This is a genomic window from Streptomyces sp. PsTaAH-137 (assembly GCF_003259365.1).
Classification (GTDB): Bacteria; Actinomycetota; Actinomycetes; order Streptomycetales; family Streptomycetaceae; genus Streptomyces.
In genome coordinates, this window is the sequence record NZ_QLLY01000001.1 from 1 (window position 1) to 57204 (window position 57204).

At 72.5% G+C, this 57204-nt stretch carries 50 protein-coding genes (1 of these 50 only partly in view); 18 read left to right on the forward strand and 32 right to left on the reverse strand.

What is annotated here, in order from left to right; translation table 11 throughout:
* From K377_RS00005 to K377_RS00120, 24 genes are all read right to left on the reverse strand, one after another.
* Positions 1-1559 (reverse strand): acyl-CoA carboxylase subunit beta (locus tag K377_RS00005; protein ID WP_111660952.1); only part of this gene is annotated, 1559 nt, incomplete at its 3' end.
* Entirely contained in the window at positions 1556-2326 is a 771-nt protein-coding gene (locus K377_RS00010; protein ID WP_146614673.1) for a 4'-phosphopantetheinyl transferase superfamily protein, read from the reverse strand. The genes K377_RS00010 and K377_RS00005, both read right to left, overlap by 4 nt.
* A gap of 53 nt (positions 2327-2379) precedes the next feature.
* The gene (locus tag K377_RS00015; protein ID WP_111660954.1) at positions 2380-3339 is read right to left on the reverse strand and encodes a Gfo/Idh/MocA family protein; all 960 of its coding nucleotides are present in this window, start codon (positions 3337-3339) and stop codon (positions 2380-2382) included.
* A complete protein-coding gene (locus K377_RS00020) occupies positions 3336-4736 on the reverse strand; it encodes an NDP-hexose 2,3-dehydratase family protein (RefSeq protein ID WP_111660955.1) in 1401 nt (466 codons plus the stop codon). Before K377_RS00020 ends, K377_RS00015 begins: the two co-directional genes overlap by 4 nt.
* A gap of 86 nt (positions 4737-4822) precedes the next feature.
* Complete coding sequence (locus K377_RS00025; RefSeq protein WP_111660956.1) at positions 4823-5569, reverse strand: NAD(P)-dependent oxidoreductase; 747 nt, start codon at positions 5567-5569, stop codon at positions 4823-4825.
* A 42-nt stretch (positions 5570-5611) separates the two neighbouring features.
* Positions 5612-6916 carry a lipopolysaccharide biosynthesis protein RfbH gene (gene rfbH / locus K377_RS00030; RefSeq protein WP_111660957.1) on the reverse strand — a complete coding sequence of 435 codons (1305 nt, stop codon included), beginning with the start codon at positions 6914-6916 and terminating at the stop codon, positions 5612-5614.
* Positions 6913-7971 (reverse strand): NAD(P)-dependent oxidoreductase, encoded by a 1059-nt coding sequence (locus K377_RS00035; protein ID WP_161195157.1) that lies wholly within the window; start codon positions 7969-7971, stop codon positions 6913-6915. The genes rfbH and K377_RS00035 overlap by 4 nt, the downstream gene beginning before the upstream one ends.
* Positions 7961-8944 carry a dTDP-glucose 4,6-dehydratase gene (gene rfbB / locus K377_RS00040; protein WP_111660959.1) on the reverse strand — a complete coding sequence of 328 codons (984 nt, stop codon included), beginning with the start codon at positions 8942-8944 and terminating at the stop codon, positions 7961-7963. Before rfbB ends, K377_RS00035 begins: the two co-directional genes overlap by 11 nt.
* Complete coding sequence (locus tag K377_RS00045) at positions 8941-10008, reverse strand: glucose-1-phosphate thymidylyltransferase (RefSeq protein WP_111660960.1); 1068 nt, start codon at positions 10006-10008, stop codon at positions 8941-8943. Before K377_RS00045 ends, rfbB begins: the two co-directional genes overlap by 4 nt.
* Before the next feature lie 25 nt (positions 10009-10033).
* Complete coding sequence (locus K377_RS00050; protein ID WP_111660961.1) at positions 10034-11161, reverse strand: nucleotide disphospho-sugar-binding domain-containing protein; 1128 nt, start codon at positions 11159-11161, stop codon at positions 10034-10036.
* Positions 11162-11163: 2 nt separating this feature from the next.
* Complete coding sequence (locus K377_RS00055; RefSeq protein WP_181512450.1) at positions 11164-11745, reverse strand: dTDP-4-dehydrorhamnose 3,5-epimerase family protein; 582 nt, start codon at positions 11743-11745, stop codon at positions 11164-11166.
* The gene (locus tag K377_RS00060) at positions 11727-12929 is read right to left on the reverse strand and encodes a nucleotide disphospho-sugar-binding domain-containing protein (protein WP_111660963.1); all 1203 of its coding nucleotides are present in this window, start codon (positions 12927-12929) and stop codon (positions 11727-11729) included. The genes K377_RS00055 and K377_RS00060 overlap by 19 nt, the downstream gene beginning before the upstream one ends.
* A gap of 36 nt (positions 12930-12965) precedes the next feature.
* Positions 12966-14258: an activator-dependent family glycosyltransferase gene (locus tag K377_RS00065; protein ID WP_111660964.1), complete on the reverse strand. Its 1293-nt coding sequence runs from the start codon at positions 14256-14258 to the stop codon at positions 12966-12968.
* Between the two features lie 79 nt (positions 14259-14337).
* Positions 14338-15549, reverse strand: coding sequence for an MFS transporter (locus K377_RS00070; protein WP_111660965.1), 1212 nt, complete (start codon positions 15547-15549; stop codon positions 14338-14340).
* A 20-nt stretch (positions 15550-15569) separates the two neighbouring features.
* On the reverse strand, positions 15570-17549 hold the full coding sequence (locus K377_RS00075; protein WP_111660966.1) for an SDR family oxidoreductase: 1980 nt from the start codon (positions 17547-17549) through the stop codon (positions 15570-15572).
* Between the two features lie 2 nt (positions 17550-17551).
* Positions 17552-18487: an aromatase/cyclase gene (locus K377_RS00080; RefSeq protein ID WP_111660967.1), complete on the reverse strand. Its 936-nt coding sequence runs from the start codon at positions 18485-18487 to the stop codon at positions 17552-17554.
* A 42-nt stretch (positions 18488-18529) separates the two neighbouring features.
* A complete protein-coding gene (gene fabG / locus K377_RS00085; RefSeq protein ID WP_111660968.1) occupies positions 18530-19315 on the reverse strand; it encodes a 3-oxoacyl-ACP reductase FabG in 786 nt (261 codons plus the stop codon).
* A 122-nt stretch (positions 19316-19437) separates the two neighbouring features.
* Positions 19438-19707, reverse strand: a complete 270-nt coding sequence (locus tag K377_RS00090) for an acyl carrier protein (RefSeq protein WP_111660969.1) — start codon at positions 19705-19707, stop codon at positions 19438-19440.
* Positions 19708-19863: 156 nt separating this feature from the next.
* On the reverse strand, positions 19864-21093 hold the full coding sequence (locus K377_RS00095) for a ketosynthase chain-length factor (protein WP_111660970.1): 1230 nt from the start codon (positions 21091-21093) through the stop codon (positions 19864-19866).
* Complete coding sequence (locus tag K377_RS00100; protein WP_111660971.1) at positions 21090-22370, reverse strand: beta-ketoacyl synthase; 1281 nt, start codon at positions 22368-22370, stop codon at positions 21090-21092. The genes K377_RS00095 and K377_RS00100 overlap by 4 nt, the downstream gene beginning before the upstream one ends.
* Positions 22367-22693, reverse strand: coding sequence for a TcmI family type II polyketide cyclase (locus tag K377_RS00105; RefSeq protein WP_111660972.1), 327 nt, complete (start codon positions 22691-22693; stop codon positions 22367-22369). The genes K377_RS00100 and K377_RS00105 overlap by 4 nt, the downstream gene beginning before the upstream one ends.
* A 13-nt stretch (positions 22694-22706) precedes the next feature.
* A complete protein-coding gene (locus K377_RS00110) occupies positions 22707-24194 on the reverse strand; it encodes an FAD-dependent monooxygenase (RefSeq protein ID WP_111660973.1) in 1488 nt (495 codons plus the stop codon).
* A 306-nt stretch (positions 24195-24500) separates the two neighbouring features.
* Positions 24501-25361: a hypothetical protein gene (locus tag K377_RS00115; protein ID WP_111660974.1), complete on the reverse strand. Its 861-nt coding sequence runs from the start codon at positions 25359-25361 to the stop codon at positions 24501-24503.
* 130 nt (positions 25362-25491) lie between these two features.
* Positions 25492-26229 (reverse strand): TetR/AcrR family transcriptional regulator, encoded by a 738-nt coding sequence (locus K377_RS00120; RefSeq protein WP_111660975.1) that lies wholly within the window; start codon positions 26227-26229, stop codon positions 25492-25494.
* Positions 26230-26345: 116 nt separating this feature from the next.
* Here K377_RS00120 and K377_RS00125 point away from each other — a divergent pair, with 116 nt between their 5' ends.
* The 3 genes from K377_RS00125 (at position 26346) to K377_RS00135 (ending at position 29785) form a co-directional block, all read left to right on the forward strand.
* Positions 26346-26945 (forward strand): NADPH-dependent FMN reductase, encoded by a 600-nt coding sequence (locus K377_RS00125; protein WP_111660976.1) that lies wholly within the window; start codon positions 26346-26348, stop codon positions 26943-26945.
* A 31-nt stretch (positions 26946-26976) separates the two neighbouring features.
* A complete protein-coding gene (locus K377_RS00130) occupies positions 26977-28563 on the forward strand; it encodes an MDR family MFS transporter (protein ID WP_237551850.1) in 1587 nt (528 codons plus the stop codon).
* Positions 28564-28666: 103 nt separating this feature from the next.
* Complete coding sequence (locus K377_RS00135) at positions 28667-29785, forward strand: NADH:flavin oxidoreductase (protein ID WP_111660977.1); 1119 nt, start codon at positions 28667-28669, stop codon at positions 29783-29785.
* Positions 29786-29809: 24 nt separating this feature from the next.
* Here K377_RS00135 and K377_RS00140 read toward each other — a convergent pair whose 3' ends face one another.
* A complete protein-coding gene (locus K377_RS00140; RefSeq protein WP_111660978.1) occupies positions 29810-30865 on the reverse strand; it encodes an Rv2578c family radical SAM protein in 1056 nt (351 codons plus the stop codon).
* A gap of 146 nt (positions 30866-31011) precedes the next feature.
* On the opposite strand from K377_RS00140, the gene K377_RS00145 reads away from it, so the two are divergent.
* From K377_RS00145 to K377_RS00195, 11 genes are all read left to right on the forward strand, one after another.
* On the forward strand, positions 31012-31455 hold the full coding sequence (locus tag K377_RS00145; protein ID WP_111660979.1) for an SRPBCC family protein: 444 nt from the start codon (positions 31012-31014) through the stop codon (positions 31453-31455).
* 215 nt (positions 31456-31670) lie between these two features.
* Positions 31671-34100, forward strand: coding sequence for an MFS transporter (locus K377_RS00150; protein ID WP_111660980.1), 2430 nt, complete (start codon positions 31671-31673; stop codon positions 34098-34100).
* Positions 34101-34281: 181 nt separating this feature from the next.
* On the forward strand, positions 34282-35631 hold the full coding sequence (gene fes / locus K377_RS00155; protein ID WP_237551851.1) for an enterochelin esterase: 1350 nt from the start codon (positions 34282-34284) through the stop codon (positions 35629-35631).
* 101 nt (positions 35632-35732) lie between these two features.
* Positions 35733-36566, forward strand: coding sequence for a M55 family metallopeptidase (locus tag K377_RS00160; protein ID WP_111660981.1), 834 nt, complete (start codon positions 35733-35735; stop codon positions 36564-36566).
* Positions 36559-37905 (forward strand): M20/M25/M40 family metallo-hydrolase, encoded by a 1347-nt coding sequence (locus tag K377_RS00165; RefSeq protein ID WP_111660982.1) that lies wholly within the window; start codon positions 36559-36561, stop codon positions 37903-37905. The genes K377_RS00160 and K377_RS00165 overlap by 8 nt, the downstream gene beginning before the upstream one ends.
* 100 nt (positions 37906-38005) lie before the next feature.
* On the forward strand, positions 38006-40036 hold the full coding sequence (locus tag K377_RS00170) for a prolyl oligopeptidase family serine peptidase (RefSeq protein ID WP_237551852.1): 2031 nt from the start codon (positions 38006-38008) through the stop codon (positions 40034-40036).
* Positions 40033-40962, forward strand: coding sequence for an LD-carboxypeptidase (locus K377_RS00175; RefSeq protein WP_161195158.1), 930 nt, complete (start codon positions 40033-40035; stop codon positions 40960-40962). The genes K377_RS00170 and K377_RS00175 overlap by 4 nt, the downstream gene beginning before the upstream one ends.
* A gap of 770 nt (positions 40963-41732) precedes the next feature.
* Positions 41733-43466 (forward strand): CocE/NonD family hydrolase, encoded by a 1734-nt coding sequence (locus tag K377_RS00180; RefSeq protein ID WP_111660984.1) that lies wholly within the window; start codon positions 41733-41735, stop codon positions 43464-43466.
* Positions 43467-43586: 120 nt separating this feature from the next.
* Positions 43587-43832, forward strand: a complete 246-nt coding sequence (locus K377_RS00185) for a LapA family protein (protein ID WP_111660985.1) — start codon at positions 43587-43589, stop codon at positions 43830-43832.
* Positions 43833-43840: 8 nt separating this feature from the next.
* Complete coding sequence (locus K377_RS00190; RefSeq protein WP_111660986.1) at positions 43841-44173, forward strand: hypothetical protein; 333 nt, start codon at positions 43841-43843, stop codon at positions 44171-44173.
* 20 nt (positions 44174-44193) lie between these two features.
* The gene (locus K377_RS00195) at positions 44194-44772 is read left to right on the forward strand and encodes a GNAT family N-acetyltransferase (RefSeq protein WP_111660987.1); all 579 of its coding nucleotides are present in this window, start codon (positions 44194-44196) and stop codon (positions 44770-44772) included.
* On the opposite strand, the gene K377_RS00200 is transcribed toward K377_RS00195, so the two are convergent.
* Complete coding sequence (locus K377_RS00200; RefSeq protein WP_111660988.1) at positions 44747-45091, reverse strand: DUF6204 family protein; 345 nt, start codon at positions 45089-45091, stop codon at positions 44747-44749. The two genes, K377_RS00195 and K377_RS00200, sit on opposite strands and share 26 nt — an antisense overlap.
* Before the next feature lie 214 nt (positions 45092-45305).
* On the opposite strand from K377_RS00200, the gene K377_RS00205 reads away from it, so the two are divergent.
* A complete protein-coding gene (locus K377_RS00205) occupies positions 45306-47285 on the forward strand; it encodes a DUF5107 domain-containing protein (RefSeq protein WP_111660989.1) in 1980 nt (659 codons plus the stop codon).
* Here the strand turns inward: K377_RS00205 and K377_RS00210 are convergent.
* The 3 genes from K377_RS00210 to K377_RS00220 all read right to left on the reverse strand — a co-directional run bounded on the left by K377_RS00210 (position 47282) and on the right by K377_RS00220 (position 48999).
* Positions 47282-47983, reverse strand: coding sequence for a GntR family transcriptional regulator (locus K377_RS00210; protein ID WP_258394938.1), 702 nt, complete (start codon positions 47981-47983; stop codon positions 47282-47284). The genes K377_RS00205 and K377_RS00210 overlap by 4 nt on opposite strands.
* Positions 47984-48055: 72 nt before the next feature.
* The gene (locus K377_RS00215) at positions 48056-48424 is read right to left on the reverse strand and encodes a VOC family protein (protein WP_111660991.1); all 369 of its coding nucleotides are present in this window, start codon (positions 48422-48424) and stop codon (positions 48056-48058) included.
* A gap of 128 nt (positions 48425-48552) precedes the next feature.
* Positions 48553-48999: a carboxymuconolactone decarboxylase family protein gene (locus K377_RS00220; protein WP_111660992.1), complete on the reverse strand. Its 447-nt coding sequence runs from the start codon at positions 48997-48999 to the stop codon at positions 48553-48555.
* Between the two features lie 109 nt (positions 49000-49108).
* Between K377_RS00220 and K377_RS00225 the strand changes: the two genes are divergently transcribed.
* Complete coding sequence (locus tag K377_RS00225) at positions 49109-50476, forward strand: NAD(P)/FAD-dependent oxidoreductase (protein ID WP_111660993.1); 1368 nt, start codon at positions 49109-49111, stop codon at positions 50474-50476.
* A 38-nt stretch (positions 50477-50514) separates the two neighbouring features.
* On the forward strand, positions 50515-52347 hold the full coding sequence (locus K377_RS00230; protein WP_111661579.1) for a transketolase: 1833 nt from the start codon (positions 50515-50517) through the stop codon (positions 52345-52347).
* Positions 52348-52364: 17 nt separating this feature from the next.
* Here K377_RS00230 and K377_RS00235 read toward each other — a convergent pair whose 3' ends face one another.
* Positions 52365-53186 carry a class I SAM-dependent methyltransferase gene (locus tag K377_RS00235; protein WP_111660994.1) on the reverse strand — a complete coding sequence of 274 codons (822 nt, stop codon included), beginning with the start codon at positions 53184-53186 and terminating at the stop codon, positions 52365-52367.
* Positions 53187-53295: 109 nt separating this feature from the next.
* Positions 53296-54807 (reverse strand): bifunctional phosphatase PAP2/diacylglycerol kinase family protein, encoded by a 1512-nt coding sequence (locus K377_RS00240; protein ID WP_111660995.1) that lies wholly within the window; start codon positions 54805-54807, stop codon positions 53296-53298.
* Positions 54808-54901: 94 nt separating this feature from the next.
* On the opposite strand from K377_RS00240, the gene K377_RS00245 reads away from it, so the two are divergent.
* Positions 54902-56524: an ABC-F family ATP-binding cassette domain-containing protein gene (locus tag K377_RS00245; RefSeq protein WP_111660996.1), complete on the forward strand. Its 1623-nt coding sequence runs from the start codon at positions 54902-54904 to the stop codon at positions 56522-56524.
* A 19-nt stretch (positions 56525-56543) separates the two neighbouring features.
* On the opposite strand, the gene K377_RS00250 is transcribed toward K377_RS00245, so the two are convergent.
* On the reverse strand, positions 56544-57204 hold the 3' portion of the coding sequence (locus K377_RS00250) for a hypothetical protein (RefSeq protein WP_111660997.1). 356 nt of this gene lie beyond the right edge of the window; 661 of the gene's 1017 nt are visible here — the last part of the coding sequence; its start codon lies off the right edge, out of view; its stop codon occupies positions 56544-56546.

Consider the following 57204-nt stretch of genomic DNA (forward strand, 5'->3'; position numbering starts at 1 on the left):
AGGTCGGCGTGTTTCGTGCGCAGCATGGCCAGGGACTTGATGAGCACCTCGCGGGTCTCGGCGGGGTCGATGACGTCGTCGACCAGGCCGCGCTCGGCCGCGTAGTACGGGTGCATCAGTTCGGCCTTGTACTCCTTGACCATCTTCTGGCGCATGGCCTCGGAGTCCTCGGCCTCGGCGATCTGGCGGCGGAAGATCACGTTGGCCGCGCCCTCGGCGCCCATGACCGCGATCTCGTTCGTCGGCCAGGCGTAGGTGAGGTCGGCGCCGATGGACTGGGAGTCCATGACGATGTAGGCACCTCCGTACGCCTTGCGGAGAATCAGCGAGATCCGCGGCACGGTGGCGTTGCAGTACGCGTACAGCAGCTTCGCGCCGTGCCGGATGATCCCGCCGTGCTCCTGATCGACACCGGGAAGGAAGCCCGGGACGTCCAGCAACGTCACGAGCGGAATATTGAAAGCGTCGCACATCTGCACGAATCGGGCAGCTTTTTCGGATGCCTCGATGTCCAGGACGCCCGCCAGCGACTGCGGCTGGTTGGCGACGATGCCCACGACCTGGCCGTCGAGCCGGGCCAGGGCGCAGATGATGTTGCGCGCCCAGCGCTCGTGGACCTCCAGGTAGTCGCCGTCGTCGACGAGCTCCTCGATGACCTTGGTCATGTCGTACGGGCGGTTGCCGTCCGCCGGGACCAGGTCGAGCAGGACGTCCGAGCGGCGGTCGGCCGGGTCGTCGGAGTCGACGGTCGGCGGGTTCTCCCGGTTGTTCTGCGGGAGCAGCGAGATCAGGTAGCGGACCTCGGCGATGCAGGTCTCTTCGTCGTCGTAGGCGAAGTGGCAGACACCGGAGGTCTCGGCGTGGACGTCGGCGCCGCCGAGCCCGTTCTGCGTGATGTTCTCGCCGGTGACGGCCTTGACGACGTCCGGGCCGGTGATGAACATCTGCGAGGTCTCGCGGACCATGAAGACGAAGTCGGTGAGGGCGGGGCTGTAGGCCGCGCCGCCCGCGCACGGGCCGAGCATCACGCTGATCTGCGGGATGACACCGGACGCCTTGGTGTTGCGCTGGAAGATGCCGCCGTACCCGGCGAGCGCCGAGACGCCCTCCTGGATGCGGGCGCCCGCGCCGTCGTTCAGCGAGACCAGCGGGGCACCCGCCGCGATCGCCATGTCCATGATCTTGTGGATCTTCGTGGCGTGGGCCTCGCCCAGGGCGCCGCCGAAGATCCGGAAGTCGTGCGCGTAGACGAAGACCGTGCGGCCCTCGACCGTGCCCCACCCGGTGATGACACCGTCGGTGTAGGGCTTCTTGGCCTCCAGGCCGAAGCCGACCGCGCGGTGCCGGCGCAGCTGCTCGACCTCGTTGAACGACCCCTCGTCGAGGAGCAGCTCGATGCGCTCGCGCGCGGTCAGCTTGCCCTTCGCGTGCTGGGCCTCGGTCGCCTTGTCGCTGGGACCGGCCAGGGCCTGTGCGCGGATCGCGTGCAGCTCGGCCGTGCGCCCGCGGGCGTCGGTGGGCCCGGTCGCGGCCATGGGCCGGTCGTCCAGGGTGGTCATGGAGGTTCCTCCTCACGTGTGTCGCGTGCATCGAACACAAGGGCGTGTGCGGGGCCGGGGAAGACCGGCGTGAACCGCCGTCGGCTCGGGCCCGGCATGTCGCCGCCGAGCACCGCCTCGGGCGGGAGCCGGCGCACCACGGTCCTGGGGGCCGGTCCCCTGAAAGCCGCGGACGCCGCGTGGCGGGGTTCATGCGGCACGTCGAGAACGCTCCAGCCGTCCGGCCGGGGCGGCGCGTCCGGTCCGCCTTCGCCGAGGTACACCTCGGACGTCCAGCCGCCCACGCCGACGCCGGTTCCCTTCAAGAAGGCCTCTTTGCGGGCCCAGAGCCGGGCGAAGAAGAGCGGCTGTTCCCGCGCGTCCAGGGCCGCCAACTCCCGCTGCTCGTAGGGGTGCAGCGCCGAGCGGCAGAGATCGACCCGCTCCGGGCCCGGCACCCGCTCGACATCGACGCCCACCGGGGCGGTGGCCACGCCGATGAGCACCGCGCCCCGGCTGTGCGACAGCGAGAAGTGCGGGGCGCCCGGCCCGGCGCCGGTCAGCACCGGGCGGCCGTGCGGGCCGCCGCACCGGGGGCAGTCCGCACGGGCGAACGCCAGCTCCCTCGGCGGTGTCCGCAGGTACGCGCCCAGCAGTCGGCGCAGCGCGACGTGCGCGGCGACGTACAGCGCGCGGTCGGCGTGCCGCCGGAAGGCGTCCGCGCGGCGCCGCTCGCTCTCGTCGAGTTCGTCGAACGCGAGCGCCCCCTGCCGCGGCGGGGTCAACAACCACAGCTCCAACCCACCTTCACCGTAGTGAAGTTCACGGCTGGAGGGAGTGCTCATGTGGCGCGGTGACGTACGTCGTCCAGCAGGGCGGCCTGTCGAAGCGTGTCCGCGCGCGGGGCGGACCCGGCGCGGACGGCGGTGACGAACGCGCCGACGGTGGCCGCTACCTGATCGGCGGGCTCCAGCCGGATCTCCTCCGTACCGCCGCCCCGGTGCAGACCGATCGCGGGGACGAGGTCCGCCGGCGGGGTGAAGGCCCGGTCCACGGTGATCCGGCCCTCGCTTCCCCACAGTTCGTAGCGGGAGGCGTACGCGTGCTCCATGCCGAACGTGACGTGCGCGGTGACCCCGCCGGGCGTGGCCAGCAGCGCGGCACCGGACGTCTCGACCTCCCGCCCGGCGCCTCGGGTGAGGCGGGCGCCGACCACGTCGAGATCGTGGCCGAGGAAGTGCAGGGCGGCCCGCAGTGGATAGAGGCCGACGTCCGATAGTGCGCCGCCGCCGAGTTCGGCGGAGTACCTGATGTCGTCGCCGGGGAACGGCGGAACGGCGAACTCAGCGCGCAGTAGGCGGAGTTCGCCGATCCGCCCGTCGGCGACGAGGCGCCGCACCGCCTCGTGCCGGGGATGGTGGACGAACATGACGTTCTCCATCAGGGCCACACCCCGCTTCGCCGCGAGGTCCAGAAGCCGCTCCGTGCTTTCCGGGTCCAGGGTCAGCGGTTTCTCGGCCAGGACGTGCTTGCCCGCGTTCAGCGCCGACTCCACCCACGGGGCGTGCAGCGCGGCCGGCAACGGCACGTACACGGCCTCGATGTCGTCGGCGCCGAGCAGTTCCGCGTACCCCTCGACGGGACGGCAGCCGAAGCGGTCGGCGACCTGTTCGGCCCGGGCCCGGTCGCGGCTGGCGACCGCGGCGAGCGCCAGATCCGGGGACGCGGCGAACGCGGGCAGCATCCGCCGCACCGCGATGTCCGCGCAGCCGAGCACCCCGATCCGCACCGGCCCGCTCATCGGAGGGCCGCCGTGGTGGCGTTGAGGCAGGCCAGCAGAGTGCGGGCCTGCACGTTGAGGTAGTGGCCGTGGCGCACCAGCCAGGTGAGCTGGTCCGGCGTCACCCAGGCGTACCCGGCAGGCGGGTCGTCCGGGACGTCGAGGCCGGAGGCGTCGACGAGCAGATACCGGCTCTCGGCGTTGAGGAACCGGCCGCCCTCCTCCGAGTGCACGGCCTCGTACCGGACGCTGTCCGCCGGCGCCGCGAGCACGGTGTCGAGGAACGGCGGGCGCCGGTCGGCGGGCAGGTGGGCGTAGTTCCCGGGCGTGTACTGGACCGTGGGGCCCAGCTCGACCGTGTCCAGGAAGCCGCCCTCGACCCGGGCGTGCACCAGGACATGGGGGACCCCGTCGAAGGTGCGGGTCAGGAACGCGGCGACGCCCAGGCCCACCGGCTCGAACAGCGGCTGGGTCCAGCCGGTGACCTCGCGGTTGCCTGCCTGCACGGCGACCGCGACCACCTTGAAGTACCGCCCCTCCTCGTGCTCGACGGTCATCTCGTCGCGCCGCCAGCCGGGAAGCCCGGCCAGCGGTACGCGCTCGGCGCGCACATCGTGCCGGGAGCGCTCGGCGGTGAACCAGGACAGCAGCTCGGCGTCGGACAGCAGGGCGCCGGGCGCCCGCTCCGGGACGGGCAGGCAGGACAGGACCGTACGCGCGTCCATGTTGACGACATTGTCGCGGTGCAGGAGTTCCGCTATCTGCCCGAGGGTGAGCCAGCAGAAGTCGTCGAGGAGCGGTACCTCGTCGTCCGTCAGCACGATCATGTTCCGGTTGGACTTGTGGAAGAACCACGAACCGTGCTCGGACTGCAGGACGTCCGCGACGACCCGGCCGCGGCCCGGCCCGACGAAGTGCTCCAGGTACTTCACGTCCGCGCCCTTGTGGACCTTGGTGTAGTTGCTGCGGGTGGCCTGCACGGTCGGGGACAGCTGGAGCAGGTTCGGGTTGCCCGGCTCCATCTTCGCCTGCATCAGGAAGTGCAGGACCCCGTCGAACTCCTTGCCGAGAATACCGAGGATGCCAACCTCGGGCTGCTTGATGACGGGCTGGTGCCATGCGGCGTACGGGCCGTCGCCGAACGGAGCGCCCCGCTCGGTGACGTGCAGGCCCTCGATCGTGAAGAAGCGGCCGCTGCGGTGTTCGAGGTTGCCGGTGGTCCCGTGGAACGACCAGCCGTTCAGTTCGGCGAAGGGGATCCGGTCCACGCGGAAGGTGTTGGCTCGGCCCCGCTCGGCGAGCCAGTCCGCGAAGCCGGCGGTCGTCAGATGGACGCCCCGGGTGGTGGCGGCCGACAGTGCGAGCCGGTCCGCCAGCAGCTTCACGTCTTCGCGCGGCTGAAGGGTGAGTGGCGGCATCGGAGAACTCCCTGTGTTCGACGGGGTGATGGATGAGACCTGCCTGATGTCGTGACCTGCGGCTGCCGGCCCCGGCGACGTCCCCGTCACACGTGGAGGGACGCGGTGAAGGCGCCGAGGACCCGCCGGTGGTAGTCGGGCCCGAAGCCCATCCGCGCGACCTGGGGAACCAGGGCGCGCAGCTTCTCGGTGGAGATGACGTGCTGGCGGACGCCCGTGTCGTGGAACTCCCTGCGCGCACCGAGCCCCAGGTCCCGCGCGAGATGGTCGACGATGTCCTCCACCGGCACCGCGAAGCCCGACGCCACGTTGACCGTCTCGGCGCGCAGGTCCGCGGCGAGGAGGCGGTCGACGACGGTGACGACGTCGCCCACGTCGATCAGGTCGCGGGCCGCGCCCCGGTGCACGCGGACCACGCCCTCGCGCAACTGCCGCACCAGCGTGGGCAGCAACTGGTGTTCGGGCTGGTCGGGGCCGACCAGATGCCCCAGCCGGAGGATGACATGGTCGGCCCCGGTGCCGCGCAGCAGTTCCTCCAGGGCGAGTTTGTGCGCGCCGTAGGGGGTGCAGGGCGTCACCGGGACGTCCTCCCTGCCGGGCCCCTCGGCGAGCCCGTACATGCCGGTCGCCGCGGTGGAGAAGAACAGCAGCCGCCGCCCCTCGTCCGCGCACCGCTTGGCGACCTCGCCCACGAGTCGGGCCTCGCGGTCGAAGTCGGCGTCCGAAGTGCCGCTCGCCCAGGACACCCCCGCCGCCAGGGCCACGGTGTCCGGATGCCGGTCGGCCAGCGGGCGTAGGTTCCGCGCCAGGAAACCGGTTCCCACGATGTCCATATGTCGATGTCCTGATCTGTGGAGGGTAGGGGGCCGTTCAGCTCAGCCGCGCGCGGCCACGAACTCCTTGATCGAGGCGGTGACGTAGTCGAGCATCTCGTCGGTGAGCGCCGGATAGACCCCGATCCAGAAGGTGTGCTCGGTGATGAGGTCGCTGTTGGTCAGCTCGCCCACGATCCGGTGCGGCTGGTCGATGTAGGCCGGGTGGCGGGTCAGGTTGCCCGCGAAGAGCCGGCGGGTGCCGATCTTGCGCTCCTCCAGGAAGTCCACCAGCTCGGCGCGGCGGAACGGCGCCTCGGGGTCCACGGTGATCACGAAGCCGAACCAGCTCGGCTCGGAGCGCGGGGTGGGCTCGGGCAGCAGCAGGCCCGGAACCCCGTCCAGACCCTCCCGCAGCCGCCGCCAGTTGCGCTGCCGGGCCTCGATGAAGGAGTCCAGCTTGGCCAGCTGGGTCAGGCCGAGCGCGGCCTGGATGTCGGTCGCCTTCAGGTTGTAACCGACGTGCGAGAAGATGTACTTGTGGTCGTAGCCGGCGGGCAGCTTGCCCAACTGGTACTTGAACCGCTTCAGGCACCGGTCGTTCTCGCCCGGCTCGCACCAGCAGTCCCGGCCCCAGTCACGCAGCGACTCCACGACCCGGGCCAGGGCCAGGTTGGACGTCAGGACGCAGCCGCCCTCGCCCATGGTGAGGTGGTGGGCCGGATAGAAGCTGACGGTCGTCATGTCCCCGAACGTGCCTGTGAGCTTCCCGTCGTACAGCGAGCCGACCGCATCGCAGTTGTCCTCGATGAGGAACAGGTCGTGCTGCTCGGCGAGTTGGGCGATCTCGGTGACCTCGAAGGGGTTGCCGAGCGCGTGGGCGATGATGATGGCCCGCGTCTTCGGGCCGATCGCCGCCGCGACCCGGTCGGCGGTCGCGTTGTACGTGGTGAGGTCCACGTCCACGAACACCGGTACCAGGCCGTTCTGCAGGATCGGGTTGACGGTGGTCGGAAAGCCCGCCGCGACGGTGATGATCTCGTCGCCCGGCTTCAGCCGCCGGTCCTCCAGGGTGTGCGAGGTGAGGGCCGACACCGCCAGCAGGTTGGCCGACGACCCGGAGTTCGTGAGGTGTGCCTTGCGGCGCTTGAGGCGCCGGGCGAAGGCCGACTCGAACTTGCGCGAGCTGGTCCCGGCGGCGATGCGCATCTCCAGCGCCGCCTCCACCAGCGCCGCCCGGTCGTTCTCGTCCAGGACGGCACCGGACGGCCAGATCTCCGTCGTACCGGGCACGAACTCGCGGGCGGGGGAGACCTCCCCGTGGTACGCGCGGACGCCTTCGAGGACCAGGTCCTTGCGGTCGCTCATGATCGTTTCCTTTCTTCGGCCGGTGCGTCGGCCGTGATCCCGAGTGGGGTGGCGGGCAGCGGGTGTTCCGGCGGCAGTACGGAGGCGAGCAGCTCGTGCAGGGAGTCGTCGAGGCTGCGGAGCGGGCGCCAGCCGAGCAGGCGCCGCGCGCGGGAGACGTCCAGGCACTGCCGTGCGACGTCGGTGCGTGAGCCCGGCTGCTCGACGGCCTCGGTCACGGGCAGGTCGAGGCCGCTGAGCGCGATCATCCGGTGGATCAGCCCGCGCATGGGTACGGCGGTGCCGCGGCCCACGTTGATCACCTGTCCGGCGACGTCCGCCTCCGGCGCGGTGATCGCGGCCAGCACCGCCGCGGTGGCGTCGCGGGCGTCCACCAGGTCGCGGGCCGCGCGCAATGCTGGAAGCCGCAGTTCGGCGGCCTTCTCGCCGTGCGCGTCGGCACGGGCGGCCGCGCCCAGGTGCGCCGCGACCCGGCCGAAGAGACTGCCTTCGGGGACCCCGGCGCCGATCACGTTGGCGAGCCGCAGCACCACGCCGTCCACCCCCTGCTCCCGGGCGCGCAGGACGGCCCGCGTGCCCTGGAGCTTGGTGCGGCCGTACGCGGTGACCGGCGCGGGCTCGTGGTCCTCGCCCGTGGCGGCATCCGGGGCGCCCGCCCCGTACTCGTGGACGGTGCCGAGCTGGACCAGGCGTACCGGCGGACCGGGCAGCGCCGCGAGCGCGGTGAGGACCCGCTCGACCAGTTCGGCGTTGCCCGCGGCCATCTGCGCCTCGTCGGCCTGCCAGGCACGGCCGGCCGCGTTGACCACGACGTCGGCCCCGGCCGCCGTGAGGACCGCCGCGATCTCCCGCGGCGACGCCGTCACCAGATCCAGGGCGACGGCCGACACGCCTGGGGCGACGGCCGACGCGGAGAACGCCGACGCGCCGCGGGAGACCAGGTGCACCCGGGCGCCTTCGGCGGCGCACGCCGCGCCGACGCGGCGGCCGAGGAAACCGGTGCCGCCGAGGACCACGACCGACAGCCCGGCCATGGGCCGGGGCTCAGAGCGCACGGGTCGTTCCATGCTTGACGGCCTTCCACCGGTCGGGGTTGTCCCGGTACCAGGCGACCGTGTCGGCCAGGCCCTTCTCGAATCCGGTCAGCGGCTCGTAGCCGAGCTCCTCCCGGATCTTCGACTCGTCGATCGAGTAACGCAGGTCGTGCGCCTTGCGGTCGGCGACGCGGCGGATCATCTCCTCGCCGGCCCCGGTCAGTTCCAGCAGCCGCTCGGTCAGGGCGAGGTTGCTGTACTCGTTGCCGCCGCCGATGTTGTAGATCTCACCGGCCCGGCCCCCGTTGAGTACCAGGTGGATGCCTCGGCAGTGGTCGTCGACGTGCAGCCACTCGCGGACGTTGCGGCCGTCGCCGTACAGCGGGACCGGGCGGCCCTCCAGCAGGTTCGTGACGAACAGCGGGATGACCTTCTCGGGGTGCTGGTAGGGCCCGTAGTTGTTGGAGCAGCGGGTGATCGAGAGGTCCACGCCGTGGGTGCGCCAGTAGGCCCGCGCGACCAGGTCCGAGCTGGCCTTCGAGGCGGCGTAGGGGGAGTTGGGCAGCAGCGGCCACTTCTCCGTCCAGGAACCCTCCTCGATCGAGCCGTACACCTCGTCCGTCGAGACGTGCACGACCCGCTCGATGTCGCTCTCCAGCACCGCGTCGAGCAGCGTCTGGGTGCCCAGGACGTTCGTACGGAAGAACTCGCCGGCGCCCTCCAGGGAGCGGTCGACGTGCGACTCGGCCGCGAAGTGGACCACGGCGTCGTGGCCGGGCACCAGTTCACGCAGCAGGTCGCGGTCGCACACGTCCCCTCGCACGAACACCAGCCGCTCGTGCGAGGCGGGCAGGTTCTCCCGGTTGCCCGCGTAGGTCAGCTTGTCCAGGGCGGTGACCTGGGCGCCCTCCCAGCCGCTGTACTTGTCGGCCAGCAGACCGCGTACGAAGTGCGAACCGATGAAGCCGGCCGCTCCGGTGACCAGGATCCTCATGCCGCGACCTCCACTCGGGTGTGATCTCCGACGACCAGGCAGTGATGGTCCGTGCCCGGGCCGGTGGTGCCGATGGACGCGGCGCGCCCGATCAGCGAGTCGCGCAGCCCGCGCACTCCGGTGACCGACGCCTCGTCCAGCGCGATGGAGCCTTCGAGCCGGCTGTCCGTCACCGCGCAGTCGCGCCCGACGGAGGTGTAGGGGCCCACGTGGCTGTCCTGGACGACCGTGCCCGCGCCGATCAGCGCGGGGCCCTCGATCCGCGAGCGCACGACGCGTGCCCCCGCCTCGATCACGACCTGGCCCACGAGCACGCTGTCGGCGTCGACCTGACCGTCGACGCGCGGGGTCAGACCGTCCAGAAGGTGGTTGTTGCACTCCAGGACGTCCTCGACCCTCCCGGTGTCCTTCCAGTAGCCGTCGTAGAGGCTGGCGCGCACGTCCGCGCCGGAGGTGACCAGCCACTGCACGGCGTCGGTGATCTCCAGTTCGCCGCGGGCGCTGGGCGCGATGGCCGCGACCGCCTCATGGATGGCGGCGGTGAAGAAGTAGACCCCGATCAGGGCCATGTCGCTGCGCGGCTGCGGCGGCTTCTCCACCAGGCGCAGCACCTCCCCGTCGGGGCCGAGTTCGGCGACACCGAACGAGCGCGGGTCGGGGACCTTGTACACGACGACCTGGGCGGCCGGGCGCCTGCGGGTGAACTCCTCGGCGATCCCGGTGACGCCGTCGGGCAGCATGTTGTCGCCGAGGTACATCACGAAGTCGTCGTCGCCGAGGAAGTCGCGGGCGATGGACACGGTGTGGGCCAGACCGCGCGGCGCGTCCTGGGGGATGTAGGTGACGCGCACGCCGAGTCGGGCACCGTCCCCGAGCACGGCCTCGATCTCGTGGCCGCGGTCGCCGACGATGACGCCGACCTCTTTCACCCCCAGCTCCCGCACGGAGTCGAGCACATGCACCAGCACGGGTGTGTTGGCGATGGGGATGAGTTGTTTGGGCATCGAATAGCTGAAAGGCCGCAGGCGGGTACCAGATCCGCCGGCGAGCACCAGAGCCTTCATCGAGAGGTCCTCTCGGTTCGTGTATTCATGCCGGTACGAGCGTGTCGAGCACGCTCGCGGGCGAGGGCATGGCAGCGATCTCCCGGGAGAGTTCGCGGGCCCGCTCGCCGTAGGTGTCCTTGGACAGAAGTTCCTGACAGGAGTCCGCGATCGCGTCGGCGGTGTCCTCGCCGGGCAGCAGCGTGATCGCGGCCCCGAGATCGGCGACGCGTCGGGCCGGCCTCTCCAGCACGGCGCCGCGCGGTACGAGCAGTTGGGGCACACCGGCGTTCAGCCCGGTCAGGGTGCTGACACCGCCCCCGTGGTGGACGAGCGCATCGCAGGTGGGCGCCACCACGTCGAGCGGCACCCAGCCGGTACGGACGCCGGGCAGGTCCTCGCGCAGCGTGTCGGCGACCGCGTCGGGTGCGGCGACGATCAGCTCGACGTCCCACGCGGCGAAGTCCTTGGCCAGACCGCGCAGGAAGGCGAAGTTCTGGTCGTAACTGTCCTTGGCGACCCGGCTCCCGGACGTCACCAGGACGCGTCGCCGTTCGCCCCGGCCGAACATCCAGGGTTCGAGGCGCCGCTGGGCGTTGGCCGGGACGTACCGCATCGGCCGGGCCGGGGCCGCGTCGGCCGGCCGCAGGCTCGGCGGGCAGATGTCGACGAACACATCGGGGTCGGGCAGCCGCTCCAGGCCGAACCCGGCGAGTTCCGGCCGGAGTTCGGCGTCCGCGCCGGGATGGATGCCGTCGGCCTCGATGGCGTCCCAGGTCTGCCGCACATGCGGTACGCCGAGGTGCAGGGCGAGCAGCGGGGCGACGTAACTCATCGTGCCGCCGACGATCAGCTCGGGCCGCCAGGCGTGGCAGAACTCCAGCATCCGCGGGAGGCTGGACGCGGCCATGCGGGCGAACCAGCGCCCGGTGAAGAGGGCCTGCTCGACCGGGTCGGAGGGGATCTCCTCGGGGCGGCCCTCGCGGTCCGTGGTGATGAAGTGCCGGATCGGCAGATCGGTGGTGGCGACGCCGGGCAGCCCCGACGCGGTGATGACCGGGACCATGTCGTCGTTCGCGGCCATGACGACCTGGTGGCCCGCGTTGCGGGCGGCGGTGGCCAGGGGCGCCAGGGCGAAGACCGTCGCCGGGCTGCCCGCCGCCACGAAGAGCATTCTCACGCTGTACCCGCCTTGCTGAATCGGGGCAGGAGACCTGCCTGTACGGCCTCGGCCACGGTCGGCGCCTTCGCGTCCTTGTCCGAGATGAGGGGTGCCTGCGGGCAGTTCCAGGGCAGCGCGAGATCGGGATCGAGCGGGTTGATGTCGATCTGCGTGCCCGGCACGTACGCGGTGGAGACGACGTAGCAGATGCAGGCGTCGTCGCTGAGCGCGAGGAATCCGTGGCCGACGCCCTCGGGGACGTAGAGGGACCTGCCGGAGTCCGCGTCGATCTCGTTGACCTGGTGCTCGCCGAAGGCCGGGGAGCCGATCCGCAGGTCCACCACGATGTCCCGCAGCACGCCGCGTACGCAGGTGATGTACTTGGCCTGCCCGGGAGGTATGCGCACACTGTGGATGCCGCGCAGGGTGTGCCGTCTCGACACGGAGTAGTTGATCTGCCGGGGCTGGAAGGCGGCCCCGGTCACGCTCTCCAGTGCGTCGCCGCGCCAGGACTCGTAGAACGTCCCGCGCTCGTCCGGAATCTGTTCGGGTGTAATCAGGTAGGTGCCGGGGATGGTCATTTCCTCGATGCGCACGACAGGCTCGTCTCTCTCGGTTCGGTGGCCGCCGGCGTCCGTCGTACGAGATCGGCGGCCACCTCGGCGGGGGACGGCATCGCGGCCATCTCCGTGCCCAGCCGGCGGGCCGACGCGGCATGGCGCGGGTCGGACAGCAGCGCGTCCAGGGCCTGGCGGACGACCCGGGGATCGTCCTGCTGCGCGGGGGTCTCGAAGGACAGCCCGGCGCCGGCCGCGGTGAGCCGGTCGGCCAGCGGGAAGTGGTCCGCCAGCTGCGGCAGCACCAACTGCGGGAGCCCGAACGCGGTGGCGGTCATCGCCGTACCGGCCCCGCCGTGGTGGACCATCGCATCGCAGGTCCCGAGGAACAGATGCAGGGGCAGCGGGTCGACGACCGTCACGTTGCCCGGCAGCGGCCCGACCCCCGCGCGGTACGGCTGCGGCAGTGTGACGAGGAGTTCGGTGTCACGGCGGGCGGCGAGGGCGTGCAGCAGGCCCCGGATGAACGGCTCGCCCTGCAGGGCCGGGGTGTTGCCCAGGGAGACCGCGACCCGCCGCCGCCCGGCCCCCGGACCGGGGTCCGCCCGCACCCACGCCGGTGTCTGCGCGCCCCCGCTGTAGGGCACGTACCTGATCGGCACACTCGCCTCGCCGCCCGGGATGCGCAGGCCCGGCGGGCACGGGTCGAGCAGCACGGTCGGATCCGGCAGCGCCGCCGCGTCCTGCGCCGGGGCGGAGGCGCGCACGAAGCGGCGGGCGGCGCCGGAGATCGCGTCCACCGTCCACCGGTGATGCACCACCGGCACGCCCAGCCGGGCGCCGATGAGAAGGGAGCAGTACTCCAGCGGGTCGGCGACGATCAGATCGGGGCCGTAGGCGTCGGCGAAGGCGCTGTAGCCGTCGAGGTGGGCGGTGGCATGGGCCCACCACAGCCTGCCGTAGCCGCCGAGCACGTCAGGGGCGGGCCGGGGCCGCGCCTGAAGCGGCCGCTGACCCGGGGGCAGGCCCCTCAGCAGCATGGCGTCGACGTCGAACGGCTCGCCCATCCCGACGGCGGTCAGCCCGGAGGCCCGGACCACGCCCAGCACATCGGGCTGGCACAGCACCGTCACCTCGTGGCCGGCCGACCGCAGTGCCCACAGCAGGGGCACCAGGGGCAGGTAATGGGACGGGACAGGGGTGGAGATCACCAGTACGCGCATCTGACGGACAGTCCTTTCCGGCCGCTGCGGGCGCGGTCAGCGGCGCTCGGCGGTCAGGCGCTCCAGGAGTGGCACGATGTCCTTCGGCGCGGGCGCGGCGAGCATCTCGTCGTACAGGCGGCGGGCGCCGAGGGAGAACGACGGCTCCTGAAGGAGCCGCACGAGCTGCTTGTGCAGGCCCGCGACGTCCAGCGCCTCGGGATCGGCGACCAGACCCGCCCCCATCTCCTCGACGTACCGTGCGGTGACCATCTCGTCCCACATCGGCAGCGGCACGACGAGCTGGGGCACCTGGAAGTTGACGGCGGCGGCGAACGTGCCGCCCCCGCCGTGGTGGATCACCGCCGAACTGGTCGGCAGGACCTGGTTGAGCGGCACGTACTCCACCGCGCGGACGTTGTCGGGCAGGGTGCCGGCCGCGGCGAGCTGCTCGTTGTTGAGGGTGGCGACGACCTCGACGTCCAGGGCGGACACCGAGTCGAAGAACTCCCGCATGGGGAAGCCGCTGTACTTGCCGAACAGCTTGCGGCGGCTCACCCCCAGGGTGAGCACCACCCGCGGACACTCCGGCCGCTCGTGCAGCCAGGCCGGCAGCGGGGCCGCCCCGGTGTAGGGGACCCGCCGTACCGGCACGTGCGTGAGGTCGAGCGGCAGCCGCATCCTGGACTGGGTCAGGTCCACGGTCCACTGGCCGAGCAGCATCTCGTCGTTGAACTCCAACCCGTACCGTTCCAGCATCGGGCCGTACCAGGACGCCCACGGGTGCTCCGTCGACTCGGCTCCGGGCCGGGCCAGTTCCCGCTTCGTCCGCTCGTGGATCAGGGCGATGTTGTCCGTGCCCCAGACCAGACGGGCATGGGCGGCGCCGGCGACCCGCGCGGCCACCGGCGCGGGGAACATCAGGGGGTCCCACAGCACCAGATCGGGCTGCCAGGCGCGGGCGAAGTCGACCAGGTTGTCCAGCACGGGCCTGCGGCCACCCGGCTCCTCGGGCTCGGGGTAGTGCATCCGGAACATGCCGGTGAGGATCATGCGCGCCGTGCGCCAGCCCTGCGACTCCTCCGGCTCGAACGCGTCGAAGGCGAGCGAGGGGCGGTTCGGCTTGCTGTCCCCGGTGTCCTTGCTCAGGGCCTCCGGCAGTTCCTCCGGTGAGCCGAGCGGTACGGCCGTGAGCCCGGCCGCGCCTATGTTCGTGATCACCCCCGGGTCCACGACGCCCGCGTGGCTCGCCACGACGACCTCGTGGCCGGCGCTCTGCAGCGCCCAGGCCAGCGGCACGACGGGATACAGGTGTGCCGTCGCCGGGAAGATGGTGAACAGGACACGCATCGTTGAGACTCCGTTCGGGTTCGAGAGCGCGGTGGCGCGCCGGTGGGGGAGGAGCCGGGGTGAGTGCGGGCCCGCGCCATCAGGGCGCGGCGCCGCGCCCGCCGGTGCGGGCCGTGCAGGCGACCAGCGCGCCGGTCGCCGACAGGGCGGTCAGGAACGCCAGAGCACCCCGGTGACCGCCGCCCAGGGCAGCGGCCGTGACCGGTAGCGCGAGCACCGCGCCGAGCTGCACGGCCGTCTGGTAGACGGGCACCGCGGCAGCCCGCCGCTCGGCTGCGATCCCGGCCGTGGCCTGGAGGTTGAGGGCCGCGAAGGACAGCACGAAGCCGGCCTCCACCAGGAGCAGCGCGGGCAGCACTCCGGCGGCGTACGTCGTCGGCGCCCCGGTCAGCAGTGCGGTTGCACAGCCGAGCGTCGCGGCGCAGCTCCCGGCCCTGATCAGGCGCTCGGTGCCGAAGCGCGCCACCATCCGGCCGGCGAAGGGCAGCGCGAGCGCCAGCGGCACACAGGCCGGGAGGAACGCGAGCGCCGTGCGCCAGGAGCTCCACCCCCACTGATCGGCCAGCCGGTGGGTGAGCATCATCAGCAGGCCCAGGTACGTGCCATTGAGCGTGGCCGCGCACACGGCCGAGCGCCGGAACGCGGCGTCGCGCAGCAGCCCCGCCAGGGTCGTCCTCAGTGCCGGGGCGGGCGGCGGCGCGGTGTCGCGGGGGATGAGCCGGGCGCCGGTCACCAGCAGCAGCAGGGCGACCGGGGCGGGGAACACGGGGTTCCAGCGCCAGCTCAATTCGGTGAGCGCCCCCGAGGACAGCAGTCCCGCGGTGAAGCCGGCCGCCCCGAACAGGGAGTAGACCGACACCGCCCGGCGCTGTTCGGCTCCCGGCCGGAACGTGGTGCTGATGATCGCGAGCCCGGTGGGCGCGGTCAGTGCCGCGCACATGCCCTTCACCACCCGGGTGACGATCAGCAGGGCGCCCTCGTGGGCGAGCCCGCCGACCAGCGAGGCGGCGATGAACACCGGCAACGCGGCCAGGTACACGCGCCGCCTGCCCCACCGGGCGACGAGACGCGGACCGAGCAGCAGCAGCGCCGCGAAGCCGGCGGCGAAGCCGCTCATCGCCCACTGGCCGCCGAGAGTCGACAGCCCCAGGTCCCGCTCCATGGCGGGCAGCGCGACCAGCATGACGGAGACTTCCAGGGCGTCGATGAGCATGTTCCCGGCGAGCACGAGGAGCAGGGCCCGCTGTCCGGCGACGGTGCGCGAGGAGGCGTGGGTGGAAAGCGTCGTCATCGGCTCGGCCGTCCGCCCGCTCAGCCGAGCAGCGTGCCGCCGCTGGCGTCCAGATAGGAGCCGGTGATCCAGCGGGAGTCGTCGCCGGCGAGGAAGGCCACCACGTCGGCGATGTCCCGGGTCTCGCCGACCCGGCCGAAGACCGAGTAGTCCGCCATGGCCGCGACCGCCTCCGGGTCGTCGAAGACCGGGGTGCCGTTGTCGGTGATGCCGGGGCCCACGCTGTTCACGGTGATGCCGCGGGGGCCGAGGTGCTTGGCGAAGTGCAGGGTGAGCTGGTCGATGGCGCCCTTCGTCATCGCGTACGCCACCTCCTGCGGGTTGGCGACCCGGGTCAGTCCGGAGGAGATGTTGATGATCCGGCCGCCGTCGGGGAGGTTGTCCAGCGCGCGCTGCACGAGGAAGTACGGCGCCTTGGCGTTGACGGCGAAGAGGCGGTCGAACGCCTCGGGCGTGAGGTCCTCGGGGGCCACACCGCCCATGACGCCCGCGTTGTTCACGAGGATGTCGAGCGTGGCGGAGCCGGTGCGCTCCTTCAGCTCCCGCTCCAGGGCCAGGAACAGTCCGTGGACGTCGCCGGGCACTCCGAGCTCGGCGAGCACCGAGAAGCCCCGGCCGCCCTCCTTCTCGATGGCGGCGACGGTCTCGTCGGCGGCCTCCCGGTTGCTGGAGCAGTGCACCGCGACCAGCGCGCCTTCGCGAGCCAGCCGGATCGCCGTGGCCCGGCCGATGCCGCGGCTGGAACCGGTGACGAGCGCGGTCTTTCCGGTCAGTTTGCCCATGGTGATCCTCCTGTGCGTCGTGTGCTGACGATTCGGTCCGTGAGCGCCGTGAGCGCCGTGTTCGCTGGGCGCGGGCGGGGCGCCGCCGTCGAGCCCGCTGATCATCGCGGCGAGGTGGCGGCGGGCCGCCGGTATCCGGAGCAGCTCCCTGAACACCGTCCGCACACCGTCCACTTCGGGCCCGCCGAACAGCAGATGGGCCTGCGCCTCGATGTTGCCGAGCACGCGGGCGCCCACCGGGTGGCGGACGGCGTGATAGGTGTCGAGCAGTTCCTCACCGGCCAGGCCGGCGAGGTGGGCGGCGAGCTTGCCGCCGAGGTCCGCCGCGTCCTGCAGACCGAGGTTGAGGGCCTGTCCGCCCACCGGCAACTGGACATGCGCGGCGTCCCCGGCGAGGAACACCCGGCCGAGGCGGTACCGGGCGACCTGGCGCCGGGCGTTGTGGAACGCGTTGAGCCACACGGGCTCGGCGCCGCCGAGGTCCTCGCCGGTGACGTCGGCCCACACCGCGCGGATCTGCTCGAAGGAGGGGGCCCGCGACGCGCCGGGTGCCCGGCCGAACGCGTGCACCATGACGCGGGTGATGCCGTCCGGCCCGCGGCGGGCGTTGGCCACCCCGCCCGGGTGCCGCTCGAAGCGCCGCTCCCGCAGGTCGACGCCCCTCAGGTCCGCGCGCAGCAGCTCCTTGGTGGGGCCGACGCCGGGGAACGCGAAGCCGGCCAGCCGCCGTACGGTGCTCTCCTCACCGTCGCAGCCCACGACGTACGCGGCGGTCAGCCGCAGCCGCTCGCCCGTCGGCGTGGTGGCGACGACATGGACCCGGTCCGGCGCCTCGGTCAGTGCGGTCACCGTGTGTCCGCGCCGCAGTTCGGCGCCGAGGCCCGTCGCCCAGTCCGTGAGAACGGCCTCGACGCGGGTCTGCGGGGCCTTCCACTGTCCGGCGTACGGACTGTCACCGGCTTCGGCCAGATCCAGCGGGATGCCCCCGAAGTGGCCCGCCCCGGCGTCCGGCGGCGGCCCGAGCCGGTCGGTCAGGCCCCGCTCGTGCAGCAGTTCCATGGTGCGGGCGTGCAGGATCGACGCCCGCGACTCGGTGGTGGGCTCGGCCAGCCGCTCCAGCACCGTCACCCGCGTCCCGGCCGTACGCAGCTCCCCGGCGAGCAGCAGGCCGACCGGTCCGGCGCCCACGACGATGACGTCCGTGTCCGGCGCGGCCACGATCAGCGCTTGTTCTCGGCGTACGCCTTGGCGTGGCCAAGGGTGGCGCGGCTGTTGGTGCTCAGCGCGCCGTGGACGTACGCCCGTGCGTCGGCGACGGTCGCGTGCGGGCCCAGCACCTCCGCGATGTTCGCCGTGTTGAGGACCACGGTGTGCTGCGAGGTCGCGGCGACGCCGTCGGCGTTCTCCGTGAAGGTCCAGCAACCCGTGTGCAGGGTCATCAGAGCGGGCAGGGTGACCTGCTTGTACGCGATCCGGTGGTGCGGGAAGACCACCCGGTACGACTTGGTGGTGTGCGTCGAGCCGTCCTTGGCGCGGGTGTCCATTTCCAGGGTCTGCAGCCCCGGGGTGTCCTCCGCGAAGCGGACGGAGGCCACGTGCGGGAGCCGCTCCACCCACAGGCCGGCCTCGTTGATGAAGTCGTACGCGTCCTTGGCCGCACCGGCGATCCGCACGGTGTCCTCGAAGGAGAACGTGATCTCCTCGGAGGCGTGGGCCAGTTCGACGTTGGTCTTCAGCGCGGCAAGCTCCGAGCGGGAGTTGCTGTCGACGGCCCGGTCGATCCAGCTCAGGCCCTCCGGGTCGTCGTCGACGGCCCGGTAGTCGTGCAGCAGCCGCACCCGCGAGGACGTCCCGGACAGCGGCTCGATGATCCATGTGCCGCCCATGGCGGCGACCGGAGGGGTGGAGACGTCCTGGCGGAACGTGATCCGCAGGTTCTCGGGGTCCAGGGTGCGGCGCGAGGTCCAGTTCTTCGCCTCGCCGTTGGCGGTGGCCCAGATCCGGATGCGCTCCTCGCCCGCGCCGCGCTCGACGTGGTCGACGTGGATGGTGGGCGGGAAGATCCGCGGCCAGTTCTCCACCTCGGCCAGCAGCCTGTAGACGGCGGCGGCCGGGGCCTCGACGGTGATGCTGTGCTCGACCTGACGGGTCGTCATGACGGGGTCTCCTCCGTGGTGGCTCACAAGGTGCCGGGCGGCTCAGAAATTGCCCAGGCCGCCGCAGACGTTCAGCGCCTGGGCGGTGATGGAGGCGGCGGTGTCGGACGCCAGGTAGCCGACCAGGCCCGCGACCTCCTCGGGCGTCGAGTAGCGGCCGAGCGGGATCTTCGCCCGGAACTTCTGGAGGATGGCGTCCTCGCTGGTGTCGTACGCCGCCGCGTAGCCCTGGCGCACGCGCTGGGCCATCGGCGTCTCGACGTAACCGGGGCAGACCGCGTTGACGGTGATGCCGGTGGGCGCGAGCTCGTTGCCGAGCGCCTTCGTGAGGCCGACGACGCCGTGCTTGGAGGCCGAGTAGGGGGCGCCGAGCACCACGCCCTGCTTGCCCGCGGTGGAGGCGATGTTGATGATGCGGCCGCGGTCCTTGTCGGCCATGCCGCCCGTGGTGAGCACCTCGCGCGTCATCAGGAAGACGCTGTCGAGGTTGGTGGCGATGACGTCGTGCCACAGGTCGTCCGCGATCTCGGCGGTGACCCCGCCGCCGGACCGGCCGGCGTTGTTCACGAGCACGTCGACCGTGCCGAAGCGCTCGACGGCCTGCCGCACGAAGCGTCGTATGTCGTCGACGGAGCGGACGTCGCAGGGGGCGCCGTCCACGTCGAGACCCTCGTCGAGGAGTTCCTTGACCGTACGGGTCACGCTGTCCTCGGTGCGGGCGCACAGGAACACCCGGTGTCCCTGCCCGGCCAGCAGCCTGGTCACCGCGAGGCCGATGCCGCTGGTCGCGCCGGTGACGAGGGCGACCTTCGGACTGTGCTGCGTCATGTCTGTCTCCTGCGGAAATGTGGAGGCGCGAGGTGCGCGGGGGAAGCGGGAAGAGCGGGCAGCGCGCCGCTGGTCCCCGTCGAAGGCGTCGACGGGGACCAGCGGCGGGGTGCGGGCGGGGCTCAGCCGATCTCGGCGGGCACCAGCAGGGCGTTCACGGTCTCGATCAGCGCGCGCGGGGTCTTGGCGTCGGTCAGCGTGTCGTCGTCGAGGGTGACGCCGAACTCGCGCTCGATGCGGCCACCGGTCTCCAGCATCGCCAGGGACTCGTAGCCGAGCGACTCGAAGTCGGTGTCGATGATGTCCCCGTCGAGGTCGACGTTCTCGTCCGCGCCGGCCCCCTCGCGCAGGATGCGCTTGAGGTCGTCGAGGGTGAACTCGGGAGAAGCCATGGGGGAGTGTCCTTTCGTTGCTGCGATGGAGTCGGTCGAGCCGGTCCCGCGCCACCGGCAAAGCAGGGGTCCTGGGCCGTGTCCGTGAAGTCCCGCCCGCGCCGCGAAACCGAGTAGTGCTTCTGATCAGCACCAATGACCAGACCTGACGAAGCACTACGAGTCGGCCGAGCGGACCACGACCGCGGAGTTGAAGCCCCCGTGGCCGCGGGCGAGCACCAGCGCGGAGCGCACCGGGGCGGTCCGCTCCTGGCCGACGACCAGGTCGAGGCCGTGCTCGGGGGCGGGGGTGACGCCGACGGACGGCGGGATCACCCCGTCGCGCATGGCGAGGAACGCGGCGGCCAGGTCGAGCGGAGCCGCCCCCGAGTACAGCCGCCCGGTCATCGTCTTGGGAGCCGTGACCGGCACCGCGCCGGTTCCGAACACGTCGTTGATCGCCGCGGCCTCGATCCGGTCCAGCTCGGGAACGGCGGCCGCATCGGCGAACACCACGTCGATCTCGTTCGGCGCGGCCCCGGCGTCGGCCAGCGCCAGGTCGATCGCCTTGCGCAGACCCGCGGGACGCCCGCTGCCCGGCCGGGGGTCGAGCGTGGAGCCGTACCCGGCGATCTCACCGTAGATGTACCGCGCGCCCCGGGCCCGGGCCTGCTCCAGCTCCTCCAGGACGAGCAGGGCGCCGCCCTCGCCGGACACGTGGCCGCGCGCCCCGGCGTCGAAGGGCAGATAGGCCCGCTCCGGGTCGGTGCTGGTGCTCAGCCGCCCGCTCGCCATCTGGGCGACCCAGCCCCAGGGGCAGATCGAGGCGTCCACGGCACCCGACATCACGAGGCGGGTGCCCCGGCGGATCTGGCGCCGCGCCTGAGCGACCGCGTCGAGGCCGCCGGCCTGGTCGCCGACGACCACACCGCTCGGGCCCCGCATCCCGTTACGGATGGAGATCTGGCCGCTGTTGACGGCGTAGAACCAGGCGAACGACTGGTACGCGCTGACGTACCGGCTCCCCTGACTCCACAGGGCCTGCAACTCCCGCTGTCCGAACTCGAAGCCGCCCGAGGAGCTGGCCGTGATCACGCCCATCTCGAACTCGGGCAGCTCCTCGGGGCGCATCGAGGCGTCCTCGAACGCCCAGTCCGCGGCCACGAGAGCGAGCTGCGTCATCCGGTCGGTCTGCGGCAGAAGCCGTCCCGGCAGATACTGCTTGGCGTCGAATCCCTCGATCTCCCCGGCCAGTTGGGCCGGGTACCGGTCGGGGACGAAGCGGGAGACGCGGCCGATGCCGCTGGTTCCCTTGCGGGTCGCCGTCCAGTACGCCTCCGCGCCCAGGCCGTTGGGGGCGACCACGCCCAGTCCGGTGACGGCGACCCGTACGCGAGACCCGCTCACGCCGTCCTCCGTTCGGGACGGGCGAGCACCATGGCGCTCTGGAAACCGCCGAAGCCGCTGCCCACGGAGAGCACGGCGTCGGTGCGCCAGTCCCGCGCGGTGACCGGTACGTAGTCGAGGTCGCACTCGGGGTCGGGGGTGTGCAGATTGGCGGTGGGCGGCACCACGTTGTTCTCCATCGCCAGGACGCTCGCCGCGATCTCGATCGAGCCGATCGCGCCCAGGGAGTGCCCCACCATCGACTTGATGGAGCTGACCGGCACGGCGTACGCATGCGCGCCGAGGCCGCGCTTGAACGCGGCGGTCTCGTGCCGGTCGTTCTGCTTGGTACCCGAACCGTGCGCGTTGACGTAGTCGACGGACTCCGGAGCGAGCCGGGCTTCGTCCAGGGCGACCCGGATCGCCTCGGCCATCTCCCGTCCGTCAGGGCGCAGGCCCGTCATGTGGAAGGCGTTGCTGCGCGTGGCGTACCCGGCTATCTCCGCGTACACGTGGGCGCCGCGCCTCCGGGCGCTGTCGAGTTCCTCCAGGACGAAGACCGCCGCACCCTCGCCGAGCACGAACCCGTTGCGCGTCCCGTCGAACGGGCGGGAGGCGTGCTCCGGGTCGTCGTTGCGTGAGGTGGTGGCCTTGATCGCGTCGAAGCAGGCCACGGTGATGGGCGAGATCGGAGCGTCCGCCGCGCCGGCCACCATGACGTCGGCCGACCCCTCACGGATCAGTTCGGCGGCGTAGCCCACGGCGTCGAGTCCCGAGGTGCAGCCGGTGGAGACCACCGTGGTGGGTCCCTCGGCGCCCACCGCCCAGGCCACCTCCGCCGCGAAGGAACTGGGCACCATGTAGTCGTAGAGGTGCGGGACCGCGTACGTGTGGTCGACCAGTTCGAGCCGTCCGCTGTCGCTGACGGTCCGGTACTCCTCGTCGAGCCCCATCGTCGCGCCGACCGCGCTGCCGATGGTCACGCCGGTCCGGTGCGGATCCAGGGCGGCGAACTCGAGTCCGCTGTCCGCCACCGCCTCGCGCGCGGTCACCACGGCGAACTGCGCCGCCCGGTCCATCCGCCGGATCTCCTGGGCGCCGAGGCCCATCAGTTCGGCGTCGAAGTCGACCTCGGCGGCGATCTGCGAGCGGAACGGCGCGGGGTCGAAGAAGCTGATGCGGCGGGTCGCGGTGCGCCCGTCGGCCAGCAGGCTCCAGAAGCCCTTGGCGCCGATGCCGCCCGGCGCGGTGACGCCGACACCGGTGATCACGACGCGCCTGCCCTCCGGGCCGCTCACCGGGCGGTCCAGTGGTAGAAGCGCTGCGCCATGGCGTCGGCGGGGGAGCGCCAGGTGGCGGGGTCGTAGGCGTTGATGAACGGCTTGAGGTCGTCGCTGATGCCGACGAACCGCGGGTCCGTCCTGGCCGTCTCGATCCGCTCGCCGCCGTCCTCGGAGTCGAAGTCCTGCAGGTGGAAGTAGAGGCCGCGGTAGGCGAAGAGCTGCCGGCGCCGCGTGCCCATCAGGTGCGGCATGTCCGTGCCGTCGAACTCACCGAAGAGGCGAGCGACGTCGGCGGCCGAATGCGATTCCATCCGGGCCACGATCAGTGTGCTGTGCATACGTCTCTCCTTGTCAGGCCTGCTGGTTCTTGGACGGACCGAGCCAGCGCTCCAGTGCCATGGGCAGATCGTGGTGGCTGCCCGGCGCGGCCCAGGCCACGTGGCCGTCCGGGCGGACCAGCACCGCCGACGTGCCCTGGAGCGGGCTGCCGGCCAGGACGCCGTGGGGCTCCGCGGTGACGATGTCCACCCGGTCCGACCATCCGGCCGCGCGCTCGCGCAGGACGGCGTTGTCCTCCAGGTCGAGCAGCACGCCCCGCCCCGCGCGCAGCAGTTCGGTGCTGTTGGTCTTGCGCCGGTCGCCGACCAGCTCCAGGTGCGGCATCCGCAGCCCCAGCAGGGGATGGCGGCCGGGACCGACGTCGTAGCGGATCTCAAGACCGCTCACCATGCCGGCGAGATGGCGGCTGACCTCGTCGTACCGGATCAGCTCCGCCAGTACGTCGCGCAGCGGCTGGACCTCGTCGCCGCTGAGGAAGAGCAGGCCCTGCGCCCGGGTGTTCATCATCAGCCGCTCGCCCACCGCGTGCCGTTCGCCGTGGTAGGTGTCGAGCAGCGTCTCGGGCGCGGTGCCGCGGACCACGGCGGCCAGCTTCCAGCCGAGGTTCAGGGCGTCCTGGATGCCGGTGTTCATGCCCTGGCCGCCCGCCGGAAGGTGGATGTGCGCGGCGTCCCCGGCCAGCAGCACCCGGCCGCGCCGGTACTCGGTGGCGAGCCGGGTCGCGTCGCCGAACGCGCTGACCCACTCGTGCTCGGCGTGCGAGATGTCGATGCCGGTGATCCGCTGCCAGGCCGCGGCCACCTCCGCGTACGCGGGCGGTTCGGTGCGCCGGCGCGCGGGCGCACCGCGTTCGCAGACGATGATGCGCGTGACCCCGCGGTCGCCGAGCGGGCCGCACATGACCATGCCGCCCGAGTACGTCTCGCCGATCAGCCGCGGTTCCAGGTCGACGCCCTTGACGTCCGCCAAGAACATCTCCATGGTCGCCGCGGTGCCGGGGAAGTCGAAGCCGGCGGCCTTGCGCACGGTGCTGCGGCCGCCGTCGCACCCCACGAGGTACGAGGCCGTCAGCCGCGCCTCCGCGCCGTCGGGGCCGCGCACCTCGGCCTCGACGTGGTCGCCGTGATCGCGCAGGGTGATCACCTCGTGGCCGCGTCGCAGGTCCACGCCCAGCTCGCGGACCCAGCCCTCGAGCATCGTCTCGGTGTCCGACTGCGGCACGGTCTTGGCCGCCTGGTGGACGCTGTCGAGGACGCCGAAGTCCACCGGCAGCCCGCCGAAGTGGCCGGCGTTGCTGGTGCCCATGTCGCCGAGGCGGTGCAGCAGTCCGCGCTGGTCGAAGACCTCCATCGTCCGGGTCGTGAAGCCCAGGCCGCGGGACTCGCCGGTGCGCTCCTGGAGCCGGTCCAGCACGATGACGTCGACTCCCGCGAGACGTAGCTCCCCGGCGAGCATGAGTCCGGTGGGACCCGCGCCGGCGACGATGACGGAAGCGTCCATGGATGTGTCCTCCGGGGCGTCAAAAGGGTCGGGAATGACGAAGCGGCACACCGGAATGGGACATCGGTGCGCCGCTTGATGCTTTTCCGCGAGGACCTGTGTGCCGGGTGAAGCGGCACAGTTCTGCGGAAGCTAATGAGAAGCTTCTTCGGAATCCCGGCGGATGTCAATACCCGTATTCCAGTAAAAGGACATGCTTGAGTCAGAAACTTGTTAAATCGAATTTTCGTGAGCGACGAAAAAAGGGCTCCACCAGGGCGGTTCACCCTGGTGGAGCCGTTGTCGCGAAGGCCGACGCCGTGTCGGTCAGGCGCGGGTCGCGGACGACGCGTGGACGTCCTGCTCGTGGTAGTAGGTCCGGCCGTTGACGGCGCGGCGGCGCCACCGCTCCTCGCTGGCGCGCCGGTAGACGCTGCCCGGCGCGAGGCCCCACAGTGCGGCGATGTCCCGGGCGCTCATCCAGCGCACCGCCGGCTCCGTGTGCTTCGGGCCGGCCCGGCCCTCGCGCCGCATCCACTCCTGCCCGGACCAGCGGTGCGCGGGCTCCGTGTCGCAGCCGACCTCCACCGCAGGCCCGGCGCCGCCGGGCCGGACGGCCGCCGTGAGCGTGCCGGCGCAGCCCGGCACGACACAGTCGCCGACCGGGACCCGGCGCCGCGGAGCGGGGTCGATGACTCGGCGGGCCCGGCGCACACACCGTGCCACCTCGACGGACAGCTCGCCGGCGGCCCGGTGCGCGTGCAGCCAGGCAGAGTGCGTCAGCAGGAAGTCGGCGATCCGGGCAGGGGTGTCCTGCGGGGCGCCGACGCGCCTCTCCTCGGCCACCAGCGCGGCCCACGACCGCAGGGTCCCGGTGATCTCCGAGCGGGCCTCGCCTGCGGCCGTGTTGAAGGGCAGTCCCGGCATGGAGCCGCCGCCGGACGTCCGGTCGCGCGGGCGGTCGGCGCCGGTCAGCAGCTGCCCGCACTCCTCGTGCAGGCGCGGCAGCCGCCGCAGGTCGTGGGTGAGCCGGAGCCGGCAGTTCGGGCAGAGCCGGCTTCCGGCGACGGCCAGCTCCGGCGTGCGTCCCGCGGTGACGCTGCGCAGGCAGGCGGCGCCCTCGCACTCCGTCGGTCCTATGGTCGTCGTACGGTCGGTATGTGTGTTGTCCTTGAATCCGCGCGTCATTTCCCCCACCGCTTCTCGGTGCGGCGAATCTATTTCCTGGATTCAAGGACGGACAAGCGAAGGCCCGCTACATGTAATTTCTCTGTAGCGGGCCTTCGATTATCTGAACCAGTCTGTCCTGGTGATGTCCTCAGATCGCCAGGCGCGCCGCGATGCCGTCGAGGACGGCGTCCAGGCCGGCCTCGAACTGCCACTGCGGGTCGTCCTTGCGCTCGGCCTCGGTGATGTAGCGCGCGTACATCGGGTACCGGCCGGTGGTCATGAGCCAGGCCATCTGCGAGGCCAGCCCGGCGCGGGCCTCCTCGCGGTTGGACCAGCCGCGCACGCGCAGCATCTGCGTCAGTCCGATCTCCGAGTCCACCGCGCCGTGCACATAGGACATGAGGGTGTTGTAGACCGCCATGGTGTCGTCGGCGTCGAGGCCGAGGCCGTCGAGCGCGGCCAGTCCGGCCTCGGTCACGGCCAGCTGGTTCGGGGTCGGCGCGCACCAGGTCGCCCGCGTCACCCACGAGTGCCGCAACAGGACCTCCCTTATGCGCAGGGCGACCGACCGCAGACTCGTGCGCCAGTCGTCCTTGCCGTCGGGCAGCTCCAGCTCCGCGTAGACGAAGTCGACCATCAGCTCCAGGAGTTCGTCCTTGCCGGTGACGTAGCGGTACGCGGCCATGGGGGCGACGCCGAGCTCGGTGGCGAGGCGTCGCATGGTGACCGCGTCGAGTCCCTCCGCGTCCGCGACGGCGACCGCGGTCCGCGCGATCCGCAGGGGGGCCAGGACGGTGCGAGGGGTGGGCGCCGGTCGTTCGAGACGCTCCCACACGGAGACGCGGTCCTTGCCCTCGCTCGCTGCTTGTCTCTCCCGGGCGGTCATCGCTTCGGTTCCTTCCGACGGACAGTGCTGCGTACATCGTATCAGGAGTAGACAGCGTACGCGCCGATGTGTACGTTGTACGAGAAGGATACGGCGTACACAACCGAGGAGTCCCCATGGCCGACGCGACTGACGACGCCCTCCGCATCGCGGTGATCATCGGCAGTACCCGGGACGGGCGGTTCGGCCCGTTCGTCGCGGAGTGGATCGCCGGGCACATCGCCGAGCGCGAGGACATGGAGGCCGACCTGATCGACCTGGTCGACACACCCCTGCCCACCGTCTTCCCGGCGTTCGGTCAGCCCCCCAGCGACGAGGTCGTGTCCCTGCTCGGCGCGGTCACCCCGCGGCTGGCCGGTGCCGACGCCTTCGTGATCGTCACCCCCGAGTACAACCACAGCTTCCCCGCGCCCCTGAAGAACGCCATCGACTGGCACAACGAGCAGTGGCACGCCAAGCCGGTCGGCTTCGTCTCCTACGGCGGGATCTCCGGTGGCCTGCGCGCCGTCGAACAGCTCCGTGTCGTCCTCGCGGAGGTGCACGCGGTCACGATCCGCAACACCGTCAGCTTCCACAACTACGGCGAGGTCTTCGGCCCCGACGGCAAGCCGAGCGACCCCGCGAGCGACGTCGCGGCCAAGGCCATGCTCGACCAGCTCACCTGGTGGGGGCAGGCCCTTCGTGCGGCACGGCAGACCCGCCCGTACGCCGTCTGACATCCCTCCACTCGTGCCCTGGGGGGCAACGATGAACGACCCCGCAATCGACACTCCCACGCCCGACCGGCCGGGCCTGCCCCGCCTCGGCGTCTTCGGGCTGATGCTCAGCATCTTCCTGGCGACGCTCGACGGACAGCTCGTCAGCACGGCGCTCCCCACGATCGTCGGTGACCTCGGCGGCCTCGAACACTTCTCCTGGGCGGTGACCGCCTACCTGCTCACCATGGCCGCGTCCACCCCCGTCTGGGGCAAGCTCGGGGACCTGTACGGACGTAAGGGCGCCTGCCTGAGTTCCGTGACGCTGTTCCTGGTCGGCACGGTCCTGTGCGGCCTGGCGCAGAGCATGGGGCAGCTCATCGCCTTCCGCGGTCTCCAGGGCCTCGGCGCGGGCGGACTGATGGTCGGCGCGCTCTCGGTCATCGGCGTGGTGGTGCCCGCGCGGGACCGCGGCCGCATCCAGTCGATGGTGGGCGTCATGATGCCCGTCGCCTTCGTCGGCGGCCCCCTGCTCGGCGGTTTCATCACCGACTACATGAGCTGGCGCTGGGCCTTCTACGTCAACGTGCCCGTCGGCGTGGCCGCGCTGCTGGCGATCACCCGGGGCGTCCGGCTGCCGGCCGCCCGGGTCACGGGCCGCATCGACTGGCTCGGCACGGCCCTGCTCACCACCGGCATCCTGGCCCTCACCCTGCTGGCCGGGTGGGCGGGCACCACCTACGCCTGGACGTCCTGGCAGATCGCCGTGCTCGCCGTGGTCGTGGTGCTCGCCCTGGCCTGGTTCGTACGCGTGGAACTGCGCGCCGCCGAACCGGTCACGCCGCCCAGGCTGTTCGCCCGCCGGGACTTCACCCTCGCCCAGATCCTCAGCTTCCTGGCTGGCGCCGTCCTCTTCTCCGTCGTCAACTACCTCCCGCAGTACATGCAGTTCGTCCAGGGTTCGTCGTCCACGGCCAGTGGCCTGCTCATCCTGCCGCTCATGTTCGGCATGCTGACGGCCCAGTTGACCACCGGGCGGCTGATGGACCGCGGCGGCATGGACCGCGTCGTGGCGCTCGCCGGTGGCGGCACCGCCCTCGCAGGCGCGCTGCTCCTCCTCCTGCTCGGCACCGACACCCCGCTCGCCGCGGCCTCCGCGTACACCCTGGTCATCGGGGTGGGGATCGGCGCGCTGATCCAGGCCACCGTGGTCGCCACCATGAACAACGCGGACCCGCGGGACATGGGCGCGGCCACCGGCACGGTCACTCTGGTGCGCACCATCGGCGGCTCCCTCGGTGTCGCCCTGCTCGGTGCCCTGCAGAGCAGCCGCATGAGCGAGGTGCTGACCGAGCGGCTCGGCTCCGCCGCACAGCAACGGCTCACCGCGGGCGGCGCGCTGACCCCGGCACAGATGAAGGACATGACGACCGCCACGCGCGACGCGGTCAAGGACGCCGTCAGCAGCGGGCTGCACGGGGTGCTCCTGGGCGCGGCGGTCGTCTCCGCGCTTGCGTTCGGCACGGCGTGGTTCGTCCGCGCGACGCCGCCCCTGATCCCGGCCCCCGCGGGACCGCCGGACATCGGGACCGAAGCCGAGGCCGGGAAGGACTCCGCCCGGACCTCCTCGGGGGACTGAGCGCGGCCCCGCTCCGCCTCACCCCCGGCCCACCCAGACAGCCGGGCGCACGGACACATCCCCCGTCGCCGTGCGTTCGGCCCCTATCCGAAGGCGAACACCGATGCCCAAGTACTCCGTCGAACGTGCCCGGGACGTCCTGGACCGCCCGTTCTCCCTGGGAGGTCTCACCCTGCCCAACCGGGTCGTGATGGCCCCGATGACCCGCGAGTTCTCGCCCGGCGGAGTGCCGGGCGAGGACGTGGCGCGGTACTACGCCCGACGGGCGGCCGGCGGGGTCGGCCTGATCATCACCGAGGGCACCTACGTCGGCCACGACTCGGCGGGCAGCAGCGCCCGCGTCCCCCGGTTCCACGGCGACGAGGCGCTCGCCGGCTGGGCGGCCGTGGCCGAGGCCGTCCATGAGGCGGGCGGCCGGATCATGCCGCAGCTCTGGCACGTCGGCATGGAGCGCGCGGCGGGCGCTCCGCCGGTCCCCGACGCCCCGCGGGTGGGCCCCTCCGGCATCGCCCTGGACGGCTCGCAGTCGGGCAAGGAGATGAACCAGGCGGACATCGACAACGTCGTCGCCGCCTACGCCACGGCCGCGGCGGCCGCCGAGTCGCTGGGCTTCGACGGCATCGAGATCCACGCCGGGCACGGCTATCTCATCGACCAGTTCCTGTGGGCATTCACCAACCGGCGCACCGACGCCTACGGCGGTGACATCGTCGGCCGCACCCGGTTCGCCGCCCAGATCGTGGCCGCTTGCCGGGAGAGCGTCTCCGAGGACTTCCCGATCTCGTTCCGGTTCTCCCAGTGGAAGCTGAACCACTACCAGGCGCGGGTCGCCGAGACCCCCCAGGAACTGGAGACCATGCTCGGGCTCCTGGTCGACGCGGGCGTCGACGCCTTCCACTGCTCCACCCGGCGCTTCCACCTGCCCGAGTTCGAGGGGTCCGACCTCAACCTCGCGGGCTGGGCGAAGAAGCTCTCCGGCAAGCCCGCCATCAGCGTCGGCTCGGTGGGCCTCAGCAACGAGTTCCTGGAGGTCTTCCAGGGCGCGCAGGCCACGGTCACCGACATCGGTGAGCTGCTCGACCGCATGGAGCGCGACGAGTTCGACCTCGTGGCGGTCGGCCGGGCCCTGCTCGGGGACTCCGAATGGCTGCGGAAGGTCCTCGCCGGACAGGTCGGCGAACTCACCCCGTTCGACCGGGCCCTGATCGGCAGCCTCCACTGAGCCCGGTGGCCCGCCGACCCGGGATCACATGAGCGTCAGTTGAGTCGGCTCGGCGGGCCGGGGCGCGCCGAGCCGCTCGGGGGCGCGCGGCGCGCGGAACCCGGCCGCCTGCGAAGGCCCGATGCCGAACTCCTCGGCCAGTTCGTGCACCTGCCGGGTCACGCGCCGCTGGTACCACTTCGGCGCGTAGGAGCCCTCCGCGTACAGCCGCTCGTAACGCCGTACGAGATGCGGGTGCCGCTGCCCCAGCCACGCCATGAACCACTCCCGCGCCCCGGGCCGCAGATGCAGTACGAGCGGGGTGACGGAGGTGGCGCCGGCCCGGGCGATCGCCCGCACGGTGGCCCGCAGCTGGTCCGGGTGGTCGCCGAGGAACGGGATCACCGGTGCCATCAGCACCCCGCACCCGATCCCGGCGTCCGTGAGGGCGCGTACGACATCGAGCCGGCGCTCGGGAGCGGGCGTGCCCGGCTCCACGGTCCGCCACAACTCCTGGTCCACGAAGCCGACCGAGACCGAGATTCCGACATCGGTCACCTCGGCCGCCTGCCGCAGGAGCGGCAGATCGCGCAGGATCAGCGTGCCCTTCGTCAGGATGCTGAACGGGTTCGCGTAGTCCCGCAGCGCCTCCAGGATCCCGGGCATCAGCCGGTACCGGCCCTCGGCCCGCTGGTAGCAGTCGACGTTCGTGCCCATCGCGATGTGCTCGCCGTGCCAGCCGCGCGAGCCGAGATGGCGGCGCAGCAGCTCCGGCGCGTTCACCTTCACCACGATCTGGCTGTCGAAGCCGAGCCCGGTGTCCAGGTCCAGATAGCTGTGCGTGTTGCGCGCGAAGCAGTAGACGCAGGCGTGGGTGCAGCCCCGGTACGGATTGACGGTCCACTCGAACGGCATCCGGGACGCGCCCGGCACCCGGTTCACGATGGACCGGGCCCGGATCTCGTGGAACGTCACCCCGCTGAATTCCGGGGTGTCGACGGTACGGGTCACGACCGCGTCCGCGCCGAAGAGCGCGGCGTCCGCGGCCCGCCCGTGGTCCATGGGCTCGTCCCTGAGTCCGGTGAGGTTCTCCCAGCGCATGACGCCTCCTCGGTAGCACTGGCCACAGAATAGAACACATGTTCCCTTGATCGTGCGAACCCCGATTTTGGCGGCTGGCGGGCGGGGTGGTTGGCTTGGCACCACTCGTGCAGGACCCGGAAGAACCAAGTGCTGGAGGAAGAGTCATGGCGCAGGTCGAGGCCACCACGGAGCGGGTCGTCACCGCGAAGCCGGACGATGTGTTCGACGCCCTCGCCGACTACAGCGGCACCCGTCAGAAGCTGCTCCCCGAGCACTTCAGCGAGTACGAGGTGCAGGAGGGCGGCGACGGCGCGGGCACGGTCGTGCACTGGAAGCTCCAGGCCACCAGCAAGCGCGTCCGCGACTGCCTGCTCGACGTGAGCGAGCCGACCGAGGGTGAGCTCGTGGAGAAGGACCGGAACTCGTCGATGGTGACGACCTGGCGCGTCACCCCGGCCGGCGAGGGCAGGTCCCGCGTCGCCGTCTCGACGGTGTGGAACGGCGCGGGCGGCATCGGCGGCTTCTTCGAGAAGACCTTCGCCCCCAAGGGACTCGGCCGCATCTACGACGCCCTGCTCGCCAACCTGGCCGCCGAGGTCGAGAAGTAACCCACCCGCTCACGCACCCGTCGCGGCGGGCACGTGCATGTGTGTGCGGTGCTCACCGATTCGAGTGGTTCTCGTTTCGCGCCGGTTGTACGCCGTAGGGCTCCGACCGGCGCATACGTCCTTCAAGTCCGTCTGAACAGCGATTCGTCGCGCTTGCTCCCCGTTGTCGCGCAATGCGAGAAATGGGCGCGCAAGAGTGACGAGGGGAGCTGCAGGTGGGCACGACGACGCTGGTGACCGAGGCGGCCGGGGAGCGGCGCGCCGCCCCCGAGCCGCCGGTGACCGATCTCCCGGCGGAGCCTCAACCGGCGGCGGCCGCACCGCAGTTGCCCGCCCACGGTCTCAGCCCGAGCCGCGTGCGCATGGTCTTCGTCGGACTGATGCTGGCGCTGCTGCTCGCCGCCCTCGACCAGATGATCGTCGCCACCGCGCTGCCGAAGATCGTCGGCGAGCTGCACGGCCTCGACAAGATGTCCTGGGCGATCACCGCCTACCTGCTGACGTCCACCATCGGCCTGCCGATCTACGGAAAGCTCGGCGACCTCTTCGGCCGCAAGGGCGTCTTCCAGTTCGCCATCGCCGTCTTCGTCATCGGCTCCGCGCTCGCGGGCCGCGCGCAGAACATGGACCAGCTCATCGCGTACCGCGCCCTCCAGGGCGTCGGCGCGGGCGGTCTCATGATCGGCGTCCAGGCGATCATGGGCGACATCGTGCCGCCGCGCGAACGCGGGCGCTACATGGGCCTGATCGGCGCCGCGTTCGGCCTCGCCTCGGTCGCGGGCCCGCTGCTCGGCGGCTACTTCACCGACCACCTCTCCTGGCGCTGGTGCTTCTACATCAACGTCCCCTTCGGTCTCGTCACCCTCGCCGTGACGGCCGTGGTCCTCAAGCTGCCCAAGCCCACGAAGCGGGGACGCCTCGACGTCCTCGGCGCGCTGCTGCTCGCCGCCGCGTCGACCTGCCTGGTGCTGCTGACCAGTTGGGGCGGCACGGAGTACGCGTGGGGCGACAAGGTCATCATCGGGCTCGGCGCCGGGGCCGTCGTGTCGTGCGCGCTGTTCGTCGTCGCCGAGAAGTACGCGGCCGAACCGCTGATCCCGCTGCGGCTGTTCCGCGACTCGGTCTTCAACCTCAGCGGGCTGGTCGGCATGGTCGTCGGCGTCGCGCTCTTCGGCGCGGCCAGCTACCTGCCGACCTTCCTGCAGATGGTCGACGGCGCCACCGCCACCGAGTCCGGCCTGCTGATGCTCCCGATGATGGGCGGCGTCGTCGGCGCCTCGATCATCTCGGGACAGCTCATCAGCCACACCGGCCGCTACAAGATCTACCCGATCCTCGGCGGCGCCCTGTCGACCCTCGGCATGTTCCTGCTGTCCCGTCTCGAGGTCGACACCCCGCGCCTGGAGTACAGCGTCTACATGGCCGTGCTCGGCGCCGGGATCGGCCTCATCATGCCGGTGCTCGTGCTCGCCGTGCAGAACTCGGTCCGCGCGTCCGACCTCGGCACGGCGACCAGCGCCAACAACTACTTCCGGCAGATCGGCGGCAGCGTCGGCGCCGCGATCTTCGGCACCCTCTTCGCCAACCGGCTCGGCGACGCGCTCGCCGACCGGCTGCCGCGCGGCGGCGACCTGCCCGACGCCGAGTCCATCACTCCGCAGCTCGTGCACGCGATGCCGCCGGCGCTGCGCACCCCGTACATCGAGGCGTACGCCGACGCGATGCCCCGGATCTTCCTCTACCTGGTGCCGGTCCTGGTCCTCGGCCTGGTCCTCGCCTTCTTCCTCAAGGAGACCCCGCTGTTGTCCAGTGCCGCTCCCTCCCCGTCCCCGCAGCCCGTCGTCCCGGCCGCCGTTCCCGCGCAGGAGCGGCCCCTGGCGCACGCCGCCGGTGTCCCGGTGTGCGGCACCGTGCAGCACCCCGACGGCACGGTCGTGCCACGCGCCGCGCTCACCCTCATCGACGTCGGCGGCACCCAGATCGGGCGCGGCGCGAGCGGTGAGGACGGCCGCTACGCCCTGTCGACGCCCGGCGCCGGGAGCTACGTCCTGATCGCGGCGGCGGGCGGCCACCAGCCGCAGGCCGTCACGGTGACCGTCGGCGAGCGGCCCGTCGAGCTCGATGTCGTCCTCGGCGGCGCCGGACGTCTCGCGGGCTCCGTCGTCACCGCGGACGGCACGCCCGTCCGGGACGCGACCGTGACCCTGACGAACGTGCACGGCGAGGTCGTCTCCACCACCCGCAGCGGCCGCGAGGGCGGCTACGTCATCACCGAGCTGGTCGCGGGGGAGTACACGCTGGCCGCCAGCGCCCCCGCGTACCGGCCCGCCGCGCTCCCCGTCACCGTCATGGCCTCCCGCGAGACCCGGCAGGACGTGGAACTGGCCGGCGGCGCGGTGCTGCGCGGCACGGTGCGCGCGGGTGGCGGGCGTCCGGTGGAGGAGGCCCGGGTCACCCTGCTCGACGCCGCGGGCAATGTCGTCGACACGCTGACCACGGGCGCCGACGGCACGTTCCGCTTCGTCGACCTCTCGTCCGGCGAGTACACGGTCATCGCCGCCGGGTATCCGCCGGTGGCCACGGTTCTCCAGGTCGCCGGCGGCGGCCGCACCGAGCGCGACCTTCAACTCGGCCACGAGGACTAGCGCCCCGTCAGGGGCGCGGGGCTGTATCGATGTGCGGCTCCGCCGCGTGGGCGCGACCAGCCACGACGAAAGCCGCGGACGCATCTGCTCGGTTCATGAGCAGACGCGTCCGCGGCTTTTCGGTAGCCGGTGATAGTTTAGGTGAGGCTAAGCTAAGTTGTGCGGAAGGTGGTACGGGAGAATGGCCATGCCCGCGGTGGCGTCCGACCTCGAATGGGTCCCGGAGCAGGTCAGACCGCGACCGGCCGTAGGCCCCCGCATCAGCCGCCTCCTCGACGACCTGGCGGCGCCGGAAGGCGCCGACGAAACCCGCCGCGCCGAACTCGTCGACGCCTTCTGGGCCGGAGTCGCCCGGCTCGGCGCGCCCCTGATCGAGCCGATCGAGAACGAGCCCGGCCACCACACCCTCACGTTCCTGTACCGCGGCCACCGGGCGACCCGGCACGTCCTGCTGTTCAGCAACCGCCTCGTCGACCGCGCCCGCCTCGCCGACGCCCTGCTGCACCACATCCCCGGCACCGACATCTGGCACCTCGGCTTCCGGCTGCGCGCCGACCACCGCGGCGCCTACCGGATCGCCGCCGACGTCTCGGCCGGTGAGCCGCCCGCCGACCCCGGCCGGCTCCAGCAGTTCCTGCGCACGCTCCAGCAGTACGCCGGACCCGACCCGCTCAACCCCCGCACCATCCCCACCCGTTGGGGCGGTCACGACTGCTCCGTCTTCGCGCTGCCGGACGCGCCGGTGCGCCGCTGGGAGAGCCGCGCGCGCCGGGTGCCCCGGGGGCGGGTCGAGCGGCATCGCCTGGACAGCCCGGCGCTCGGCGGCGAGCGTGACGTCTGGGTCTACCTGCCGCCCGCGCCCACGGGACGCGATCTGCCCGTCGTGGTCCTCGGCGACGGCGACATGTGGCTCGGCGGCGGCGACGGCCTGGGCCTGCGGGACTCCCTGGACCGGCTGATCGCCGACGGCACCCTGCCGCCGCTGATCGTCCTCGCCCCCGACTCCGTCGACAACGCCACGCGCTGGCGCGAGATGGGCGGCCGCGACTCCTACGTCACCTTCCTCGCCGACGACCTGCTGCCCTGGGCCGCCGGGCGCTGGCCGCTCACCACCGACCCGGGCCGCACCGTCGTCGCGGGCCAGAGCCTCGGCGGGCTGACCGCCCTGTACGCGGGCCTGGTGCGGGCCGAACGGTTCGGCAACGTCCTGGCCCAGTCGCCCTCCCTGTGGTGGCACCCTGGCCTGCCCACCACCGGCGGCGTGCCGCAGACCCCGGTCGTCGGCGTCCCCTGGCTCGTGGAGCGCTACGCGGAGGCCGCGCCCCGCGACCTCACCGTGCACCTCGACGTGGGCCTCCACGAGGGCCCGATGGTGGGCTACTGCCGCGCGATGTACGAGACGCTGGCCGGGTCCGGACACCGGGTGACGCTGGAGGAGTTCAACGGCGGTCACGACTACGCCTGTTGGCACGGCGCGCTCATCGACGCACTCGTACGGATGCTGGCCCCCGAAGGCCGCCCGGGCTTCTGACGAGGCAGAACACCGCCTCATGGGTGAGACATTGGTCTATACCCCTGGGAGTTATCCACAGGTCTGGTGAGCCGTGCCCGGATCCGCGTACGGTGCAGGGCATGAAGATCCTCATCAGCGCCGACATGGAGGGCGCGACCGGTGTGACCTGGCCTGCGGACGTCCTGCCGGGCACACCGCAGTGGGAGCGCTGCCGCTCGATGTTCACCTCGGACGTGAACGCGGCGGTGCTCGGCTTCTTCGACGGCGGCGCCGACGAGGTGCTCATCAACGAAGCGCACTGGACGATGCGCAATCTCCTGCTCGAGCGGCTCGACGAGCGGGCCGAGATGCTGACGGGCCGCCACAAGTCGCTCTCCATGGTGGAGGGCGTCCAGCACGGCGACGTCGACGGCATCGCGTTCATCGGTTACCACGCGGGCGCCGGCATGGAGGGCGTCCTCGCCCACACCTATCTGGCGAACCAGATCACGGGCGTGTGGGTGAACGACGCGCGCGCGAGCGAAGGCTTGCTGAACGCGCACGTGGTGGCCGAGTACGGCGTCCCCGTCGTCCTCGTCACCGGCGACGACCACGCCTGCGACGACGCGCTCGGCTATGCGCCCGAGGCCCGCAAGGTCGCCGTCAAGGACCACGTCTCCCGGTACGCGGCGGTGTGCCGCACCCCGGCGCGGACGGCCTCCGACATCCGGGCCGCCGCCAAGGACGCAGCATCGCTGGCGGTGCGTCACGAGCCGGTGCGGGGCGGCCCGTTCACCGTCGAGGTCGAGTTCGACGCCGAGCACCTCGCCATGGCGTCGACCGTCGTGCCGGGCGTGGAGCGCGTCGGCGAGCGCAGGATCGCATACACCCACGAGACCATGTACGAGGGCATCCGCACCTTCAAGGCGGTCACCACGATCGCCTCGGCCGCGGTGGAGGAGCAGTATGGCTGAGCAGCAGACCCTGGCCGCCGACGTGAGCCGGCAGGCCCTCGACGAGGTGGTCACCTTCACCTCCGAGCTGATCCGCATCGACACCACGAACCGTGGCGGCGGCGACTGCAAGGAGCGCCCCGCCGCCGAGTACGCGGCCGCCAAGCTGGCCGAGGCGGGCCTGCGGCCGACGATCCTGGAGCGCACGCCCGGCCGCGGCAATGTCGTCGCCCGGATCGAGGGCACCGACCCGACCGCCGACGCCCTTCTGGTCCACGGCCACCTGGACGTCGTACCGGCCGAGGCCGCCGACTGGAGCGTGCACCCGTTCTCCGGCGAGATCCGCGACGGCGTGGTGTGGGGCCGCGGCGCGGTCGACATGAAGAACATGGACGCGATGATCCTCGCGACCGTACGGGAATGGGCCCGCGTCGGATTCCGGCCGCGGCGGGACATCGTCATCGCCTTCACGGCCGACGAGGAGGCCAGCGCCGAGGACGGTTCGGGGTTCCTCGCCGACCAGCACGCCGATCTCTTCGAGGGCTGCACCGAGGGCATCAGCGAGTCCGGCGCCTTCACCTTCCACGACGGGCGGGGCACGCAGCTCTACCCGATCGCGGCGGGGGAGCGCGGCACCGGCTGGCTGAAGCTCACCGCACGCGGCAAGGCGGGCCACGGCTCCAAGGTGAACCGGGCCAACGCGGTCTCCCGGCTCGCCGCCGCCGTCGCCCGCATTGGCGACCACGAGTGGCCGCTGCGGCTCACCCCGACCGTGCGCGCGGCCCTCGCCGAGATGGCCGCCGTGTACGGCATCCCCGCCCCGGAGTTCGACGCGCCCGGCTTCGACGTGGAGGCGCTGCTGGCCGCGCTCGGCCCGGCCGCCGACCTCGTCGCGCCGACCGTGCGCAACAGCAGCAACCCGACGATGCTGTCCGCCGGATACAAGATCAACGTGATTCCGGGCGAGGCCACCGCGCACGTCGACGGCCGCTATCTGCCGGGTACCGAGGACGAGTTCCGGGCGACCCTCGACATGCTCACAGGACCGGACGTCGACTGGGAGTATCACCACCGGGAGGTGGCCCTCCAGGCACCGGTGGACTCACCCACGTACCGCACCATGCGTGCCGCGGTAGAGGCGTTCGCCCCCGAGGGGCACGTTGTCCCGTACTGCATGTCGGGCGGTACGGACGCCAAGCAGTTCTCCCGGCTCGGCATCACCGGCTACGGCTTCGCCCCGCTCAAGCTCCCCGAGGGCTTCGACTACCAGGCGCTCTTCCACGGCGTCGACGAGCGGGTCCCGGTGGAGGCACTGCACTTCGGCGTGCGGGTCCTCGACCGGTTCCTGCGGACGGCCTGAACCCGAGGAACAGAAGCCCGAAGAACAGAAGACGGACTAGGAAAAGATGGCGGACGCGAAGAACATGGGGGCCTCAGAACCAATGGGGGGCGGGGACGACATGGTGCAGACCCAGGCGTACGGCTCCTGGCCGTCGCCGCTGGACGCGGCACTGGCCGCCGCGCACGACGGGCAGCCCGAGTACGTCGGGTTCGTCGGCGACGAGGCCTGGTGGACCGAGCCGCGGCCGGCCGAGGGCGGCCGCAGAGCGCTGGTGCGCCGCAGGCCGGACGGCACGGAGGAGTCCGTGCTGCCCGCGCCGTGGAACGTGCGCAGCCGTGTCATCGAGTACGGCGGCCGCCCCTGGGCCGGCGCCGAGCGCCCCGAGGGACCCCTGCTCGTCTTCGTGAACTTCGCCGACCAGCGGCTGTACGCGTACGAGCCCGCCGTGCCCGAGCGGGCCCCGCGCCCGCTCACCCCGGTCTCCGCGGTCGGCGGCGGCCTGCGCTGGGTCGACCCGCAGCTCCACCTCGGCCGGGGCGAGGTCTGGTGCGTCCTGGAGGAGTTCACCGGGGAGGGCCCGAGCGACGTGCGGCGCGTGATCGCCGCCGTGCCGCTCGACGGCTCGGCCGCCGAGGACCGCGGCGCGGTGCGCGAACTCGGCGACGACGCGCACCGGTTCGTCACCGGCGCCCGGCTCTCGCCCGACGGCCGGCGCGCCGCGTGGCTCGCCTGGGACCACCCGCGGATGCCGTGGGACGGCACGGACCTGCTGCTCGCGGAGGTCACCGACGACGGCACGTTCGGCCCCGCGCGGACCGTCGCGGGCGGCACCGAGGAATCCGTCTGCCAGGTGGAGTGGGCGCCGGACGGCGCCCTGCTGTTCTCCAGCGACCGGGGCGGCTGGTGGAACCTGTACCGCCTGGAGATCGCCGCCGGGCCCGCCCCCGGCGCCGCCCCCGGGCGGCCCGCGCTGCTCTCCACCACCCACGGACTCTGTCCCCGCGAGGAGGAGTTCGGCGGGCCGCTGTGGAAGATCGGGCTGAGCTGGTTCAAGCCGCTCGCCGCCGGTCTGATCGCCGTCGTGCACGGCGTCGGCGCCACCGCGCTCGGCATCCTCGACCCCGCGACCGGCGAGGTCGTCGACGTCGCGGGACCCTGGACCGCCTGGGCGTCCTCGCTCGCCGTGCACGGCACCCGGGTCATCGGCGTCGCCGCCAGCCCGCGCACCGGAACCGAGGTCGTCGAGCTGGACACCAGCACCGGACGCACCCGCGTGATCGGCTCCGCCCACACCGACCCCGTCGACCCGGCCTACTACCCCGAGCCGCAGATCCGCACCTTCGAGGGCCCCGACGGACGCGACATCCACGCCCACATCTATCCGCCGCACAGCCCCACCCATGCCGCCCCCGACGACGAACTCCCGCCGTACGTCGTCTGGGCCCACGGCGGCCCCACCGGCCACGCGCCCCTCGTCCTCGACCTGGAGATCGCCTACTTCACCTCGCGCGGCATCGGTGTCGCCGAGGTCAACTACGGCGGCTCGACCGGATACGGCCGCGAGTACCGCAACCGGCTGCGCGAGCAGTGGGGCGTCGTCGACGTCGAGGACTGCGCGGCCGTCGCGCTCGCCCTCGCCGACGAGGGCACCGCCGACCGCGGCCGGCTCGCCATCCGCGGCGGCAGCGCCGGCGGCTGGACCAGCGCCGCCTCCCTGACCAGCACGGACGTCTACGCCTGCGGCACCATCAGCTATCCGATCCTGGATCTCACCGGCTGGGCCGAGGGCGAGACCCACGACTTCGAGTCCCGGTACCTGGAGACGCTGATCGGCCCGCTCGCCGACGTCCCCGCCCGGTACGCCGAGCGGTCCCCGGCCGAGCATGCCGACCGGCTCACCGCCCCGTTCCTGCTCCTCCAGGGACTCGACGACGTGATCTGCCCGCCGGTCCAGTGCGAGCGGTTCCTCGCCCGGATGGAGGGCGAGGGGCGGCGCGTCCCGCACGCGTACCTCACCTTCGAGGGCGAGGGCCACGGGTTCCGGCGCGCCGACACCATGGTCCGCGCCCTGGAGGCCGAACTCTCCCTGTACGCGCAGGTGTTCGGCCTGCATCCGACGGGTGTTCCGGCCCTGGAGCTGACCAAGTGACGCACTCCCTGATCCGCCCGGCCCGGCTCGCTCCCGGCGCTCGCGTCGCCGTCGTCGCGCCGAGCGGGCCGGTTCCCGAGGACCGGCTCCAGGCCGGGCTCGACATCCTGCGCGGCTGGGACCTCGATCCGGTCGTCGCGCCCCATGTCCTCGACGTGGAGAGCCGGTTCGACTACCTCGCGGGCGCCGACGCCGACCGCGCCGCCGACCTCCAGCGCGCCTGGTGCGACCCCGACGTGGACGCCGTGCTCTGCGCCCGGGGTGGCTACGGCGCCCAGCGCATGGTCGACCTGCTCGACTGGACGGCGATGCGGGCCGCGCGGCCCAAGGTGTTCGTCGGGTACAGCGACATCACCGCGCTGCACGAGGCGTTCGCCGTGCGGCTCGGGGTGAGCACGCTGCACGGGCCCATGGTCGCCGCCGCCGACTTCCTCAAGAGTGCCCGGGCGCAAGGGCATCTGCGGGCGACGCTCTTCGAGCCGGAGACGGTTCGGGTCGTCGCCGCTCCGGGTGGGGGCCGGGTGCTGGTGCCCGGTGTCGCTCGTGGGGTCACGCTCGGGGGATGTCTGGCGCTGCTCGCCGCCGATCTGGGGGCGCCGTTCGCTCGGCGTTCGGCCCGGGGTGGGCTGTTGTGCCTGGAGGACGTGGGCGAGGAGACGTACCGGCTCGACCGGTATCTGACCCAACTGCTGCGAGCGGGCTGGTTCGACGGGGTTTCCGGGGTGCTGCTCGGGTCCTGGGCCGAGTGCGACGACCCGGGCCTCGACGTGCTGCTCTCCGATCGGCTCGGGGGGCTCGGGGTTCCGGTGCTCGACACTTTCGGATTCGGCCATGGGGACGATGCGCTGACCATTCCGTTCGGGGTGACGGGGGAGTTGGACGCCGCCGCGGGCACGCTGACGCTGGACACCCCGGCCCTGACCTGAGCCTCTTTCGCGGGGTGCGGCCCGGTGGCCCCTTCTCGCGCAGTTCCCCGCGCCCCCAAAAACCAGTTCGTCACGCGCGCCTCTCGTCGTGGCTGGTCGCGCAGTTCCCCGCGCCCCTGAGATGCGCACTTCGTGCGCCATCTCATCAGGAGAGGCGCACCACCGCCGCCCCATCAGGAGAGGCGCGCCACCGTGCCCCCATCGGGAGGCGCGCGAAGCGCAGCCTCAAGGGGAGGCGGCGCGAAGCGCCTGCCTCAGGGGCGCGGGGAACTGCGCGAGAAGCGGCCACCGGCCGTCAGACGGGGTACGGCCCAGGGGCGCGGGGAACTGCGCGAGAAGCGGCCACCGGCCGTCAGACGGGGTACGGCCCAGGGGCGCGGGGAACTGCGCGAGAAGCGGCCACCGGCCGTCAGACGGGGTACGGCCCAGGGGCGCGGGGAACTGCGCGAGAAGCGGCCACCGGCCGTCAGTCGAAGTACGACTCAGGGGCGCGGGGAACTGCGCGAGAAGCCCCGCCGGGCCGCGGATGAACGAACTACCCCGGGGCGCGGGGAACCTGCGCGGTCGGCCACCGCCCAACTACCGCACCCGCCACGGCGATCACCCCACAGCCCCTTCACAGAAAATGCCCGTGCACGTGGATTGACCGCCAACTGACACGCGTCACACGATGACCCCGCCCCCGTACTTACCGGTCGGTAAAACGTCACCGTGGAGGTCGTCACCCCGTGCCAAGATCCCGCGCCACCCTGCTCGCCAGCGCCAGCGCCATGGCCGCGCTGACCCTGACCGCCACCCCGGCCCACGCGGCACCGCCGACCGCGACCGACGGCCCGTACACCGTCACCGCGCTGAAGTTCACCGTCGACACCGGCGACCGCACCTGCACCGTGGACGCCGACCTCTACCGCCCGGCCGGAGCCGACGCGGAGCACCCCGCGCCCGCCGTGCTCACCACGAACGGCTTCGGCGGCGACAAGTCCGACAGCACCGGCGACACCGCCAAGGCCTTCGCCCGGCGCGGCTACGTCGGGCTCGCCTACTCGGGGCTCGGCTTCGGCAAGTCCGGCTGCCTGGTCTCCCTCGACGACCCGCGCATCGACGGCAAGGCGGCCTCCGCCCTCGTCGACTTCCTGGCCGGCACCCGCGCCGCCGACGACGGCACCACCGTCGACTACGTGACGACCGACAAGAAGGGCGACCCGCGCGTCGGCATGATCGGCGGCTCCTACGGGGGCGCCGTCCAGCTGGCCACGGCCTCCGTGGACCACCGGGTCGACGCGCTCGTCCCGCTCATCACGTGGAACGACCTCGCCTACTCGCTCGACCCGCAGAACGCCGCCGACCGCTCCGTCCCCGGCGTCTTCAAGTGGCAGTGGACCAACGGGTTCTATCTCATCGGCGAGGGCCAGCCCCTGCTCTCGCCGTCCCTCGACCCCTCCCGCATCAACAAGCTCACCTGTCTGCACTTCGTCGACGACGCCTGCGAGACCATCCGCACCCTCAACTCCGGCGCGTACCCGGCCGACAGGACGGCCGACCTGCTCGCCTACGCGCGCAGCGTGTCCCCGGTGACGTACCTGAAGACGGTCAAGGCGCCCACGCTGCTCGTCCAGGGCCAGACGGACAGCCTGTTCAATCTGAACGAGGCCACGGCCACGTACGACACCCTCCGCGAGCAGGGCACGACGGCGAAGATGATCTGGCAGTCGTGGGGGCACAGCGGCGGGCTCACCGATCCGGCCTCCGGCGAGCTGAACCTGTCCGAGGGGAACCTGGAGACCAGCTACGTCGGGCGGCGCGTCCTCGCCTGGTTCGACCGCTACCTCCAGCGGAAGCAGGGCATCGACACCGGACCCGCCTTCGCCTACTACCGCGACTGGATCGGCGACCCGGACCACACCTACGGCACCGCGTCCGCCGTCCCCGCGCCCACCCGGAAGCTGTACCTGTCCGGCGACGGCAAGCTGGTCGACCACCGGGCCGAGGTCGCGCGCGGCAGCCGCGAGTACCGCAACTGGCTCATCCCCACCAGCCACTCCGAGTCCTCGCTCGCGGGCACGATCGGCCTGCCCGACCCGGCCCCGCGCGACACCAAGGGCACCTACCTCGACTGGACCACCGAGCCGCTGACCGCGGCGACCGACGTCGTCGGCTCCCCGAAGGCCACGCTCAAGGTGATCTCCCCGAAGACGGAGCGGGTCCAGAACTCCGGCGACGCAGCCGACAAGCTCGTCCTCTTCGCGAAGCTCTACGACGTCGCGCCCGACGGCACGAAGACGCTCGTGCACCGGCTCGTCGCACCCGTCCGGGTCCCCGACGTCACCCGGCCCTTCACCGTCACGCTCCCCGGCATCGTGCACCGTTACGAGCAGGGCCACCGCATCCAGTTCGTGATCGCCGCGAGCGACGACGCGTACGGCGGCAACAAGGGGATCAAGCCGGTCACCGTCACCAGCGCCCCCGAGGACACCGGGACGGTGGAGCTGCCGGTCGTCCCGTAGGCCGCCGGGGCGGTCCGTCACCCGTACGGGCCCTCGGCCGGTGCGGGAACGCCGCCTCCCCGCCCATGCTGGGCGGGGAGGCGGCGACGGCCTCCGGGGACACCGACGGAAGGACCACCGATGAGCCCGAAGGACACCGCGAGCACCGCGAAGAGCGGGGGCTCCAGTGCGTTCACGCCGGCCAGGATCGGGATCCTGGTCCTCTTCGTCCTCCTGCTGATCTTCATCTTCGAGAACACCCGGCACGTGAAGATCCGCATGATCATCCCCGAGGTCTCCATGCCGCTGTACCTGGCCCTGCTGATCACCGCGGTCATCGGCGGGATCTGCGGCGGCTACTTCGTGGCGCGGCGGGGGCGCAGGTGACGGCGCGCGTGCCGACGCGAGCCGTACGGCGCCGCGTGGCGACCGTGACCGCCGGAGCGGCCCTCGCCCTCACCGTATCGGCGGGCGCCGCCGTCGCCGCCGACGGCCAGCGGATGCCGGAGCTGCGCGGACGCGGCCTGATGCACGTCTTCTCGACGGTCGACTACCGCACCCGGGTCGACGTGAAGGACGTCAGCGGCCACAAGCGGCACGTGCTGTGGCCGATGAGCTGGAAGGTGTGCAGCCAGTACCCGGCCGTCGGACGCCCGATCGGCGACGAGGGCGTGCGCGTCGGCGTCGTCAAGAACGGCGAGAAGTGCCCCCGGGCGGCGACCGTCTAGCGCCTTCGTAAGCTGGGCCGATGACCGATGATCACCCTTACGCGGCAGCGGGCCCCCGGGTGGGCATCCGCTCCTTCGCCCTCACCGACGCCGACGAGTTCGTCGCGCGCTCGCGCGAGAGCCGCGAGCTGCACCGGCCCTGGCTCTTCCCGCCCGACAGCGCCGACGCCTACGCGCGTTACGCGGGCGGACTCATCGACGATCCGGCCAAGCACGGCTTCCTGGTGTGCGAGCGGGACGGCGGGGCCATCGCCGGGTTCATCAACATCAACAACGTGGTGCACGGCGGCTTCCGCTGCGGCGCCCTCGGCTACGGCGCCTTCGCGCACGCCGCCGGGCGCGGGCTGATGTCCGAGGGGCTCGCGCTCGTGGTCCGGCACGCGTTCGGGCCGCTCGGCCTGCACCGCCTGGAGATCAACGCGCAGTCCGCCAACACCGCCTCGATCGCGCTGGCCCGCCGCGCCGGGTTCCGGCTCGAAGGGTTCTCGCCGGACTTCCTCTTCATCGACGGGGCCTGGCGCGACCACGAACGGTGGGCGATCACCGCGGAGATGGTGCGCGGCTCCGATGACGCTACCGGGACTTCGACTTCCGGTTGATCTTCATTGTGTCCATGTCGGTCACCGTCGAGCGCAGCTCACCGTGCCCGTAGCCCCGCTCGGCCAGATACGCCTCGGCCTTCTCCTCGGCGAGCGCGCCCGCCATCTCGTCGCCGTCGTCCGGGTCCGACTCGATGACGTACCGCATGGAGAACGCCTTGAGCGTGCGGTCGTACGCGAGGGAACCCTCGGGCCCGAAGCGCATGCCCGCGATGCCCTCGTGCTCGGCCGCCTCGGCGAGCAGCCGCTCCCCGGCGTCGGCGGTGAGGCCGTCGAAGGTGGCGCGGACGATGACGCGGTAGGTGTGGTTCTCGGCCATGACGGGTCGTGCTCCTCGTGCGGCGGGGTTCCGGGACCGTGCCCGGGACGGCAAGCCGTCAGCGTACGTCGACCGGGAGGCGAGGCGCCCGGAATATCGGCGCGGGCGGCCTTTGCGCAATCCTGACCGGAGCAGCCCCTGGCCAGCTCGCCGATGACGCTGTTCCATGGTCATCGGGGCGGGCGGCGCCCCCTGTCGACGGGAGGCTCCCCCCATGACCGAGATCCGCCGTGAGGTGCTGACCCTGCCGGGCGCGCCGGTGGGCCCCGTGAACCCGCTGCCGCCGATGCGGCCCCTCGACGAGACGCACGAACTCGACGAGCGCACCCGGGCGGGCCTGCCGCTCGACATGGCGCGCCAGGTCGGCTACCGGCCGCTGCGCAGCGTGCTGCCCGAGCGCATACGCGACGGGTACGGGCGCGCCCGGGCCCCGCTCGACCTCGACGCCATCGTGATCGAGAACGAGCGGCTGCGGGTCACCGTGCTCCCCGGCCTCGGCGGCCGCGTCGCCTCCCTCTTCCACAAGCCGAGTGAGCGCGAACTCCTCTATCGCAACCCGGTGTTGCAGCCCGCCAACTTCGCGCTGAACGGCGCCTGGTTCTCCGGCGGGATCGAATGGAACATCGGCGCGACCGGCCACACCACCCTCTCCTGCGCGCCCCTGCACGCCGCCCGCGTCACCGCGCCCGACGGCGGCGAGATGCTGCGCCTGTGGGAGTGGGAGCGGCTGCGCGACCTGCCGTTCCAGGTGGACCTGTGGCTGCCCGCCGACTCGGACTTCCTGTACGTGGGCGTGCGCGTCCGCAACCCGCACGAGAAGCCCGCACCCGTGTACTGGTGGTCCAACATCGCCGTCCCCGAGGACCGCCGGGTGGTCGTGCCCGCGGACGAGGCCTGGCACTTCGGGTACGAGCGCACCCTGCGCACCGTGCCGGTCCCCGACCACGACGGCGTGGACCGCACCCGCCCGTCGAACAGCACCTATCCCGCCGACTACTTCTACGAGGTGCCGGACGAGCGGCGCCGCTGGATCGCCGCCCTCGACGACACCGGGCACGGACTCGTGCAGACGTCGACCGATCTGCTGCGCGGCCGGAAGCTGTTCGTGTGGGGTTCGGGGCCGGGCGGCCGGCGCTGGCAGGAGTGGCTGACCGAACCCGGCACCGGGGGCTACGCCGAGATCCAGGCCGGGCTCGCCCGCACCCAGCTGGAGCACGTACGCCTGGAGGCGGAGGGCGAGTTCAGCTGGATGGAGGCGTACGGCCCGCTCAGCACGTCGCACGAGCCGACCGGGGAGTGGGGCGCCGTGACCGACGAGGTCGAGCGGCGCCTCGCGGAGGCCCTGCCGCGGGCCGACGTCGACGCCGCCCACGAGGCATGGCTGACCACGTGCGCCGACGCCGAACCCGGCGACCGGCTCGCCGTCGGCTCCGGCTGGGGCGCGCTCGAACTGCTCCGCACCGGCTGGAAGTTGCCCGGTACGCCGTTCGACGAGTCGACGCTCGGCGAGGCCCAGGCGCCCTGGCGCGAGCTGCTGGACAGCGGGGACTTTCCCGAGCAGCGCCGGGTCGGCCCGCCCGGACCGACCCTGGTGGCTCCGGCCTGGCGCGACATGCTGGAGACGGCCCCGGCCCGCCCGCTGTCCGAGTACCACCTCGGCGTCGCCCAGTGGCACGCGGGCGACCGGGCGCAGGCCGTGCGCAGTTGGGAGCGGGCTCTCGAACTGGCGCCGTCCGAATGGCCGTTGCTGCGTTGCCTGGCGGTCGCCGACGAGGAGGGCGGCCATTCCGAGCGTGCCGCCGACCGGTACGCGGCCGCCTTCGACGACCTGTGCGCGGAGCGGCGGCACGACGGGGAGATGTGGGTGGCGGCGACGGCGGCCCTGGGGCGCGAGGCGGTCACGGCGCTGCTGGCGGTGGGACGGGTGGAGGCGGCCCGTTCGGTGTGGGCCCGGCTGCACGAGAGCACGCGTGCGGAGGGACGGTTCCGGCTGCTCGATGCCCGACTGCTGGCCGCGGAAGGGGACATGACGGCGGCGCGGGCCGCCTTCGACGCCGGGTTCGAGGTCGCGGACCTGCGGGAGGGCGCCGAGTCGATCGGTGAGCTGTGGGAGACGGTGGCGCCGGGCGAACCGCTTCCGGCACGCCACGACTTCCGGATGCGGCCGGGAGCCCAGGAGGGAGACAGGCCCTAGACCTCGTCGCCGAAGAGGGACTTCAGGGCCACCGCGCGGCTGTCCCGCACATGGAGCAGGGTGCACGCCGCGGCCGACTCCGCGTCGCCCGCGGCGATGCGCCGGTACATGTCGGCGTGCTGGGCCCGCATGTGCGCCGGTTCCGCGCGCAGCCCGAACACCAGCTGAAGCTGCCAGCCCAGCTGCTCCATCGTGCGGGACAGCAGCGGATTGCCGGCGAGGGCCACCACCTCCTCGTGGAACGCCGTGTGCGCGGCCACCTCGTGCGTGCCCTCGTCGTCGTCCGCCGCCCGCTCGGCCCGCTCCAGCCAGCCCAGCAGCGCGTCGAGTCCCGGCGGCCGGCCGGGTGCCGCGTCCGCCACCGCGCGGGCCGCGAGCCGCGACGCCTGGACGGCGAGGGGTTCCCACACCTCGTACAGATGCGTGACGTCGTCCCGCTCCAGGCTGCGGACCCGGACACCGCTGTGCGGCAGCAGTTCGAGCAGACCCTCGGCGACGAGCGCGCGCAGGGCCTCGCGCACCGGGACGCGGGACATCTCCAGCTCCTGGGCGACCTCGCGCTCGACGAGGCGTGCTCCCATCGGGTACCTGCGGTCGACGATGCGCTGCCGCAGCGCTTCGCGCGCCTGCGCGCTCAAGGACGTACGCCCCTGCCCGGCCGGTTGTCCCGCCGGTGTTCCGCCACCGCTCGCCGTCACCCGCACCACTCCACCGTCCCAGCGATCCTCACCCGTCGTGCTCCGGGTGAGGATACGTGGGGCGGGCCGCTCTCACCCTTCGGCGGGCGCCTGCCGGTCGACGTACTCGAAGACCGATCCGTCGGGGTGCAGCGCGATGAGATTACGGCCCCCCGGGCTCGGCACCGGGCCCGCGAGGACCTTGGCGCCGGACGCCGTGAGCAGGGCGTACGCCTCGTCGACATCGGGCACCGCGATCGTGGCGGCCACCTTGCGCAGCACGTCCAGCTCGGTCGCGGGGCCGCTCATCAGGAGGAAGCAGCCGACCGCGGCCACCGAGACGCCGCCACGCTCGAAACGCATCGCTCTGCTGCCCGTCAGGCGCTCGTAGAACGTGACCGTCGGTTCCAGCATCGCCGGATCGGCGACGCAGACGCGCAGCGTGGTGCCCAGGATCTCCATGGCTTGGCCCGTGCCACCTCTCTGACCGGCTCTCTTCGGGCTTGCCACGATTTCATGATTGCCGCGCCCGCGCCACCAACTCCGTTGACCGGAAACCGGCTTGAGCGACTGCCTCCCGGGGCGTTCGGCTACTTCTGGTCCACGGGCAGCAGGCCGCGCTCGGCGAAGACCTTCTTGGCCACGAAGGTGGCGTTGAGGGCCCGTGGGAAACCGGCGTAGCCCGCCGCGTGCAGCAGCGCCTCGACGATCTCCTCGGGGGTCAGCCCGACGTTGAGGGCCGTGTTGAGGTGCACCTCCAGCTGCGGTTCACAGCCGCCCAGAGCCGTCAGGATGCCCAGGGTGAGCAGCTGGCGGTCGCGCGGCGGCAGCGCGGGGCGACTGTAGATCTCGCCGAAGCCCCAGGCGACGATCTGCCGGGCGAGCTCGGGGCTGACGTCGGCGAGGGAGTCCAGGACGAGGGGGACCGCGTCGCTGTTGATCCGGTTCAGCGTCTCCAGGCCCCGGTCGAAGCGGGCCTGACCGGAGTCGTCGGCGGTGGCGGGGGGTGCCTGTTCGGGGGCGGGCTCGGTGCTCATGGGGCTTCCTCCGTAGTTGTTCAACAGCTCTCGGCAGCTCTTCGGCAGCGCTGCCGTGGGGCGTCTCGACGGGCCGTTACGGGGTGCGCGGGCAGGGTACCCGCGCGCCATGGAGCGCTTGGACCGTGTCCTGATCGTCGGTGCCGGCTTCGCCGGGTACCGGGCCGCTCGCCTGCTGACCCGGGCGGCCCGGCGCGAGGCCGCGGTCACCCTGCTCAATCCCACCGACTATTTCCTCTACCTGCCACTGCTGCCGCAGGTCGCCGCCGGCATCCTGGAACCGCGCCGGGTGACGGTCTCGCTGTCCGGGACGCTGCCGCGCGCCCGCCTCGTCCTCGGCGAGGCCGACGGCGTGGATCTCGACGGACGGACCGTCTCGTACACCGATCCCGAGGGCGGGCGCGGCACGCTCGCCTACGACCGTCTCGTCCTGGCCGTCGGCAGCGTGAACAAGCTGCTGCCGGTGCCCGGTGTCGCCGAGTACGCGCACGGCTTCCGCGGCATGCCCGAGGCGCTGTACCTGCGCGACCACGTGACCCGGCAGATCGAGCTGGCCGCCGCCGCGCCCGACGCCGACGCGTGCCGGGCGCGCTGCACCTTCGTCGTGGTCGGCGGCGGCTACACCGGGACCGAGGTCGCCGCGCAGGGCGTGCTGCTGACCGACGCCCTGGTGCGGAAACGGCCGCTGCGCCACGGTGTGCGGCCGCGCTGGATCCTGCTCGACATCGCGCCGCGCCTCCTCCCCGAACTCGACGAACACCTGTCGCGCACCGCGCACCGCGTGCTGCGCGAGCGGGGCGTCGAGGTGCGTACGGAAACCTCCGTGAAGGAGGCGACCGCGGACGGCGTGCTCCTCGACGACGGGCGGTTCGTCGGCACCCGCACCCTGGTGTGGTGCGTCGGCGTACGTCCCGATCCGCTCGTCGCCGCCCTCGGCAGGCCGCTGGAGCGGGGCCGGCTGCTCGTCGACCCGTATCTCACCGTCCCCGGGCACCCCGAGGTGTTCGCCTGCGGGGACGCGGCCGCCGTCCCGGACCTGGAACGGCCGGGGGAGTACACCCCGATGACCGCGCAGCACGCCTGGCGGCAGGGGCGGACCGCCGGGATCAACGTCGCCGCCTCCCTCGGCCGCGGCGAGCGGCGCGCCTACCGGCACAAGGACCTCGGCTTCACCGTCGACCTCGGCGGGGCGCAGGCCGCCGCTTATCCGCTCGGCGTCCCGCTGTCCGGCCCGCTCGCGGGCGCCGTCACCCGCGGCTACCACCTCGCCGCGCTGCCCGGCAACCGCGTCCGGGTCGCCGCCGACTGGCTCCTGGACGCCGTACTGCCGCGCCAGGCGGTCCAGTTGGGGCTCGTGCGGTCCTGGTCCGTGCCGCTCGACACGGCGTCACCCGAACTCGCGCGGACGCCCGACACCCCCGCCAAGGCCCCGCCCCCCGACCCGTCAAGCGAATCGCCCGATGGAGGATCCACGTGACCACGCACTCGTCCGCACCCGCCCGTACCGCGACCGAGATGAAGAACCTGGCGCGGCAGCTGAGGGTCGACTCGGTCCGCGCGGCCGACGCCGCCGGGTCCGGGCATCCCACGTCGTCGATGTCCGCGGCCGATCTGGTGGCCGTCCTCCTGGCGGGCCACTTCCGGTACGACTTCGAACGTCCCGCCCACCCGGGCAACGACCGCTTCGTCCTCTCCAAGGGCCACGCGTCGCCCCTGCTGTACGCGGCGTACAAGGCGGCCGGCGTCATCGACGACGCCGAACTGCTCACCTTCCGCACCCTCGGCAGCCGTCTCGAAGGGCATCCGACGCCCCAGCGGCTGCCCTGGGTGGAGACCGCCACCGGCTCGCTCGGCCAGGGCCTGCCGGTCGGCGTCGGCATCGCCCTGTCCGGCAAGCGGCTCGACCGCGTCGGTTACCGCGTCTACGTCCTGTGCGGCGACAGCGAACTCGCCGAAGGATCGGTGTGGGAGGCCGCCGAGCACGCCGGGTACGAACAGCTCGACAACCTCACGCTGATCGTCGACGTCAACCGGCTCGGCCAGCGCGGCCCCACCCGGCACGGCCACGACCTGGACGCGTACGCGAGCCGCTTCCGCGCCTTCGGCTGGCGCACCATCGAGATCGACGGGCACGAGAGCGCCCAGATCGGCCACGCCTACGCCGAGGCCGCCGCCACCACCGGGCAGCCCACCGCGATCCTCGCCCGCACCATCAAGGGCAAGGGCGTGCGCTCCGTCGAGGACCGCGAGGGACTGCACGGCAAACCGCTGCCGGACGCCGCCGCGGCCGTCGAGGAGCTGGGCGGCGACCACGGAACGCGCGTGCACGTCCAGGCGCCGCCCGCCGCACGGGCGTTGCACTTCGTGCGCAGCGGCAGTCTCGAACTGCCGCGCTACGAGGTCGGTCACGAGGTCGCCACCCGCGACGCCTTCGGCGAGGCCCTCGCCGCGCTCGGCTCCGCCCGCGGGGACGTCGTCGCGCTCGACGCGGAGGTCGGCGACTCGACCCGCGCTGAGTTCTTCGCCAAGGAGCACCCCGACCGGTACTTCGAGTGCTACATCGCCGAGCAGCAGCTCGTCGGCGCCAGTGTGGGACTCGCGGCGCGCGGCTGGGTGCCGTTCGCGACCACGTTCGGCGCGTTCCTGACCCGGGCGCACGACTTCGTGCGGATGGCCGCGGTCAGCGGGGCCGGGATCAATCTCGTCGGCTCGCACGCGGGCGTCGCCATCGGGCAGGACGGGCCGTCCCAGATGGGCCTGGAGGACCTGGCGATGTTCCGGGCCGTGCACGGGTCGACCGTGCTCTGCCCGTGCGACGCCAACCAGACGGCTCAGCTCGTCGGGCGGATGGCCGATCTGACCGGCGTGCGGTACCTGCGGACGTCGCGCGGGGCGGGACCGGTGATCTACGGGCCGGACGAGGAGTTCCCGGTGGGCGGGTCCAAGGTGCTGCGCTCCGGCGACGACGACCGGGTCACGCTCGTCGCCGCCGGGGTCACCGTGCACGAGGCGCTGACCGCGGCCGATGAACTGGCGACGGCCGGGATCCCGGTGCGGGTGATCGACGCGTACTCGGTGAAGTCGGTGGACCGGGGTGCGCTGCGGGAGGCCGCGCGGGCCACCGGGTGCCTGATCACCGTGGAGGACCACCGTGAGGAGGGCGGTCTCGGGGACGCCGTCGCCCAGGCCTTCTCGGACGGGAGCCCGACGCCCCGGCTCGTGCGGCTGGGGGTACGGGTGATGCCCGGATCCGCCTCACCGCGGGAGCAGTTGCGCGGAGCCGGGATCGACGCCGGGTCGCTCACGGCGGCCGTCGCCCTCCTGGTGGAGCAGCAGGTGGCGCCCTGAACCACCCCGGGGGAGGGCTACTTGCGGGCCAGGATCTCGCCGTGCGGCACGGCGAACCAGGCGTCCGCGTGCGTGCCCCACTCCCGCCACGTGGCGGAGACCGCCGCCAGTTCATCGGCGGTCGCGTGCCCGCCCTCCGTGGCGCGGTCGGCGTACGCGGAGGCGACGGTCCGGTCCGCCCACAGGCCGCTCCACCAGGCGATCTCGTCCGGCGTCGCGTAACACCACGCGCCCACCGAGCACGTGACGTCCTCCTGGGCGAAACCGGCCTCCATGGCCCACGACTTGAGGAAGCGGCCGGCGTCCGGCTCCCCGCCGTTGGCCCGCGCGACCCGGCGGTACAGGTCCAGCCAGTCGTCCATGCCGGGCAGCCGCGGGTACCAGGAGAACACCGCGTAGTCGGAGTCCCGGGCCGCGACGATCCCGCCCGGCTTCGTGACGCGCCGCATCTCCCGCAGCGCCTGCACCGGATCGCCGACGTGCTGGAGCACCTGGTGGGCGTGCACCACGTCGAACGTGTCGTCGTCCCACTGGAGCGCGTGCACGTCGGCGGTGGTGAACTCCGTGTTCGTCAGGCCCCGTTCGGCCGCCGTGGTCCGCGCCTGCGCCACGATCCCCTCGGCCATGTCGGCGCCGACCACCCGCCCCTGCGGCACCAGTTCGGCCAGATCGGCGGTGATGGTGCCGGGACCGCAGCCGATGTCCAGGATCGTGAAGTCGGGCCGGATCACGCCCGAGTCGAGGAGGTAGGCCGCCGAGTTGGCGGCGGTGCGCCAGGTGTGCGAACGCAGCACGGACTCGTGGTGGCCGTGGGTGTACACGGCGGTCTCCTGCGACATGACCCGATCCCTTCACGGTGGGGCGACACGGTGTGGCTGCCGCCCGGGGCGGACGCCCCGGGCGATGTGTTCACCGTACGCGCGCCAACCGGATGATGAGACCCGTGTCTCACAGTATGGTCAGCGGGCGGTACACGCGCAGCGCCTCGTGGTCCTTCTCGATGGTCAGCATCGGTCCGCACGGGCCCACTTCACCGTCGTAGGCGAGCGGGGTGCCCGGGGCGATGTCGTCCACCCGCAGCCGGGTCATCCGGGTCGCCGTGTGGAACGGGGAGCGGGACAGCGGGCCCGACAGGGCTGCCGCCAGGAGCCGCAGGCTCGGCATCCGGCCGCCGCCGACCGTGCGCACGTCCAGCAGTCCGTCGGCCAGCGACGCGCGCCGGCCCGCCGTCAGCCCCATCCGGCGGTAGGTGCAGTTGCCCGCGAACAGCAGCCACAGCTTCCGGTCGCTGCCGCCGATGCGGGCGTTCAGCGGATGGTCGCGCCGCAGCACGTGCACGGCGGCCACCACATCGGCGAGGCGCCCGCCGACCCGCGCCGACCAGCGCTCGCGTTCGTGGACCAGCTCCGGGTAGGCGCCCAGGCTGAAGGTGTTGAGGAAGATCCCCGAGGTCTCCGCCGAGTGGAAGCGCCCCACGTCGACCGCGACGGCGTCCCCGCCCTGGACGGCCCGCACCAGATCGCCCGCGTCCTCCACGCCCAGGTCGTACGCGAAGTGGTTGAGGGTGCCGCCGGGCAGCACCGCCAGCGGCAGCCCGTGCTCCAGGGCCACCCGCGCGGCCGTGTTCACCGAGCCGTCGCCGCCCGAGATGCCGAGCGCGCGGGCGTGCGACGCGGCCTTCTGGAGCACCGGCACGAGATCGCCGCCGGTGAACTCCACGAACTCCGCCGCGGGCAGCGCGTCCCGCAGCGCCTTCACCTTCTCCGGCGTCCCCGCGTTCGTGTTCACCACCATCACCAGGCCCTCGCCGCCCGGCAGCGCCGGCACGTCCTCCACCAGCGGGCGCCCCGGTGACGGCATCTGGTCGCGCGTCGGGACCAGACCTCGTACGGCATAGGCGGCACCCACCCCGAGCGCGGCGCCCACCAGGACATCGCCCGGGAAGTGGGCGCCCGTGTAGACACGGGAGGCGGCCACGGAGAAGGCCAGCGGGGCCATGGCCGCGCCCCAGCCCCGCGACTCCAGGGCCACCCCGGTCGCGAAGGCCGCGGCCGACGCCGAGTGCCCGGACGGGAAGGACGTCGTGAACGGCTGCCGCTTCAGCCGCCTGGCCAGCGGCACCGGGTCGAGCACGGGGCGGGCCCGGCGCACCGAGCGCTTGCCCAGCGTGTTGATGGTCGCCGACGCCACGGCGAGGGACGCGATGCCGCGCACGGCGGCCCTGCGGGCCTTCGGCGACCCGCTCATCGCGAGGGCACCGCCGATCCCGAACCAGAGGACACCATGGTTGGCGGCCCGGCTGAGCCGGGGCAGGACCCGCTCGGCACCGGGCCAGTTCGAGCCGGCGGCGAACTCGAAGACGCGCCGGTCGAGGGAGGCGAGGCGTCCCCGCAGGGACGGCCCCGGCTTGGTCACGGACGGCGCGGGCGAGATGAGGTCGGCGAAGAAGTCGGCACACATGTCACGACGGTTACCCCGTGCCGGGGCCCGCACCCGGCCCCGGCCTGCCAATTCATTTGCCCGTCACCCGCACGGGCGTCCACAATGCGGGATCATGGGACATCTGGAAGCCGCGCACCTCGAGTACTACTTGCCGGACGGGCGGGCGCTGCTCGGCGACGTCTCCTTCCGGGTCGGCGAGGGCGCGGTCGTCGCCCTGGTCGGGCCGAACGGCGCGGGAAAGACCACCCTGCTCCGCCTGATCTCCGGCGAGCTCCAGCCGCACGGCGGCTCCGTCACCGTCGGCGGCGGCCTCGGCGTGATGCGCCAGTTCGTCGGCTCGGTCCGCGACGAGACGACCGTCCGTGACCTGCTCGTCTCCGTCGCCCAGCCCCGGCTCCGCGAGGCCGCGAAGGCCGTCGACAAGGCCGAGCACGCGATCATGACGGTCGACGACGAGGCCGCGCAGATGAGCTACGCCCAGGCGCTCGCCGACTGGGCCGAGGTCCAGGGCTACGAGGCGGAGACGCTCTGGGACATGTGCACCATGGCCGCGCTCGGCGTCCCCTACGACAAGGCCCAGTTCCGCGCCGTGAGCACGCTCTCCGGCGGTGAGCAGAAGCGCCTGGTCCTGGAGGCGCTGCTGCGCGGCCAGGACGAGGTCCTGCTCCTCGACGAGCCGGACAACTACCTCGACGTCCCCGGCAAGCGCTGGCTGGAGGAGAAGCTCCGCGAGACCCGCAAGACGGTCCTCTTCGTCTCCCACGACCGCGAGCTGCTCGCCCGCTCCGCCGAGAAGATCGTCAGCGTCGAGCCCGGACCCGGCGGCGCCGACGCCTGGGTGCACGGCGGCGGCTTCTCCACGTACCACGAGGCCCGCCGCGAGCGCTTCGCCCGCTTCGAGGAGCTGCGCCGCCGCTGGGACGAGAAGCACGCCCAGCTCAAGAAGCTCGTGATCAACCTCCGGCAGGCCGCCGCGGTCAGCCACGAGATGGCCTCCCGCTACGCGGCCGCGCAGACCCGCCTGCGCAAGTTCGAGGAGGCGGGCCCGCCGCCCGAGCCGCCGCGCGAGCAGGACATCACCATGCGCCTGAAGGGCGGCCGCACCGGCGTGCGCGCCGTGACCTGCCAGGGCCTGGAGCTGACCGGCCTGATGAAACCCTTCGACCTGGAGGTCTTCTACGGCGAACGCGTGGCGGTCCTCGGCTCGAACGGCTCGGGCAAGTCCCACTTCCTGCGCCTGCTGGCCGGCGACGACTCGGTGGCGCACACCGGCGCCTGGAAGCTGGGCGCCCGCGTGGTCCCCGGCCACTTCGCCCAGACCCACGCCCACCCCGAACTCCAGGGCCGACCGCTGCTCGACATCCTCTGGCGCGACCACGCCAAGGACCGCGGCGCGGCGATGTCCCTGCTGCGCCGCTACGAGCTGACGGCCCAGGCCGAGCAGAACTTCGAGCGGCTGTCGGGCGGCCAGCAGGCCCGCTTCCAGATCCTGCTCCTCGAACTGGAGGGCGCCACCGCCCTGCTCCTGGACGAGCCCACCGACAACCTCGACCTGGAGTCGGCCGAAGCCCTCCAGGAGGGCCTGGAGTCCTTCGACGGAACGGTCCTCTCGGTCACCCACGACCGCTGGTTCGCCCGCGCCTTCGACCGCTACCTGGTCTTCGGCTCGGACGGCAAGGTCCGCGAGACCACGGAGCCCGTCTGGGACGAGCGCCGGGTGGAGCGCGCCCGCTAGGTCTCCTCCGGCGCGAGGCTCACGCGTCCCAGCGCAGCAGTGCCCCGAGGCCGCCGGCCGGCCCGGTGGCCGGGTCCGACCCGGCCACCGACACCGCCTCGGCCCCGGCGGCCGCCGCGCACCGCAGCAGCGCGTCGTCGGCCCGCGCGGGCACCGCGTCCCGCGCCCCGAGCACCGCCGGCTCGTCCCGCTCCACCCCGACCTGGTCGGGCTCGGCGCCGACCCAGATCGGCCGGTGCGCGTCGGGCCCGTCGGCCCGGACCAGCAACTGCGAGATCCGGTGCTCGCGTGCCGCGTCCACCAGCGCGGGCACGCCCTCCGCGGCCTCCTCGCCACGGCTGCGCGCGGCGGCGAACAGCTCCGCCTCGTGGGCGGCGCGGGCCCGGGGCAGCGCGGCGCCGAGCCGCCCGGCGCCCGCACCGGAACCGGCCCGCAGCGCCCGCTCCCGCAGCGCCGCGGGCAGCCGCTCGCGCACGGCGGCGCACTCCGCCTCGTTGCCGACCAGGACGACGAGATCGGCCCGGGCCCCGGCCTGGCAGCGCACGAGCGCCTCCGCGATCTCGGCGGCCCCGGGCACCCAGCCGTCCGCGATCCAGAGCGGAACGTGCCGCTCCGTCCCGTGAGGTCCGTCCGGCTCCAGGGTGATGTCCGCGCCGTCCCGGCCGATCCGCGCGACCAGA

Bases quoted from the DNA above. Each gene is read 5' to 3' on its own strand.
- K377_RS00230 (WP_111661579.1), top strand. From the start codon at position 50,515: ATGAAGAACCTGGCGCGGCAGCTGAGGGTCGACTCGGTCCGCGCGGCC.
- K377_RS00115 (WP_111660974.1), bottom strand. From the start codon at position 25,361: ATGACGCGCGGATTCAAGGACAACACACATACCGACCGTACGACGACC.
- K377_RS00185 (WP_111660985.1), top strand. From the start codon at position 43,587: ATGAGCCCGAAGGACACCGCGAGCACCGCGAAGAGCGGGGGCTCCAGT.
- fes (WP_237551851.1), top strand. From the start codon at position 34,282: ATGGCCATGCCCGCGGTGGCGTCCGACCTCGAATGGGTCCCGGAGCAG.
- K377_RS00080 (WP_111660967.1), bottom strand. From the start codon at position 18,487: ATGACGACCCGTCAGGTCGAGCACAGCATCACCGTCGAGGCCCCGGCC.
- K377_RS00165 (WP_111660982.1), top strand. From the start codon at position 36,559: ATGGCTGAGCAGCAGACCCTGGCCGCCGACGTGAGCCGGCAGGCCCTC.
- K377_RS00020 (WP_111660955.1), bottom strand. From the start codon at position 4,736: ATGCCGCCACTCACCCTTCAGCCGCGCGAAGACGTGAAGCTGCTGGCG.
- K377_RS00110 (WP_111660973.1), bottom strand. From the start codon at position 24,194: ATGGACGCTTCCGTCATCGTCGCCGGCGCGGGTCCCACCGGACTCATG.
- K377_RS00160 (WP_111660981.1), top strand. From the start codon at position 35,733: ATGAAGATCCTCATCAGCGCCGACATGGAGGGCGCGACCGGTGTGACC.
- K377_RS00060 (WP_111660963.1), bottom strand. From the start codon at position 12,929: ATGCGCGTACTGGTGATCTCCACCCCTGTCCCGTCCCATTACCTGCCC.
- K377_RS00090 (WP_111660969.1), bottom strand. From the start codon at position 19,707: ATGGCTTCTCCCGAGTTCACCCTCGACGACCTCAAGCGCATCCTGCGC.
- rfbH (WP_111660957.1), bottom strand. From the start codon at position 6,916: ATGAGCGACCGCAAGGACCTGGTCCTCGAAGGCGTCCGCGCGTACCAC.
- K377_RS00105 (WP_111660972.1), bottom strand. From the start codon at position 22,693: ATGCACAGCACACTGATCGTGGCCCGGATGGAATCGCATTCGGCCGCC.
- K377_RS00170 (WP_237551852.1), top strand. From the start codon at position 38,006: ATGGTGCAGACCCAGGCGTACGGCTCCTGGCCGTCGCCGCTGGACGCG.
- fabG (WP_111660968.1), bottom strand. From the start codon at position 19,315: ATGACGCAGCACAGTCCGAAGGTCGCCCTCGTCACCGGCGCGACCAGC.
- rfbB (WP_111660959.1), bottom strand. From the start codon at position 8,944: ATGAGGATCCTGGTCACCGGAGCGGCCGGCTTCATCGGTTCGCACTTC.
- K377_RS00130 (WP_237551850.1), top strand. From the start codon at position 26,977: ATGAACGACCCCGCAATCGACACTCCCACGCCCGACCGGCCGGGCCTG.
- K377_RS00180 (WP_111660984.1), top strand. From the start codon at position 41,733: ATGGCCGCGCTGACCCTGACCGCCACCCCGGCCCACGCGGCACCGCCG.
- K377_RS00225 (WP_111660993.1), top strand. From the start codon at position 49,109: ATGGAGCGCTTGGACCGTGTCCTGATCGTCGGTGCCGGCTTCGCCGGG.
- K377_RS00215 (WP_111660991.1), bottom strand. From the start codon at position 48,424: ATGGAGATCCTGGGCACCACGCTGCGCGTCTGCGTCGCCGATCCGGCG.
- K377_RS00235 (WP_111660994.1), bottom strand. From the start codon at position 53,186: ATGTCGCAGGAGACCGCCGTGTACACCCACGGCCACCACGAGTCCGTG.
- K377_RS00065 (WP_111660964.1), bottom strand. From the start codon at position 14,258: ATGCGTGTCCTGTTCACCATCTTCCCGGCGACGGCACACCTGTATCCC.
- K377_RS00125 (WP_111660976.1), top strand. From the start codon at position 26,346: ATGGCCGACGCGACTGACGACGCCCTCCGCATCGCGGTGATCATCGGC.
- K377_RS00140 (WP_111660978.1), bottom strand. From the start codon at position 30,865: ATGCGCTGGGAGAACCTCACCGGACTCAGGGACGAGCCCATGGACCAC.
- K377_RS00120 (WP_111660975.1), bottom strand. From the start codon at position 26,229: ATGACCGCCCGGGAGAGACAAGCAGCGAGCGAGGGCAAGGACCGCGTC.
- K377_RS00195 (WP_111660987.1), top strand. From the start codon at position 44,194: ATGACCGATGATCACCCTTACGCGGCAGCGGGCCCCCGGGTGGGCATC.
- K377_RS00245 (WP_111660996.1), top strand. From the start codon at position 54,902: ATGGGACATCTGGAAGCCGCGCACCTCGAGTACTACTTGCCGGACGGG.
- K377_RS00200 (WP_111660988.1), bottom strand. From the start codon at position 45,091: ATGGCCGAGAACCACACCTACCGCGTCATCGTCCGCGCCACCTTCGAC.
- K377_RS00015 (WP_111660954.1), bottom strand. From the start codon at position 3,339: ATGAGCGGGCCGGTGCGGATCGGGGTGCTCGGCTGCGCGGACATCGCG.
- K377_RS00050 (WP_111660961.1), bottom strand. From the start codon at position 11,161: ATGCTCTTCGTGGCGGCGGGCAGCCCGGCGACGGTCTTCGCCCTGGCG.
- K377_RS00220 (WP_111660992.1), bottom strand. From the start codon at position 48,999: ATGAGCACCGAGCCCGCCCCCGAACAGGCACCCCCCGCCACCGCCGAC.
- K377_RS00240 (WP_111660995.1), bottom strand. From the start codon at position 54,807: ATGTGTGCCGACTTCTTCGCCGACCTCATCTCGCCCGCGCCGTCCGTG.
- K377_RS00145 (WP_111660979.1), top strand. From the start codon at position 31,012: ATGGCGCAGGTCGAGGCCACCACGGAGCGGGTCGTCACCGCGAAGCCG.
- K377_RS00025 (WP_111660956.1), bottom strand. From the start codon at position 5,569: ATGGACATCGTGGGAACCGGTTTCCTGGCGCGGAACCTACGCCCGCTG.
- K377_RS00070 (WP_111660965.1), bottom strand. From the start codon at position 15,549: ATGACGACGCTTTCCACCCACGCCTCCTCGCGCACCGTCGCCGGACAG.
- K377_RS00205 (WP_111660989.1), top strand. From the start codon at position 45,306: ATGACCGAGATCCGCCGTGAGGTGCTGACCCTGCCGGGCGCGCCGGTG.
- K377_RS00135 (WP_111660977.1), top strand. From the start codon at position 28,667: ATGCCCAAGTACTCCGTCGAACGTGCCCGGGACGTCCTGGACCGCCCG.
- K377_RS00045 (WP_111660960.1), bottom strand. From the start codon at position 10,008: ATGAAGGCTCTGGTGCTCGCCGGCGGATCTGGTACCCGCCTGCGGCCT.